General features: G+C 46.0%; 54 protein-coding genes and 8 tRNA genes (1 of these 62 running past the window's edge). 45 read left to right on the top strand and 17 right to left on the bottom strand.

What is annotated here, in order from left to right; genetic code table 11:
• A protein-coding gene (locus L3V32_RS21425; RefSeq protein ID WP_005395399.1) for a rhodanese-like domain-containing protein crosses the window boundary here: on the bottom strand, window positions 1-329 show its 5' portion. It extends 106 nt beyond the left edge of the window; 329 of the gene's 435 nt are visible here — the first part of the coding sequence; the start codon lies at window positions 327-329; its stop codon lies off the left edge, out of view.
• A gap of 547 nt (window positions 330-876) precedes the next feature.
• Between L3V32_RS21425 and gpmM the strand changes: the two genes are divergently transcribed.
• On the top strand, window positions 877-2,409 hold the full coding sequence (gene gpmM / locus L3V32_RS21420; protein ID WP_005395398.1) for a 2,3-bisphosphoglycerate-independent phosphoglycerate mutase: 1,533 nt from the start codon (window positions 877-879) through the stop codon (window positions 2,407-2,409).
• An 82-nt stretch (window positions 2,410-2,491) separates the two neighbouring features.
• On the opposite strand, the gene L3V32_RS21415 is transcribed toward gpmM, so the two are convergent.
• The 4 genes from L3V32_RS21415 to rsgA form a co-directional block, all read right to left on the bottom strand.
• Window positions 2,492-3,379 (bottom strand): DMT family transporter, encoded by an 888-nt coding sequence (locus L3V32_RS21415; RefSeq protein ID WP_085344377.1) that lies wholly within the window; start codon window positions 3,377-3,379, stop codon window positions 2,492-2,494.
• Between the two features lie 132 nt (window positions 3,380-3,511).
• Window positions 3,512-4,927 (bottom strand): DASS family sodium-coupled anion symporter, encoded by a 1,416-nt coding sequence (locus L3V32_RS21410; RefSeq protein WP_237285153.1) that lies wholly within the window; start codon window positions 4,925-4,927, stop codon window positions 3,512-3,514.
• A 167-nt stretch (window positions 4,928-5,094) separates the two neighbouring features.
• A complete protein-coding gene (asd, locus tag L3V32_RS21405; protein ID WP_005395389.1) occupies window positions 5,095-5,952 on the bottom strand; it encodes an archaetidylserine decarboxylase in 858 nt (285 codons plus the stop codon).
• A 116-nt stretch (window positions 5,953-6,068) separates the two neighbouring features.
• A complete protein-coding gene (rsgA, locus tag L3V32_RS21400) occupies window positions 6,069-7,133 on the bottom strand; it encodes a small ribosomal subunit biogenesis GTPase RsgA (RefSeq protein ID WP_005395388.1) in 1,065 nt (354 codons plus the stop codon).
• Between the two features lie 127 nt (window positions 7,134-7,260).
• On the opposite strand from rsgA, the gene orn reads away from it, so the two are divergent.
• The 9 genes from orn (at window position 7,261) to L3V32_RS21355 (ending at window position 8,819) form a co-directional block, all read left to right on the top strand.
• A complete protein-coding gene (gene orn / locus L3V32_RS21395) occupies window positions 7,261-7,806 on the top strand; it encodes an oligoribonuclease (RefSeq protein WP_237285151.1) in 546 nt (181 codons plus the stop codon).
• Between the two features lie 156 nt (window positions 7,807-7,962).
• Window positions 7,963-8,038: transfer RNA gene (locus L3V32_RS21390), tRNA-Gly, on the top strand.
• A 42-nt stretch (window positions 8,039-8,080) separates the two neighbouring features.
• Window positions 8,081-8,157, top strand: a tRNA-Met gene (locus L3V32_RS21385).
• 2 nt (window positions 8,158-8,159) lie between these two features.
• Window positions 8,160-8,235 (top strand) — tRNA-Gly (locus L3V32_RS21380).
• Between the two features lie 42 nt (window positions 8,236-8,277).
• Window positions 8,278-8,354 (top strand) — tRNA-Met (locus L3V32_RS21375).
• A 30-nt stretch (window positions 8,355-8,384) separates the two neighbouring features.
• Window positions 8,385-8,460, top strand: a tRNA-Gly gene (locus L3V32_RS21370).
• A 36-nt stretch (window positions 8,461-8,496) separates the two neighbouring features.
• Window positions 8,497-8,572 (top strand) — tRNA-Gly (locus L3V32_RS21365).
• A 35-nt stretch (window positions 8,573-8,607) separates the two neighbouring features.
• A tRNA-Gly gene (locus L3V32_RS21360) sits at window positions 8,608-8,683 on the top strand.
• 59 nt (window positions 8,684-8,742) lie between these two features.
• A tRNA-Met gene (locus tag L3V32_RS21355) sits at window positions 8,743-8,819 on the top strand.
• Between the two features lie 618 nt (window positions 8,820-9,437).
• On the opposite strand, the gene queG is transcribed toward L3V32_RS21355, so the two are convergent.
• Complete coding sequence (gene queG, locus L3V32_RS21350) at window positions 9,438-10,565, bottom strand: tRNA epoxyqueuosine(34) reductase QueG (protein ID WP_167426173.1); 1,128 nt, start codon at window positions 10,563-10,565, stop codon at window positions 9,438-9,440.
• A 277-nt stretch (window positions 10,566-10,842) separates the two neighbouring features.
• Between queG and tsaE the strand changes: the two genes are divergently transcribed.
• From tsaE to hflC, 8 genes are all read left to right on the top strand, one after another.
• Complete coding sequence (gene tsaE / locus L3V32_RS21345; RefSeq protein WP_005395381.1) at window positions 10,843-11,307, top strand: tRNA (adenosine(37)-N6)-threonylcarbamoyltransferase complex ATPase subunit type 1 TsaE; 465 nt, start codon at window positions 10,843-10,845, stop codon at window positions 11,305-11,307.
• Window positions 11,301-13,016, top strand: a complete 1,716-nt coding sequence (locus tag L3V32_RS21340) for a LysM peptidoglycan-binding domain-containing protein (RefSeq protein ID WP_005395379.1) — start codon at window positions 11,301-11,303, stop codon at window positions 13,014-13,016. Before tsaE ends, L3V32_RS21340 begins: the two co-directional genes overlap by 7 nt.
• Window positions 13,017-13,034: 18 nt before the next feature.
• The gene (gene mutL / locus L3V32_RS21335; RefSeq protein ID WP_237285150.1) at window positions 13,035-15,047 is read left to right on the top strand and encodes a DNA mismatch repair endonuclease MutL; all 2,013 of its coding nucleotides are present in this window, start codon (window positions 13,035-13,037) and stop codon (window positions 15,045-15,047) included.
• Window positions 15,044-15,976, top strand: coding sequence for a tRNA (adenosine(37)-N6)-dimethylallyltransferase MiaA (gene miaA / locus L3V32_RS21330; protein WP_005395375.1), 933 nt, complete (start codon window positions 15,044-15,046; stop codon window positions 15,974-15,976). Before mutL ends, miaA begins: the two co-directional genes overlap by 4 nt.
• A 193-nt stretch (window positions 15,977-16,169) precedes the next feature.
• Window positions 16,170-16,433 (top strand): RNA chaperone Hfq, encoded by a 264-nt coding sequence (gene hfq, locus L3V32_RS21325; RefSeq protein ID WP_005381379.1) that lies wholly within the window; start codon window positions 16,170-16,172, stop codon window positions 16,431-16,433.
• Between the two features lie 38 nt (window positions 16,434-16,471).
• Complete coding sequence (gene hflX, locus L3V32_RS21320; protein ID WP_005381380.1) at window positions 16,472-17,761, top strand: ribosome rescue GTPase HflX; 1,290 nt, start codon at window positions 16,472-16,474, stop codon at window positions 17,759-17,761.
• Window positions 17,762-17,806: 45 nt separating this feature from the next.
• Complete coding sequence (gene hflK / locus L3V32_RS21315; RefSeq protein WP_005395374.1) at window positions 17,807-19,012, top strand: FtsH protease activity modulator HflK; 1,206 nt, start codon at window positions 17,807-17,809, stop codon at window positions 19,010-19,012.
• Window positions 19,013-19,014: 2 nt separating this feature from the next.
• On the top strand, window positions 19,015-19,995 hold the full coding sequence (gene hflC, locus L3V32_RS21310; protein WP_005395373.1) for a protease modulator HflC: 981 nt from the start codon (window positions 19,015-19,017) through the stop codon (window positions 19,993-19,995).
• Window positions 19,996-20,057: 62 nt separating this feature from the next.
• Here the strand turns inward: hflC and L3V32_RS21305 are convergent, their stop codons facing one another.
• Window positions 20,058-20,243 carry a DUF2065 domain-containing protein gene (locus tag L3V32_RS21305; RefSeq protein ID WP_005381383.1) on the bottom strand — a complete coding sequence of 62 codons (186 nt, stop codon included), beginning with the start codon at window positions 20,241-20,243 and terminating at the stop codon, window positions 20,058-20,060.
• 172 nt (window positions 20,244-20,415) lie between these two features.
• Between L3V32_RS21305 and L3V32_RS21300 the strand changes: the two genes are divergently transcribed.
• A complete protein-coding gene (locus tag L3V32_RS21300; protein ID WP_005395372.1) occupies window positions 20,416-21,732 on the top strand; it encodes an adenylosuccinate synthase in 1,317 nt (438 codons plus the stop codon).
• Window positions 21,733-21,950: 218 nt separating this feature from the next.
• Window positions 21,951-22,586, top strand: coding sequence for a tetratricopeptide repeat protein (locus L3V32_RS21295; protein ID WP_005387944.1), 636 nt, complete (start codon window positions 21,951-21,953; stop codon window positions 22,584-22,586).
• Between the two features lie 83 nt (window positions 22,587-22,669).
• Here L3V32_RS21295 and hmpA read toward each other — a convergent pair whose 3' ends face one another.
• Complete coding sequence (gene hmpA / locus L3V32_RS21290) at window positions 22,670-23,854, bottom strand: NO-inducible flavohemoprotein (protein ID WP_237285149.1); 1,185 nt, start codon at window positions 23,852-23,854, stop codon at window positions 22,670-22,672.
• 157 nt (window positions 23,855-24,011) lie between these two features.
• Between hmpA and nsrR the strand changes: the two genes are divergently transcribed.
• The 5 genes from nsrR to trpS all read left to right on the top strand — a co-directional run bounded on the left by nsrR (window position 24,012) and on the right by trpS (window position 29,792).
• Window positions 24,012-24,437 carry a nitric oxide-sensing transcriptional repressor NsrR gene (gene nsrR / locus L3V32_RS21285; protein ID WP_005387939.1) on the top strand — a complete coding sequence of 142 codons (426 nt, stop codon included), beginning with the start codon at window positions 24,012-24,014 and terminating at the stop codon, window positions 24,435-24,437.
• A gap of 115 nt (window positions 24,438-24,552) precedes the next feature.
• Window positions 24,553-27,057 (top strand): ribonuclease R, encoded by a 2,505-nt coding sequence (gene rnr, locus L3V32_RS21280; protein ID WP_046874538.1) that lies wholly within the window; start codon window positions 24,553-24,555, stop codon window positions 27,055-27,057.
• Between the two features lie 70 nt (window positions 27,058-27,127).
• Window positions 27,128-27,874, top strand: a complete 747-nt coding sequence (gene rlmB / locus L3V32_RS21275) for a 23S rRNA (guanosine(2251)-2'-O)-methyltransferase RlmB (RefSeq protein ID WP_005395369.1) — start codon at window positions 27,128-27,130, stop codon at window positions 27,872-27,874.
• A gap of 99 nt (window positions 27,875-27,973) precedes the next feature.
• Window positions 27,974-28,660, top strand: a complete 687-nt coding sequence (locus tag L3V32_RS21270) for a phosphoglycolate phosphatase (protein ID WP_005395368.1) — start codon at window positions 27,974-27,976, stop codon at window positions 28,658-28,660.
• A gap of 115 nt (window positions 28,661-28,775) precedes the next feature.
• Window positions 28,776-29,792, top strand: a complete 1,017-nt coding sequence (gene trpS, locus L3V32_RS21265; RefSeq protein ID WP_053807770.1) for a tryptophan--tRNA ligase — start codon at window positions 28,776-28,778, stop codon at window positions 29,790-29,792.
• A 55-nt stretch (window positions 29,793-29,847) separates the two neighbouring features.
• On the opposite strand, the gene L3V32_RS21260 is transcribed toward trpS, so the two are convergent.
• Entirely contained in the window at window positions 29,848-30,222 is a 375-nt protein-coding gene (locus L3V32_RS21260; RefSeq protein ID WP_005395366.1) for a hypothetical protein, read from the bottom strand.
• Between the two features lie 546 nt (window positions 30,223-30,768).
• On the opposite strand from L3V32_RS21260, the gene L3V32_RS21255 reads away from it, so the two are divergent.
• The 6 genes from L3V32_RS21255 to L3V32_RS21230 all read left to right on the top strand — a co-directional run bounded on the left by L3V32_RS21255 (window position 30,769) and on the right by L3V32_RS21230 (window position 39,715).
• The gene (locus L3V32_RS21255) at window positions 30,769-33,723 is read left to right on the top strand and encodes an ExeM/NucH family extracellular endonuclease (RefSeq protein WP_237285148.1); all 2,955 of its coding nucleotides are present in this window, start codon (window positions 30,769-30,771) and stop codon (window positions 33,721-33,723) included.
• Between the two features lie 175 nt (window positions 33,724-33,898).
• Entirely contained in the window at window positions 33,899-34,486 is a 588-nt protein-coding gene (locus tag L3V32_RS21250) for an aminodeoxychorismate/anthranilate synthase component II (RefSeq protein ID WP_005397690.1), read from the top strand.
• A gap of 361 nt (window positions 34,487-34,847) precedes the next feature.
• Window positions 34,848-36,059, top strand: coding sequence for an aspartate aminotransferase family protein (locus tag L3V32_RS21245; RefSeq protein WP_005397689.1), 1,212 nt, complete (start codon window positions 34,848-34,850; stop codon window positions 36,057-36,059).
• A gap of 109 nt (window positions 36,060-36,168) precedes the next feature.
• Window positions 36,169-37,188, top strand: coding sequence for an arginine N-succinyltransferase (astA, locus tag L3V32_RS21240; protein WP_085344615.1), 1,020 nt, complete (start codon window positions 36,169-36,171; stop codon window positions 37,186-37,188).
• Window positions 37,189-37,216: 28 nt separating this feature from the next.
• Window positions 37,217-38,674, top strand: coding sequence for a succinylglutamate-semialdehyde dehydrogenase (gene astD / locus L3V32_RS21235; protein ID WP_237285146.1), 1,458 nt, complete (start codon window positions 37,217-37,219; stop codon window positions 38,672-38,674).
• A 249-nt stretch (window positions 38,675-38,923) separates the two neighbouring features.
• The gene (locus L3V32_RS21230) at window positions 38,924-39,715 is read left to right on the top strand and encodes a DUF1338 domain-containing protein (RefSeq protein WP_005397681.1); all 792 of its coding nucleotides are present in this window, start codon (window positions 38,924-38,926) and stop codon (window positions 39,713-39,715) included.
• Window positions 39,716-39,860: 145 nt separating this feature from the next.
• Here L3V32_RS21230 and crp read toward each other — a convergent pair whose 3' ends face one another.
• The 6 genes from crp to L3V32_RS21200 form a co-directional block, all read right to left on the bottom strand.
• Window positions 39,861-40,493 (bottom strand): cAMP-activated global transcriptional regulator CRP, encoded by a 633-nt coding sequence (gene crp / locus L3V32_RS21225; protein WP_005381432.1) that lies wholly within the window; start codon window positions 40,491-40,493, stop codon window positions 39,861-39,863.
• Window positions 40,494-40,733: 240 nt separating this feature from the next.
• Entirely contained in the window at window positions 40,734-41,603 is an 870-nt protein-coding gene (locus L3V32_RS21220; RefSeq protein WP_005397679.1) for a phosphoribulokinase, read from the bottom strand.
• 124 nt (window positions 41,604-41,727) lie between these two features.
• On the bottom strand, window positions 41,728-41,940 hold the full coding sequence (locus L3V32_RS21215) for a YheU family protein (protein ID WP_005397677.1): 213 nt from the start codon (window positions 41,938-41,940) through the stop codon (window positions 41,728-41,730).
• Window positions 41,941-41,973: 33 nt separating this feature from the next.
• Window positions 41,974-42,981, bottom strand: a complete 1,008-nt coding sequence (locus L3V32_RS21210; RefSeq protein ID WP_237285144.1) for a hydrolase — start codon at window positions 42,979-42,981, stop codon at window positions 41,974-41,976.
• An 87-nt stretch (window positions 42,982-43,068) separates the two neighbouring features.
• Window positions 43,069-43,557 carry a TIGR02444 family protein gene (locus L3V32_RS21205; protein WP_237285143.1) on the bottom strand — a complete coding sequence of 163 codons (489 nt, stop codon included), beginning with the start codon at window positions 43,555-43,557 and terminating at the stop codon, window positions 43,069-43,071.
• Window positions 43,554-45,473 (bottom strand): ABC transporter ATP-binding protein, encoded by a 1,920-nt coding sequence (locus tag L3V32_RS21200; RefSeq protein ID WP_054868301.1) that lies wholly within the window; start codon window positions 45,471-45,473, stop codon window positions 43,554-43,556. Before L3V32_RS21200 ends, L3V32_RS21205 begins: the two co-directional genes overlap by 4 nt.
• A 209-nt stretch (window positions 45,474-45,682) precedes the next feature.
• Between L3V32_RS21200 and kefG the strand changes: the two genes are divergently transcribed.
• The 5 genes from kefG (at window position 45,683) to L3V32_RS21175 (ending at window position 49,991) form a co-directional block, all read left to right on the top strand.
• Complete coding sequence (gene kefG, locus L3V32_RS21195; protein WP_005397668.1) at window positions 45,683-46,276, top strand: glutathione-regulated potassium-efflux system ancillary protein KefG; 594 nt, start codon at window positions 45,683-45,685, stop codon at window positions 46,274-46,276.
• The gene (gene kefB, locus L3V32_RS21190; protein ID WP_046874533.1) at window positions 46,260-48,056 is read left to right on the top strand and encodes a glutathione-regulated potassium-efflux system protein KefB; all 1,797 of its coding nucleotides are present in this window, start codon (window positions 46,260-46,262) and stop codon (window positions 48,054-48,056) included. Before kefG ends, kefB begins: the two co-directional genes overlap by 17 nt.
• A 33-nt stretch (window positions 48,057-48,089) precedes the next feature.
• The gene (locus L3V32_RS21185) at window positions 48,090-48,290 is read left to right on the top strand and encodes a YheV family putative zinc ribbon protein (protein ID WP_005381449.1); all 201 of its coding nucleotides are present in this window, start codon (window positions 48,090-48,092) and stop codon (window positions 48,288-48,290) included.
• 92 nt (window positions 48,291-48,382) lie between these two features.
• Entirely contained in the window at window positions 48,383-48,919 is a 537-nt protein-coding gene (gene slyD / locus L3V32_RS21180) for a peptidylprolyl isomerase (protein WP_047010415.1), read from the top strand.
• A gap of 130 nt (window positions 48,920-49,049) precedes the next feature.
• Window positions 49,050-49,991 carry an isoaspartyl peptidase/L-asparaginase family protein gene (locus L3V32_RS21175; RefSeq protein WP_104975099.1) on the top strand — a complete coding sequence of 314 codons (942 nt, stop codon included), beginning with the start codon at window positions 49,050-49,052 and terminating at the stop codon, window positions 49,989-49,991.
• 84 nt (window positions 49,992-50,075) lie between these two features.
• On the opposite strand, the gene L3V32_RS21170 is transcribed toward L3V32_RS21175, so the two are convergent.
• Together L3V32_RS21170 and L3V32_RS21165 are read right to left on the bottom strand one after the other, a co-directional pair.
• A complete protein-coding gene (locus L3V32_RS21170) occupies window positions 50,076-50,303 on the bottom strand; it encodes a SlyX family protein (RefSeq protein WP_005381455.1) in 228 nt (75 codons plus the stop codon).
• Complete coding sequence (locus tag L3V32_RS21165; protein ID WP_182037330.1) at window positions 50,300-51,286, bottom strand: WD40 repeat domain-containing protein; 987 nt, start codon at window positions 51,284-51,286, stop codon at window positions 50,300-50,302. Before L3V32_RS21165 ends, L3V32_RS21170 begins: the two co-directional genes overlap by 4 nt.
• 128 nt (window positions 51,287-51,414) lie before the next feature.
• Here L3V32_RS21165 and fkpA point away from each other — a divergent pair, with 128 nt between their 5' ends.
• The 9 genes from fkpA to L3V32_RS21120 all read left to right on the top strand — a co-directional run.
• The gene (gene fkpA, locus L3V32_RS21160) at window positions 51,415-52,197 is read left to right on the top strand and encodes an FKBP-type peptidyl-prolyl cis-trans isomerase (protein WP_047010413.1); all 783 of its coding nucleotides are present in this window, start codon (window positions 51,415-51,417) and stop codon (window positions 52,195-52,197) included.
• A gap of 143 nt (window positions 52,198-52,340) precedes the next feature.
• Window positions 52,341-53,063: a transcriptional regulator gene (locus L3V32_RS21155; protein ID WP_031780643.1), complete on the top strand. Its 723-nt coding sequence runs from the start codon at window positions 52,341-52,343 to the stop codon at window positions 53,061-53,063.
• A complete protein-coding gene (gene tusD, locus L3V32_RS21150) occupies window positions 53,060-53,455 on the top strand; it encodes a sulfurtransferase complex subunit TusD (protein ID WP_005397650.1) in 396 nt (131 codons plus the stop codon). Before L3V32_RS21155 ends, tusD begins: the two co-directional genes overlap by 4 nt.
• Window positions 53,452-53,808, top strand: a complete 357-nt coding sequence (gene tusC / locus L3V32_RS21145; protein ID WP_237285142.1) for a sulfurtransferase complex subunit TusC — start codon at window positions 53,452-53,454, stop codon at window positions 53,806-53,808. The genes tusD and tusC overlap by 4 nt, the downstream gene beginning before the upstream one ends.
• A gap of 7 nt (window positions 53,809-53,815) precedes the next feature.
• Window positions 53,816-54,091, top strand: coding sequence for a sulfurtransferase complex subunit TusB (tusB, locus tag L3V32_RS21140; RefSeq protein WP_041852883.1), 276 nt, complete (start codon window positions 53,816-53,818; stop codon window positions 54,089-54,091).
• 177 nt (window positions 54,092-54,268) lie between these two features.
• On the top strand, window positions 54,269-54,643 hold the full coding sequence (gene rpsL / locus L3V32_RS21135) for a 30S ribosomal protein S12 (RefSeq protein ID WP_004399892.1): 375 nt from the start codon (window positions 54,269-54,271) through the stop codon (window positions 54,641-54,643).
• A 101-nt stretch (window positions 54,644-54,744) separates the two neighbouring features.
• On the top strand, window positions 54,745-55,215 hold the full coding sequence (gene rpsG, locus L3V32_RS21130; RefSeq protein ID WP_005382796.1) for a 30S ribosomal protein S7: 471 nt from the start codon (window positions 54,745-54,747) through the stop codon (window positions 55,213-55,215).
• 75 nt (window positions 55,216-55,290) lie between these two features.
• Window positions 55,291-57,390: an elongation factor G gene (gene fusA, locus L3V32_RS21125; RefSeq protein ID WP_005397643.1), complete on the top strand. Its 2,100-nt coding sequence runs from the start codon at window positions 55,291-55,293 to the stop codon at window positions 57,388-57,390.
• 153 nt (window positions 57,391-57,543) lie between these two features.
• Window positions 57,544-57,671 (top strand): GTP-binding protein (locus tag L3V32_RS21120; RefSeq protein ID WP_227484038.1); only part of this gene is annotated, 128 nt, incomplete at its 3' end.

Here is a 57,671-nt window from a genome sequence, read left to right as displayed (position 1 = left end):
CTTTCTTGAGCGTTTTGCCCTGTCTTGCATACCACAATGATTGGGTCTGATTTGTGGTTTTCAAGGCTACCAAAGTTACCCGCTTTGATATCTGACGGTAAAATGTGAAGTGAGTCGGTGATATGACCTTTTTTGAACTCGTCCTTTGTGCGGATATCCACTACAACGCCGTTTTCACGGTTCATAAGATGAGTCAGTTGGTTTACGTTGATTTCTTTGTATGCGGCCGTCGCTGACTTCACGATGTTCATGATAAAGGCGACAAGAAGACCTACCCAAACCAAAGATAGAATCATGTTCTGTTGGAAAAATTCAATGTACTCTTGCATGTCTTGAGCTCTTACGCTGTTGGCGGAAAAATAAAGCAGGAGTATAGCGGGGTTAAGCCTCTTAGGCGAGAGGGTTAAAATTTTCTAACGAATAATTGAGATCTCTATAAACCCTTTATGTTATTGCCATCCGTGCATTGGACTATGGTAGCTTGATTGTTTTTGCCTATTGGATTTATCGACTTAAGTGACTTTTGTTTTACCGAAAAAAGCGAACAATAGGTACTAACCAATCTTGTTCGATAATGCTTTAAATAAGCGCTGTTTCGGGTGCAAAAACAAGAATCAGAAGCGTAAGAAAACCGAACCTAGACTGGGGTGTACAAAGCGTATTAGGAATGACTATGCTTGTGGAACACGTTTGTCGGCACTGACTCGTTGTTCGCTTAACTTGTAAGATAGCAACAATAAATCGCAAACATTATTTGATCTTAACCTACAGTTTTGGTTAAAAAGTGTAGTAAAATTACGCTAGTTTTGTTTCAAGGTTAGATAGGGCAGCGAGGCCCTACGCCAAAAGTTACTTAAATTTGATGAGGTCATCACTATGTCAGCTAAGAAGCCACTGGCTCTAGTTATCCTTGACGGTTACGGTTACCGTGAAGACACAGCAAGTAACGCAATTGCGAATGCGAAAACACCAGTAATGGATGCTCTGATTGCGAATAACCCACACACTCTAATCTCTGCTTCAGGCATGGATGTTGGCCTTCCTGATGGTCAAATGGGTAACTCAGAAGTTGGTCACACTAACATTGGCGCAGGTCGCGTTGTATACCAAGATCTAACTCGTATCACTAAATCGATCGCTGACGGTGAGTTCGCTGAAACACCAGCGCTTGTTGAAGCAGTTGATGCTGCTGTTAAAGCAGAGAAAGCGGTACACATCATGGGTCTGATGTCTCCAGGTGGCGTACACTCTCATGAAGACCATATCTACGCAGCGGTTGAAATGGCAGCGGCTCGTGGCGCTGAGAAAATCTACCTACACTGTTTCCTAGACGGTCGTGACACGCCACCACGTAGTGCTGAAAACTCGCTACAACGTTTCCAAGATCTATTCGCGAAACTAGGTAAAGGTCGTGTTGCTTCTCTAGTAGGTCGCTACTACGCTATGGACCGTGACAACAACTGGGATCGCGTTCAAGTGGCTTACGATCTTCTGACTCAAGCGAAAGCTGAGTTTACAGCAGAAACCGCCGTTGCTGGTCTAGAAGCCGCTTACGCTCGTGAAGAGAACGATGAGTTCGTGAAAGCGACAGCAATTAAAGCGGAAGGCGAAGAAGACGCAATCATGCAAGACGGTGATGCGGTTATCTTCATGAACTACCGTGCTGACCGTGCTCGTCAAATCACTCGCGCATTCGTGCCTGACTTTGATGGTTTTGAGCGTGCGGTATTCCCGGCAGTTAACTTCGTTATGTTGACTCAATACGCGGCAGATATCCCTCTAGCAATCGCATTCCCACCAGCGTCTCTAGAAAACACGTACGGTGAGTGGCTGTCTAAGCAAGGTCAAACTCAGCTACGTATCTCTGAAACAGAGAAATACGCACACGTGACTTTCTTCTTCAACGGCGGTGTTGAAAACGAATTTGAAGGCGAAGAGCGCCAGCTTGTTGCTTCTCCAAAAGTAGCCACTTACGACCTTCAGCCAGAAATGAGCTCCCCTGAGCTTACAGAGAAACTGGTTGCGGCGATCAAGTCTGGTAAGTTCGACACTATCATCTGTAACTACCCGAACGCAGATATGGTTGGTCACACTGGCGTTTACGAAGCAGCTGAGAAAGCAATCGAAGCGCTAGATGAAAGTGTTGGCAAAGTAGTTGAAGCAATCAAAGAAGTTGGCGGTCAGCTACTGATCACTGCGGACCACGGTAACGCAGAAATGATGGTTGACCCAGAAACGGGTGGTACTCACACAGCGCACACTAACCTACCGGTTCCTCTTATTTACGTAGGTGATAAAGCGGTTGAGTTCAAAGAAGGCGGCAAACTGTCTGACCTTGCACCAACCATGCTTTCTCTAGCAGGTCTAGAAATCCCAGCAGAAATGACGGGTGAAGTGCTAGTTAAGTAATTAACTGACAACTCAGAATGACAAAAGCCCGAGTTTAAACTCGGGCTTTTTTGTATCTGGCAACAAGGGCTGGTCTGTAAGGTTATTGAACCAAAATGCCAGCACCAATCACAGCTAGGGCTGCGCCCAACCATGCAAATCGGTTTGGTCGGCGTTTAGTGTAAATCCAGAGTAGCGGTAGCAACATAATTGGCGTGGTTGAAGATAGCAGTGCAACCATACCTACATTTCCTTCTTGCAGTGCGTATAAGATCAGCGTCATGCCGACGGCCATCGCCAAGAAACCGTTAAGCGCAGTAATACCAAATATTCGCCAAGTAATGTGTTGTGTCGAGCGAGCGATTTTGACCCCCAGAACTAACAACATGCTGTGGGCGAAAAATGCACTGATCATTCGAATAGCAGAAGCCGCAACGGGGTCAATGCTGGTTTGCATTACTGGCTTGGCGATGATGCCGCCCAATGCTTGGCACATTGCTGCGGTTAAGCCAAGTCCAATGCCCACCCAGATGTTACCTTTAATGTCTTCCAAGACGTTATTCACTTGGCCTCTTCGACCAAAGAATATCGCCATCACCACGCCGCTAAATACCAAGGATGCGCCCAGTAGTTCTATTGTGGTCATGACTTCACTAAATAAGAAGTAGCCCAAAATGGCAGAGAATACCGCATGGCAGGAAAACAGTAGTCCGGCTTGTCTTGGTCCCATACGATTCAAGCACGCAAACAGAGCGGTATCACCGATGAAAATTCCAATCAGACCCGACGCCATCATTGGCGTTACATGTTCCCAAGAAACCGTTAACCAGCCGCCAGTTATCCAGGCCATTGTTGATAAGATCACGGCCGTACAGCCCATGCGCCAGCGGCTGTAAGAAAAAGCGCCTAGGTGTTGTGCAGGTATGACCGAAATTAGGCTAGAAACTGCCCACAGAAAAGCGGCACATAAAGCAAGCCATTCGTAACCCATGATGTGTCGACGTCCTTGTAGAGTAGAGGAGTCTTAATATGCACGAAATTTAATGGATGTAAAAGCTGCTCTGTGAGGGCAATAGCTGGCGAACAGCTCCATGACAACAAGCTCTGTCACGGAGCTTATCGATTAAAACAGCACCAGAACTGCGCCATACACGATAAATAGACCAATCAAACCAAGAATCAGCCCCACTTTCGCCATGTCTTTGCTCTCGATTAGGCCTGTTGAATAAGCCAAAGAGTTTGGTGGCGTGGAAACCGGTAAGATCATGCCAAGTGATGCGGAGAATGCGACGACAACCAGTAAACCTTGTAGGCCACCAACCGCAATAAGGCTTGGCATGGATGTACCAATAGCGGCAGCAATAGGCATTAATAAGTTTGCCGTTGCGGTATTAGACATAAAGTTCGCCATTAACCAACATACGACCGATAGGGCAAAGACAACGGCAAATGGTGATAGTAAGCTGTAATCAATGGCGTGTGCTAATGCTTCGGCTAAGCCTGTTTTGTCTAAGGCAATACCAATTGCGATACCACCGGCAACCAGCCATAAAACATCCCAGTTAATCAGCTTGAGTTCTTCTTTTCCCATAATGCCCGTTAACGTGAACACCGCCAGCGGGATAATCGCAACAACATACGTGTTCATGCCGTGCACTTTTGTCGTCATCCAAAGCACAATGGTTAGTGCAAAAGTGATGTAGACGACGATCGCGCGCCAGCTCTTTTTGAACGTACCATCCAGCTTTAGTTTCATTTCTGGTTCGCTGGACGGAAACAGCTTCTGCAACAAAAACCAAGCAACAGTGAGTTGTATCAGCACAAATGGTAGGCCCATTGTCATCCAGGATAGGAAGTCTATGGCGTTTTCTCCGGTGAGGTATTGGAGCGCTATTGCGTTAGGTGGCGTACCTATCGGAGTTGCAATGCCGCCAGTATTCGCGGCAATTGGAATGCACAGCACCAGCGCTTTAATCCCTAAATCCCCTTTAGGTGCAGAAGCGACGATTGGACCAAGCAGCGCCAACATCATGACAGTCGTGGCAGTGTTGGACATGAACATTGAAAAAACGGCGGTAATGAGCATCAAACCCAGCATGATGAACTTAGGTTGTGTGCCGAATGGTTTTAGTAGCACTCGGGCGAGATTGTTGTCGAGTTCGTATTTGGAAGCCGCGATGGCGAGGGCAAAACCACCCATAAAAAGAATAATGATCGGTGAAGAGAAGGCAGAGAAAATATCTGTGTAAGCAATTAACTCTCCCAAATCATGCCCCTCTGGTGGATTGCGAAATAGATGCAAACCTTTATCCGATATCATGATCAGTTCAAGAGCGATAATAAGAATGGACGTAGCAAAAACGGGGACCGGCTCAAGAACCCAAAGTAGGGCAGCAAGAAGAAAAATAGCCAACAGGCGATGCTGAATTAAAGTGAGATCATCAATAGGAATAGCATCAATCGGCATCATCAAAACACCGAGCGGAATTAAAAAGCACACCAGCAATTTCGCCAGCGTGTTTACACCCATCTTTGGCATTGGCTGCCCCTCTAAATATTCATCCTAAGCGCAGGATAATTGATTGTGGAATGAAGGTCTTAGAGGCAGGTATGAGTTTGAGAAATAGAGGCTAAATTTTGAACGGAATTTTGCTTTTTATCAATAAAAAGAGCCCTTGAGGAAGGGCTCTTTTAACGGGGTTTTGCTTATTTTTTCAAGGCGTAAGGTGTGCCCATTACGGTTGGCTTACCGTTTTCCATACTTGCGTCAAACTCAATCGCGTCTTTGGCAAACAGGTTAATAACAGTAGAACCCAGTTTGAAGCGGCCCATCTCTTCGCCTTTTTTCAAGATCACGGCCTTGTCACCCTCAGCTGGGTAATCCCATTTGTAGACAGTATTGCCACGAGGCGGAGTGATCGTGCCAGCCCACACTTGCTCAATGCTGCCAACAATTGTCGCACCAACAAGCACTTGTGCCATTGGACCAAACTCAGTGTCAAAGATACACACCACACGCTCGTTACGTGCGAATAGATTTGGAACGTTTTCTGCCGTAAGTGGGTTTACCGAGAACAGGTCACCAGGCACGTAAATCATTTGGCGCAGTGTGCCGTCACACGGCATGTGTACACGATGGTAATCGCGCGGAGACAGGTACAGCGTGGCAAAAGATCCATCTTTAAATTCGTTTGCTAAATTTGCGTCACCGCCCAGCAGCTCTTGCGCTGAGAAGTGATGACCTTTTGCTTGGATAAGTTGACCATCTTCAATAGGGCCAAATTGGCTAACACAAGCGTCGGCTGGGTGAGTGATGACGTTTTCGCCTTCAGAAATTGGGCGTGCGCCCTCTTTTAGCTCACGAACGAAAAACTCGTTGAACGTTTTAAAATGCTTAGGATCTGAGTGCTTCGCCTCATCCATGTTCACATTGTATTGTTTGATAAACCAACGAATAACTGCTGTTGTTAGACCGCCAGCTTTTGCTGAAGCCAGTTTACCCATTAGGCGAGTGAGGCCGTGTTGTGGGATCCAGTACTGCAGTCCAACTTTAAACTTGTCCATCTTTAATTCCGATACTTCTGTTAGATTCGCGCTTTAGGGCGCGTGATGTTACTGAAATTTAATTTGCTTGTCAGTATTAGGTGAAGACTTTTTACACAGTTACAGTCTTAACTTAATTACAGATCGGCTTTCTTATTGCGTGAATACTGACGGTTTGCTTTGTTTTCAACCATGCTTTCCAAAATGCGATGGTAGTTTTCAAAGCGAGTTTCGTTGATTTCCCCTTTCTCAACAGCTTCACGTAGAAGGCAGCCAGGGTCGTCATTGTGCTTACAATCTCTGAACTTACAACCGCCTAAGTATGGTCGGAATTCAACGAATGCTTTCGTTACTTCTTCTGCTTCCAAATGCCAAAGCCCAAATTCACGCACTCCAGGCGAGTCGATCAAGTCGCCACCCGTCGGAATATGATACAAGCGCGCTGCTGTCGTGGTGTGTTGGCCTAAACCTGAGTTCTCGGAAACTTCGCCTTCTTCCACTTCGCTCTCTAGTTCCGGCATTAACGCGTTGACTAAGCTAGATTTCCCTACGCCTGATTGACCAACAAAGATATTAATTCGGTCACGCAGCAGGGTTTCTAGTTCAGCAATGCCTTCTCCAGACTTCTTGCTGACCAGAAGCACTTTATAGCCAATGCGTTCATATTCTTTGAGCCATTCTTCATACATTGCACGATCATCGGCTTCTAGAAGATCGACTTTGTTTAAGACCAGCAATGGTGCGATATTCAGTGTTTCTGATGCTACGAGGTAACGGTCAATAATATTCAGTGATAGCTCGGGCAGTACCGAGGAGACAATGACCATTTGATCAATATTGGCAGCTACGGGCTTTAGGCCATCGTAGTAATCTGGACGAGTGAGCACTGAAGAACGAGGTTCTACCGCTTCAACAACGCCAGAAATGCCAGCCATAGACTCCAAGCCTTCGCGCCATAAAACTCGATCGCCAGATACTAAAGATTCGATACCACGGCGAAGGTTACAGCGTTGAATCTCGCCTGTTTCAAGGTCTTCAATATCCGCGTGCTGGCCAAAACGAGTGATCACGAGACCTTGTTTGCTTGCGCCTAGCATGTTTTCATCCCACTGGATGGACTCTTCTTGCTTTTTTAAACGCTTTTGTTGGTTGCTGCGTACGCGTCGCACTTGACCTTTGGTTAACTTTTTCTTCTTTGCCACAATTCTGTACTTTATGTGAATTTACTCAAATGGTTGAGCCGTGATCTTGGCTCTGAGTGAGTATCGTGTTTCCCGTATTTTGAGGTATAGTACCTCTTTTATCGATAAACAAATAGGCGGCGTAACCATGTCCTTTAGCGATCAAAACCTAATTTGGGTTGATTTAGAGATGACAGGGCTTGATCCTGAAACGCACAAAATCATTGAAATTGCTTCTATTGTCACGGATAGCGAGCTAAATATTTTAGCTGAAGGTCCAGTATTAGCGATTCATCAGCCGGAAGAAGAGCTAGCGAAAATGGACGATTGGTGCACCAATACGCATACGGCAAGCGGCTTGGTGGAACGCGTTCGCAACAGTAAAATCTCAGAACAAGATGCGGCCTCACAAACCATTGAATTCTTAGAAAAATGGGTGCCGAAAGGGGCGTCGCCAATATGTGGTAACAGCATTGGGCAGGATCGTCGCTTCTTGTACAAACACATGCCGGAATTAGAAGAGTTCTTTCATTACCGATATGTTGACGTCAGCACTCTTAAAGAATTGGCGCGTCGTTGGCAACCTGAAGTATTAAATGGGTTCACAAAACAGGGAACACATTTGGCCTTGGACGACATTCGCGAGTCGATTGCAGAACTTAAGTACTATCGTGGTACTATTTTCAAGATTTAACTGTTAAGGTTGCGATCCAAATTGTTGTAATTTATATCGCTTTTGATTGCTTTTTCATCGTTCAGTAAAAAAATAAAGTTTTTTTGAAGGAAGGACTTGCATCACAAAAAAATGCTCTTATAATTCGCAGCCCTAAACAGCGGAAACGTTGTTGATGCGACACTAGCTCAGTTGGTAGAGCGCAACCTTGCCAAGGTTGAGGTCACGAGTTCGAACCTCGTGTGTCGCTCCAGTTTTATAGTTCTCACGGTACTTAACGGTGACACAATACGGACGCGGGGTGGAGCAGCTTGGTAGCTCGTCGGGCTCATAACCCGAAGGTCGTCGGTTCAAATCCGGCCCCCGCAACCAATGCGACACTAGCTCAGTTGGTAGAGCGCAACCTTGCCAAGGTTGAGGTCACGAGTTCGAACCTCGTGTGTCGCTCCAGTTTTATAGTTCTCACGGTACTCAACGGTGACACAATACGGACGCGGGGTGGAGCAGCTTGGTAGCTCGTCGGGCTCATAACCCGAAGGTCGTCGGTTCAAATCCGGCCCCCGCAACCAAATTCTATCAATAGCGACTGCTGTTGATATGCGACACTAGCTCAGTTGGTAGAGCGCAACCTTGCCAAGGTTGAGGTCACGAGTTCGAACCTCGTGTGTCGCTCCAATATATAGCCCTCATCGTGCTTAACGGTGACGAAATGCGACACTAGCTCAGTTGGTAGAGCGCAACCTTGCCAAGGTTGAGGTCACGAGTTCGAACCTCGTGTGTCGCTCCAATATATAGCCTTCATCGTGCTTAACGGTGACAAAAGCGACACTAGCTCAGTTGGTAGAGCGCAACCTTGCCAAGGTTGAGGTCACGAGTTCGAACCTCGTGTGTCGCTCCAGTTTCTTTTTTATAAATGAAAGCAAAGCCTTCATCATCAACAAAGATGAAGCACTCGGACGCGGGGTGGAGCAGCTTGGTAGCTCGTCGGGCTCATAACCCGAAGGTCGTCGGTTCAAATCCGGCCCCCGCAACCAATACAAGACGATAGATTGAATGCTTATTTATTAGCACAATCCTAAGTCGTCGACGGATGCGCCGCTTGATTCAATTCCTGCTTCTCGCAACCAATCACATCGCTCTTTTCATAATGCTGCGAAGCATGAATCCCCAAAAACTAAATTTTATCCGCATCATATGATGTCGGACGATTTCGTTTGTGTTTAAAACACGATATGAATCGGCTGGCGTACAAGCATGATGAGGTTCTGCATGTTTTATCTACTTTAATTAACAGAGTTATCCACATACGTCGTTCTGTGGATAAGTTAGTTGATAAAGTGTTTTTAGCTTGACTTTTTGCGATGGAGAAGAAAGATCTTTTCGCTGAAGGAAAGTCGAAATAATAACGAAATATTGATTAAGTCTTTGTTAATCAAGAAAAAAATAAGTTTTTCGTCGGATCGGATACGTTAAAATACGATCATTAACTGGTATTTTTTTGATCCTAGTCATTTCTCTAAGCTGTGTTTAACTTTTTTCTGCTAGCTTGTTTTTCTTGAATCTCAAATTTTTTTCCACATTACAAAATTGAGAACAAGGTCATGAATTGAACATGTAAAAGTGCTTTCAATCTCTTGCATATAGACTACGCACTATGCGTCTCTTGGTAGCCCCTTCTCGACTATTCTTATTAAGCGCTGCTTTTTCGTCTCTGTAGATGCTTTATTCTCAATGGGGAGTTGATTCAGTTGCTCGGCCAAAGCCCATTTGATGTGTTCATCAAGTAATTTATTTTCACCTTGTCGACTTTCTAACGCATCAATGACTCGTTGACTGTATTCTGCATTACCAAGTGCGACAGCAATATTACGCAGCCACTGTATATGACCAATGCGACGAATAGCGGAGCCTTCCATATTTTTTAGAAAAGTCGCTTCATCCCAGTTAAACATGTCTACGAGATCCGGGTTTTTGAAACTATCGCGACGATGGAAATCACTCTGCTCCGTTATGTCGGCGTAGCGATTCCATGGGCAAACCAATTGGCAGTCATCACAGCCATAAATGCGGTTACCCATTGGCTTGCGAAACTCTTCAGGAATCACGCCATCGAACTCGATGGTGAGATAAGAGATACAACGTCTGGCATCGACAACTTTGTCTTCAACGATGGCTTGTGTTGGGCATGAGGTAATGCATGCTTTGCATTTACCGCACTGATCAACGCTTGGCTCGTCAACGGGAAGTGGCAAGTCGATAAGTAACTCGCCTAAAAAGAACCACGAGCCACAGTCTTGATCTAAAATCAGGGAATGTTTCCCTGTCCAGCCTAAGCCTGCTTTTTGGGCGAGTGGTCGCTCCAATATTGGTGCGGAGTCGACGAAAGGTCGGTAACCATACTGACCAACTTCTTGTTCAATAAGTTTGCCAAGTTTATTCAGTTGTTTTCTGACGAGCTTGTGATAATCACGCCCTAATGCATAGCGACTAATATAGGCATGATTTTTATTCGCTAGGTTCGAAGCGAATTGTGCTTCTGGTGGTAGGTAGTCCATCCGAACGCTGATCACACGAACGGTTCCCGGGAGTAGCTCATTGGGTCTAGCTCGCATCATACCGTGACGAGCCATCCAGTTCATTGAGCCGTGATAGCCTGCATCGAGCCATTTTTGCAGTGCGGCTTCATGCTCACTCAGATCAACGTCGCAGATCCCAACTTTTTGGAAGCCGAGCTCTTTTCCCCAAATTTTGATTTGTTGTGCGAGTTGTTCGTAGTTCATGCTAACCACCGGAATAAAAGGGGGGCGGATCTTAACGGATCTCTGGCTTTGGTGCTACCCAGTTATGAACGTTTTTGATGCTGTGAATACTGCTTATTGAAGTCATTTGCATATATTCTAAATCTAGGTCGATACTAAGGTGATTAAGATACCGTTCCTTGGATACTTTTTTCGCACATATGACATTTGAAAGCTTGTCTCTCAAAACCAACACGGTTTACTATTCCTGTTCTTTTGATTTTTATATAGTCAACGATCATTAGTTAGAGAAGCATCAATGAGCACGAAACAATTCAATTTAAAAGATGAGCACGAAACGGTTGCACTAGGTACCGCTCTGGCTCACCTTTGTTCGCAACAAACCACAATTTATCTGCATGGTGATTTGGGTGCAGGTAAAACAACCTTTAGTCGTGGTTTTGTCCGTGCTCTTGGCCATCAAGGTAACGTGAAAAGCCCAACTTATACTCTAGTCGAACCGTATCAGTTGGATCAGTGGCAAGTGTACCATTTCGATCTTTATCGTCTTGCGGATCCTGAAGAGCTTGAGTTCATGGGGATTCGAGATTACTTCACAGATGATGCAATTTGCTTGGTTGAATGGCCTGAAAAAGGGCATGGTTTGTTGCCACAACCGGATCTTGATGTGAACATTCGCTACCAAGGTGAGCAGCGTGTAGCCGAACTAACAGCTAATAATGATTATGGTGTGCAGTTACTCAGTCGATTGGAGCTATGTTGAGTTTTTCAAATTTTAGAGTAGTGGCGACGTTTGTCGCCACTTTTCTCCTTCTCATCCCCAATTTAGCATTTGCTAACGTCGTAAAGAGTTTTCGAGTTTGGCCTTCTCCTGATGAAACGCGTGTTGTCATCGATTTAGGCTCGGAAGCTGACTATTCCTATTTCTCTTTATCCGGACCGGATCGTCTTGTCGTGGATTTAAAAAGCACGACCATGCAGGCCAAACTGCCTGTTACTGTTACGGATAGCCCGGTTTTAAAGCTAGTTCGAAAAAGCTCTCCGCCAGAGAAGGGCACCTACCGTTTGGTGTTTGAACTGAAAAAGAGCGTTCAAGCGGAATTGTTTAAATTAAGCCCAACGCCTGGCGGGCAATATGGTCACCGTTTGGTGATTGACCTGCCGCACGGTAAGAAAGCATCGACTTCAGCTTCTAAACCGAGCAAGCCAGCGGCGACCAGCAAAGACATGAGTTCAGTTCAACGAGCTCAAGAAGTCTTGATCGTGATCGACCCTGGTCACGGTGGTGAAGATCCTGGCTCTATTGGCCCTTCACGCCGTAAGTACGAGAAAGACGCGGTATTGAGTATCTCAAGAAAAATTGCTGCTCAGCTCGATGCTACGCCTGGGATTAAAACGCGTATGACACGTACCGGAGATTACTTTGTGAATCTAAACCGTCGTGTAGCCATTGCCCGTGAAAATGATGCGCACTTACTGATTTCCATTCACGCTGATGCGTTTACCTCACCGAAGCCTCGCGGAGGTTCGGTTTTCGTGCTGAATACCCGTCGTGCAAATACTGAAATTGCTCGCTGGGTTGAGAACCATGAGAAACAATCTGAAATATTAGGTGGTTCGGGTAATGCGTTCTTCACTAAGACCAAAGATCGTAACGTGAACCAAACTTTGTTGGACTTGCAGTTTAGTCATTCACAAAAAGAGGGGTATAAGCTAGCAACAGAAATTCTTGGTGAGATGGGGCGTGTTGCGCACCTGCATAACACTAAACCGATTAATACTAGCCTTGCTGTTTTACGCTCTCCGCAGATTCCGTCTGTATTAGTGGAAACGGGCTTTATTTCTAACCCAACAGAAGAGCGGTTGCTGTTTCAACGAGCGCACCAAGATAAGTTAGCTCAGGCGATCACCAAGGCGGTCGTTAAGTACTTAAAAGATAATCCACCAGAGGGTACGGTATTCTCGCCTTCAGCGAAGCCAATAGTGCATACCGTAAAACGTGGCGAGTCGTTATCGGTGATTGCGAATAAATATGGGCTTAGCTCTAAAGCGCTGATGTCGGCAAACAACTTGAAGTCGACTGGATTAGCAATTGGTCAGAAGCTCAAAATCCCTTCTGCTGGCACGATTAAAGTACCAAGTAAACCGATTACTGTTGAGACAGAAACCATTATTCATAAGGTTAAGTCAGGTGAGTTCTTAGGTAAGATTGCGAGTCACTATAAAGTGAAGGTTTCAGATATCCGCCGTGAGAACAACCTGAAGTCAGATACCTTGTGGGTAGGACAAAAGTTGAAGATAACCGTCGCTGTCAAAGATAAGCCGATCCGTAAGCACAAAGTTTCTCGAGGTGAATACCTTGGTAAAATAGCATCCAAATACGGCGTCAGCGTTTCGAGCATTCGTAAAGCGAACAACTTACGCTCTGATCAGCTGGCGGTTGGGCAAGTTCTTATCATTCCAAACAAGTAGGTGAGCTTCTAACTCATTATGACGATTAAAATTTTGCCAGCTAGACTTGCAAACCAAATCGCCGCAGGGGAAGTGGTCGAAAGACCTGCTTCTGTGATTAAAGAACTGGTTGAAAATAGTCTTGATTCTGGCGCAACTCGAATCGATATCGATATCGAGAAAGGAGGCGCAAAGCTGATTCGTGTTCGTGATAACGGCAAAGGTATCGCGAAAGATGAACTCGGCTTAGCGCTCAGTCGTCATGCTACATCTAAGATACATACCTTGGATGATCTCGAAGCCATCATGAGTCTAGGTTTTCGCGGTGAAGCGTTAGCCAGTATTAGCTCAGTCTCGCGTTTGACGCTCACATCGCGTCCTGCGGCACAAGAAGAAGCCTGGAGTGCCTACTCCGAAGGGCGTGATATGCAGGTGAAGCTTAAGCCAGCAGCGCACCCGATTGGTACGACTGTTGAGGTGTTGGACTTATTTTTTAATACTCCAGCGCGTCGCAAATTTCTGCGTACGGAGAAAACCGAATTTGCTCATATTGATGAGTTATTGAAACGCATTGCGTTAAGTCGCTTTGATGTCACCATCAATGTGCGTCATAACGGCAAGATCATCCGTCAATATCGCGCGGCGAAAAATCAGCTTCAAACCGAAAAACGTATTGCAGCTGTCTGCGGTAATGCGTTTGTGCGGCATATGCTTAGAATCGAGCTTGAGCATCAAGGGTTAAAGCTACATGGTTGGATTACCACACCAGAAGGAGCAAGGCAGCAAAGCGATTTACAGTATTGCTATGTGAATGGCCGAATGATGCGTGACAAATTAATCAATCACGCGATTCGTCAAAGCTATGAAATGAGCTTAAAGCCAGATCAGTTCGCTGCCTATGTGCTCTTTATTGAGTTAGACCCGCACCAGGTAGATGTGAATGTCCACCCCGCTAAGCATGAAGTGCGCTTTCACCAAGCTCGCTTAGTGCATGATTTCATCTATCAAGCTTTGGCGGATGCACTTGCGCAAAGCGCCGTGATTGATAAACCACAGGTTAATGAATCCGCATTTCATCGTGTGGAACCGACTGAGTCCGAAGAGGTTGAGCATTCGCCTGAGCCTGAAAAAGTGCAAAGGCCGACACCTTCACCAGTACCAGAGCGGGTTTATCAAGCGATAGAGAGTACACCGGCTTATCCTGGACGCAATGATTATGAAGTGAAGCCTCGTAATAGCGGTCCTAGTGAAACCTCCGTGCGAGAGGCGCGCGTAGTGGAGTCATTCAAACGTAATGATTGGGTGGAATCCAAATCCGCACCAAAGCCGAATCACAGTAAAGAGCGCCATGTTGAGCCAGCACCAAGCAAGCAAGAAGTGCGCGCTTATCACGAGTTGTTGAAAACGCCAGAGTTTGAGTCTCAATCCGTAACGCCGATAGTGCCCCAAAAGGCAACTTCGCATGCATCACTTCCATCGATTAATGCATTAGGCAAAGCGCTAGTGATGGTCGATGAGCAATTTGTTTTGATGAGCAGTGACAGTGGGGCGGCGTTAGTCTCGTTACCTAGAGCGGAATTTTATCGTGTAAAAGGGCAGCTCACTCCAAGCGATGGCGCGCTTAAAGCACAGCCTTTACTCGTTCCTCTATCTATTAAGTTAGAGGCCGAGTTAGTGAAGCTGGCTCAAGGTTATCAACAAGATTTGGCGTTACTTGGCATTCAATTGAAAGCGAGAAATGAGCAAGCCTTAATGGTGATGGGCGTTCCCGCGCCGCTACGTCAACAAAACTTACAAAATCTAGTACCAGATCTGTTATCTTACGCGCAATCTTGTGTGAAGGAAGGTATAGCAACGGCTCAGATGCTGTCTGAGTTGATAGATTGGCTCGCATTGCAGGTCACGACAGTGAAGAGTCATTATACTTTTTCTGAAGCAATTCAAATTATTGCGGAACTTGAACAGCTAAGAGATGGTCAATTGCCATTAGAAGATACAAAATTTGTATCCGCTGTTGATTTCTCTGCCACGATAGCCAAATTAAAACCATGACAGATAAACTACCTTTGGCGCTATTTTTAATGGGGCCAACTGCATCAGGAAAAACTGAGTTGGCGATTCGTCTTCGTCAAAAGTTCCCGGTTGAGATCATCAGTGTTGATTCTGCTTTGATCTATAAAGGGATGGATATCGGTACGGCGAAACCGGATGAAAAAGAGTTAAGTTTAGCGCCTCATCGCTTGATTGATATTTTGGATCCGAGCGAGTCTTACTCTGTAGCCGACTTTCGTCGTGATGCATTGAAAGCGATGGATGATATTGTTGCAGAAGGAAAAATTCCACTCTTAGTGGGTGGGACAATGCTGTATTATAAGGCGCTACTTGAAGGTTTATCCCCACTTCCTGCTGCAAATCCTGAAATTCGTCAGCAAATTGAACAAGAAGCATTGACTAAAGGTTGGTCAGTGTTGCACGATGAACTCAAAGAGGTTGATCCTGTGTCAGCAGCGAGAATCCATCCCAATGATCCCCAACGTTTATCTCGGGCATTGGAAGTTTTTCGTATTTCAGGTAAAACTTTGACTGAATTGACTCAAACGAAAGGTGAAAGCCTGCCATACCGAGTCAAGCAATTTGCAATAGCTCCCAAGGATAGGGCAGAACTTCACCGTCGAATTGAACTTCGTTTCGAAAAGATGATGGAAGCGGGCTTTGAAGAAGAAATGAAAGCGCTACATTCGCGAAAAGATCTTCACCCCGATCTTCCTTCCATACGATGCGTCGGTTATCGACAGATGTGGGAGTATTTAGATGGAGAGTGTACACGTGACGAAGCAGTATTTCGTGGCGTATGCGCGACTCGTCAATTGGCCAAGCGTCAAATCACCTGGTTACGCAGCTGGGATGACTTAACTTGGTTGGATAGCGAGAACATTGAACAGGCATTAGAAACGATGTCGGAAGCAATAGCATCTGATTGACATAGCTGTGTATAATGTGATCGTTTTTGCGTGAACGCACTCTCAAAGGATCTGTTGTTGGCGGTTTTTATACTATGCTGCTAATTACTTAGAGTGCATTTTTGATTCGTTTAGCTCAGATGCAAAAGCAGTATCTTTTGCATTGCACCACTAGCTAAATAATTACAACTACAAATTAAATAAGGAAAATAAAATGGCTAAGGGGCAATCTCTACAAGACCCATTTCTAAACGCGCTACGTCGTGAGCGTATCCCGGTATCTATCTACCTTGTGAATGGTATTAAACTACAAGGTCAGATCGAATCGTTCGATCAATTTGTGATCCTGCTGAAGAATACTGTTAACCAAATGGTGTACAAGCACGCGATCTCAACAGTTGTGCCGGCTCGTCCAGTGAGCCATCACAGCGGTGAACGTCCACAAGGTGAGCGTCCACAAGAGAAATCAGAAGATTAATTCTTCATCGAGTATTTTTAAAATAAGGAGTTGATTGCTTGTTTGACCGTTATGAATCCGGTGAGCGAGCCGTACTTGTTCATATCAACTTCACGCAAGAAGGTGAATGGGAAGATCTGGCTGAGTTCGAAATGCTGGTTTCTTCTGCTGGGGTAGAGGCGCTACAAGTGGTAACTGGTAGTCGTCAATCCCCACACCCGAAATACTATGTCGGAGAGGGTAAGGCCCAAGAGATTGCTACTGCGGTACAGTCGACAGGTGCCGAAATTGTGATTTTTAATCACGCCCTCTCTCCTGCCCAAGAACGTAACCTCGAAGCACTGTGCCAATGTCGAGTTCTCGACCGCACTGGTCTTATTCTCGATATCTTTGCTCAACGAGCTCGAACACACGAAGGTAAGCTACAGGTAGAGCTGGCTCAACTTCGTCATATCTCTACTCGTTTGATTCGTGGTTGGACGCACCTTGAAAGGCAGAAAGGGGGGATCGGTTTACGTGGCCCGGGTGAAACCCAGCTGGAAACCGACCGTCGCTTATTGCGTGACAGAATCAAAGCCATCCTGCGACGCTTAGACAAAGTAGCGAAGCAGCGTGAACAAGGGCGCCGCGCCCGAAATCGAGCTGAAATCCCAACGGTTTCACTCGTGGGTTACACCAACGCGGGTAAGTCGACACTCTTCAACCGTATTACAGAAGCTGGCGTGTATGCCGCTGATCAACTATTTGCTACTTTGGACCCGACTTTACGTAAGATAGAGTTAGCAGATGTTGGGCCTGCCATATTGGCTGACACGGTTGGTTTTATTCGACATTTGCCACACGACTTGGTTGCGGCCTTCAAGGCAACCTTGCAGGAAACGCAAGAAGCTGACATTTTGTTACATGTTGTTGATGCCAGTGATGAGCGTTTTCGTGAGAATATTCAAGCTGTTCATGAAGTACTAGAAGAGATCGATGCACATGAAGTGCCGACTCTGGTTGTCATGAACAAAATCGACAATCTAGATTCGCAGAAACCACGTATAGAACGAGACGAGGAAGGCGTACCTCGCGCAGTTTGGGTTTCAGCAATGGATGGGTTGGGCATTGATGTCCTGTTTGAGGCACTGACGGAACGTCTGGCGTCACAAATGGTCGAGCATCAGTTGCGAATTCCTCCACAGTATCAAGGACGATTCCGTAGTACCTTCTTCCAAATGAAGTGTATTCAACGTGAGGAATATGACCAGGATGGTAACTTGTTGATCGATATTCGAATGCAGCAAGTAGATTGGTCTAGACTTGAAAAAAGAGAAGGGGCAGTTTTGACTGGCTTTATAGTCACTTAAAGGACTGCTACAGTATAACGTCATATCAAATGATGGAGCTTTCTAATGGCGTGGAATGAGCCTGGAAATAACAACGGCAACAATGGCCGCGATAATGACCCTTGGGGTAATAATAATCGTGGTGGCCAGCGTCCTGGTGGCCGAGATCAAGGTCCGCCAGATTTAGATGAAGTGTTCAATAAACTGAGTCAAAAACTGGGTGGCAAGTTTGGTAAAAAAGGCGGCGGTGGTTCTCCAATCGGCGGCGGTGGTGGTAGTGCAATTGGCTTTGGCGTGATTGCTCTTATTGCTGTTGCAGTTTGGTTCTTCGCTGGTTTTTACACCATCGGTGAAGCAGAGCGTGGTGTTGTGCTGCGTTTAGGTAAATACGATCGTATCGTAGACCCAGGCCTTAACTGGCGCCCTCGCTTTATTGATGAATACGAAGCGGTAAACGTACAAGCGATTCGTTCACTACGTGCATCTGGTCTAATGCTAACTAAAGACGAAAACGTCGTAACAGTAGCGATGGATGTTCAGTACCGAGTGACTGACCCATACAAATACTTGTACCGTGTAACCAATGCAGACGACAGCTTGCGTCAAGCAACGGATTCTGCACTACGTGCAGTAATTGGTGACTCATTGATGGATAGCATTCTAACTAGTGGTCGTCAGCAAATTCGTCAAACTACGCAAGAAACACTGAACCAAATCATTGATAGCTATGATATGGGGCTGGTACTTGTTGACGTAAACTTCCAGTCTGCGCGTCCACCAGAGCAAGTGAAAGATGCGTTTGATGATGCAATCGCTGCACGTGAGGATGAAGAGCGTTTCATCCGTGAAGCTGAAGCATACAAGAACGAAATTTTGCCGAAGGCAACGGGTCGTGCTGAACGTTTGAAGAAAGAAGCGCAAGGTTACAATGAACGTGTCACTAACGAGGCTCTTGGTCAGGTAGCACAGTTCGAAAAACTACTACCAGAATACCAAGCGGCACCAGGTGTAACGCGTGATCGTCTGTACATTGACGCAATGGAAGAAGTGTACTCAAGCACTTCGAAAGTGTTGATTGACTCTGAATCAAGCGGCAATCTTCTGTACCTTCCAATCGATAAGTTGGCGGGCCAAGAAGGTCAGGCAGACACCAAACGTAAATCGAAGTCATCTTCAACCTACGATCAAATTCAACTGGAGTCTGAGCGTACACAAGAAGACACTTCGAACACGCAGTCTCGTTCAACAGGTTCACGTCAAGGGAGATACTAAGAATGCGTAAGTTAATGATCCCTGTATTGGTAATCGCACTGGCATTAATGTTGATGTCTTTGTTTGTGATTCCTGAAGGTGAGCGCGGTATCGTGGTTCGATTTGGTCGTGTTCTTAAAGACAACAACGACATCACTCGAATTTACGAGCCTGGTTTGCATTTCAAGATGCCTCTGTTTGACCGTGTGAAACAACTTGATGCACGTATCCAAACGATGGATGGCCGTGCAGACCGTTTCGTAACGTCTGAGAAAAAAGACGTTATTATTGATACCTACGTGAAGTGGCGTATTGAAGACTTTGGTCGTTACTACCTAGCGACAGGCGGTGGTAATTCGCTAACGGCGGAGGCACTACTTGAGCGTAAAGTAACAGATGTGCTTCGTTCTGAAATCGGTGCTCGTGAAATCAAACAGATTGTATCTGGTCCACGTAACGATGATGTACTACCAGAAGATGCAAGTGCAGATGTTGTCGCAACTGAAGCGGCACGTGAAGCGCTTGAGATTGATGGTGAACGTGACCTAATTATGTCTGAAGTATTGAAAGACACGCGTGAAAGCGCGATGAAAGACTTGGGTGTTCGTGTTGTTGATTTCCGCATGAAGAAAATCAACCTGCCTGATGAAATCAGTGAGTCTATCTACCGTCGTATGCGTGCAGAGCGTGAGTCTGTAGCTCGTAAGCACCGCTCTCAAGGTCGTGAGAAAGCGGAAGTTATTCGTGCTCAAGCTGAGCTAGAAGTGGCAACCATTCTAGCTGAAGCTGATAAGACTGCTCGTGTAACTCGAGGTGAAGCGGATGCAGAAGCAGCGAAGATTTATGCTGAAGCATACAACAAAGACCCTGAGTTCTTTAGTTTCCTACGCTCGCTACGTGCGTATGAGAAGTCCTTCAGCTCTAAGAGCGATATCCTGGTACTTGATCCGAAGAGTGAGTTCTTCCAATACATGAACCAGTCGAAGGGCGGCATGGAGAAATAATCTCAGCGTCAAATGAAACAAAAGGCTCCTTAGGGAGCCTTTTTTGTATCTGATGCTAAGTGCTAGCTCATCATTATGGCGATTACGGCTCCAGCAACTACTAGGCAGCCACCGATGCGTCGTAGCTGATTGTTGGGCTGTTCACTTAATTGAGCCACCATATTCCGCCAACCGTTTGGAGCAATGAGTGGTCCAATGCCTTCCACGATCAGGACGAGCCCAATCGCCAACCATATGGATTCAGACATACCGCTTTCCAGTCGAATAAAGAAAACTAAATACTATCAGTGATATGCTGATTTCAAAATGAGCAAAGCAGCAAGATGACATTCTGGTAGCAACTCTGTGAACAAAAAATGACTGCAAGAAGCGTGATTCGGTGCTAGAATCCATTTTTAACTAGCAATCAGACTTGGAAAGATGGGAAATAACGTAGTCGTTCTAGGCACCCAATGGGGTGACGAAGGTAAAGGTAAAATCGTAGACCTTTTAACTGAAGATGCAAAATACGTGGTACGCTACCAAGGCGGTCACAACGCAGGTCATACTCTCGTAATTGACGGTGAAAAAACCGTTCTTCACTTAATTCCATCAGGTATCCTTCGCGATAACGTAAAATGTGTTATCGGTAACGGTGTTGTACTATCACCTGAAGCTCTACTTAAAGAAATGAAACCTCTTGAAGAGCGCGGTATTCCAGTACGCGAGCGTCTTTTCATTTCTGAAGCGTGTCCGCTAATTCTTCCTTACCACGTTGCAATGGACCAAGCTCGCGAAATCGCTCGCGGTAAAAAAGCTATCGGTACAACAGGTCGTGGTATCGGTCCAGCATACGAAGATAAAGTTGCTCGTCGCGGTCTACGCGTTGGCGACCTATTCGATATGGAATCGTTCGCTGAGAAGCTAAAAGAAGTCATGGAGTTCCATAACTTCCAACTCGTTAACTTCTACAAAGCGGAACCAGTAAGCTACGAAGCTGTGCTTGAAGAAGCAAAAGGCTACGCAGAGCTACTTACTTCAATGGTTATCGACGTAACTGACGAACTAGACGCAGCACGTAAGCGCGGCGATAAGATCATGTTCGAAGGTGCACAAGGTACGCTACTTGATATCGACCACGGTACTTACCCATACGTAACGTCTTCTAACACGACAGCTGGTGGTGTTGCAGCAGGTTCTGGTTTTGGTCCTCGTCATATCGGTTACATCTTGGGTATCGCGAAAGCGTACTGTACTCGCGTTGGTGCAGGTCCATTCCCGACTGAACTATACGACGGTCTAGATAAGCAAGATCCAATTGGTAAGCACTTAGGTGAAGTTGGCCACGAGTTCGGTGCGACAACTGGTCGTCTACGTCGTACTGGTTGGTTCGATGCTGTTGCTATGCGTCGTGCAATCCAAATCAACTCTGTATCTGGTTTCTGTCTAACTAAACTAGACGTACTAGATGGTCTAGAAGAGCTAAAAATCTGTACTGGTTACAAGATGGAAGATGGCTCTGTGCTAGAAGTTTCTCCGATGGCTGCTGAAGCATTCGAAAAAGCAACGCCAATCTACGAAACAATGCCTGGTTGGTCTGAGAACACATTCGGTGCTAAAGCGCTAGAAGATCTACCACAAGCGGCTCTTAACTACATCAAGCGTATTGAAGAGCTAACAGGTGTGCCTGTAGATATCATTTCAACAGGTCCTGACCGTAACGAAACTATCATCAAGGTTCATCCATTCGAAGCTTAATTGATAGTCGTTAAAGATTGCAAAAGCCGACCTTCTGGTCGGCTTTTTTGTATCTGAACAAAAACGGCAGTGATTCTCATATGGCAAATTTTTGCCGCTGAGTCTAAGTCAGAGGCAAAAATTGTCTAAAGCTTAGCTGGTTTTTGCCGATAAGGTTATCAAGCAGAGGAGATCCTTCATCGATCTTTGGTTTCTTAGATACCTTAAAGAGTACGTTTATGAAGTTACGAACAGTGGCTGCTTCACTGTTATTGACCTTGGTAGCTACCACAGCGAAAGCCAATGTTGCTGATGTGGGGGCGCCAGTTCCTATCTACACCGAAGCAGAGCTGATAAAGCTTATTGAGCAAAATAAGCACTTACAACGTGTGCGCGCTGATAACTGCCAGCTGGTGGAGGATATCGTTGCTCGTGCGACTCGAATTAACTTGCCCGCTTATGAATTTCTGTACGGCGACATGTTGGCGTGGGGTGTGTGTGTCGAGCAAGATGTCGAACTAGGCCTTTACTACATCGAAAATGCAGCACATCAGGGATTACCTGCCGCGCTAGAGCAGATTGGTCGATACTATTCGCGTGGTACTTTAGTGCAGCAAGATAAAGAGCGAGCGATTCCTTACTTGCGAGAAGCCGCCTCAATGGGAAACCTAAATGCGCGTATTCATTTAGCCGAATTGCTCCTGCGTGATTACGGCAGCCCACTTGATTACGAAGATGCGTATCGTTGGTTATATAACTCTGTCACAGCAGATAAGCGGCAGCATAAGCGTATCACTGTATTGAGAAATGGCCTTGAGCAGCGCATGCCACAAAACGTTATTGCTCGAGCTAAAAGGCGAGACACCTTTTGGTAACGTCCTATCAAGGCAAACAACTTCATACAACAAAGCCCACATAATGTGGGCTTTGTTGTTTCCCGAAGAGTAATCTTGAGCGATTAAACGACTTTGTGTGGACCGAAGCATTCGTAATGGAATTGCTCTTGTGGTACGCCAAGTTCTAATAGTTGTTTCGCTACGTGCTGCATGAACCCGACAGGGCCACAGAAGTACACCTGCACGTTATCTTGCTTTAATGCGGCTTCAATTTCATACAGATTGACAAAGCCCGTGAAGTGGAAGTCTTCACCTAGCTTGTCTTCTGCCGTTGGTTGGTTATACCAAACGAACGCGTTCATATTTTCTTTTTCTGCAACGAGTTGGTTTACGTGTTGCTTGAAAGCATGCTGTTGGCCATTTTCGGTTGCATGAACCCAAGTTACAGGTGCTTGATGTGCTGAGAGACTTTCTAGCATTGACAGCGTTGGCGTCAGTCCCACACCAGCAGAAATTAGAACAACGGGTGTTTGTGGTTCGGCATCCATAAAGAAATCACCGGCAGGGGCCGCAAGCTGCACTTTTTCGCCAATGTTCAGGCTGTCGTGCAGGTAGTTCGATACTTTTCCGCCTTCTTCACGTTTTACCGAGATACGGTAAGTGTTCTCTTGAACCGCAGAAGATAGGCTATATTGGCGAATTTCTTGGTTTTCTAACTGGTCACTGTTGATATAGATGCCAAGATATTGTCCCGGTTTATACGGTGCCACTTTTTGGTCATCGGTTGGCTTAAACACAAAGCTGCAAATGTGTTCGCTCTCGATTTGTTTATCGACTAATTCAAATTCGCGTAGACCGCGCCAACCGCCTTCCAAAGCTTCATTTTGTTGGTAAATTTGTTCTTCGCGCTGAATAAATACATTCGCAAGTACGCCGTAAGCCTCAGCCCAAGCATCCAACACTTCTTGACCTGGATTAAATAACTCATCAATCGTCGCAAGTAGATGTTTACCAACGATTTGGTACTGATCTTCTGTGATCAAAAAGCTCGTGTGTTTATGCGCAATTTTTTCTACTGCGCCAAGTAGAGCTGGCAAATTTTCAATATTGGCAGCATAGGCGCAGATGGCGTTGAATAGCGCTTCACGCTGATCGCCGTTACGCTGGTTACTCATATTAAAAATATCTTTCAACTCTGGGTTATGAGTAAACATACGTTCGTAAAAGTGCGCGGTCAGTTTTGGTCCCGTTTCGGCGATAAGTGGTGCGGTCGCTTTGACGATCTCGATGGTTTGATTGCTGAGCATATGGGCTTCCTACTTTAAGTTGTATTTATAATGCATGTTTAAAGTTGTATCTCAAATGTATCTTTCGATCAAGAAAAGATTTACACTTTTATCGATAGCTCAAGTTTGGCGTTTTAGTGTCACCAGCGAGTTATTGAGTCGCACTTTGGGAGAGAATATGCAGTTAACGAGCTTTACTGATTATGCGTTGAGAACCTTAATTTTCTTGGCTTCGTTGCCGGAAGATGAGTTAACTAATATCACTGAAGTGACGGATTTATTTGGTGTGTCACGTAACCATATGGTCAAAGTTATCAACCGTTTAGGGCAACTAGGTTATGTCCACACCGTGCGTGGAAAAAACGGTGGTATTCGACTGATGAAACCTGCTTCTGAAATCACAGTAGGTGGTGTCGTGCGAGATTTAGAGCCGTTAGATTTGGTCAATTGCGGCGTAGATTTTTGCCATATTACCCCTGCCTGTCGCCTCAAAGATAAATTGGCAAAAGCAAAAAGTGCCTTCTTGGCGGAGCTGGATGATTGCACGATCGAATCCTTGCTGAGCGACAATTCTGAGTTGTTGATCTTACTGGCTCGTCCTTAACTCATTTGCACGTCTAGAGTCGATCTCGATCATTCTTTTTTCAAAGCAATTCTGTAGCTTATCGAGAGACTCAGATATACTAGCCATATACCTTCCTTGCTAGATAGGCGTGCCTATGTCAGACAATATTCCAAACGATCCTTTTGCAGATCGTGAATCCAAAAATTACGAAAATCCAATTCCAAGCCGAGAGTTTATCATCGAGTTTCTAGAGCAAGCGGGCGTTCCAATGAATCGCAACGACTTGTTTGAGGCACTAAAGCTTGAGGGCGAAGAGCAATACGAAGGGTTGCGTCGTCGGCTACGTGCGATGGAACGAGATGGTCAACTGGTGTTTACCCGCCGTCAGTGCTACGCATTGCCTGAAAAACTTGAAATGGTGAAAGGTTACGTGATTGGTCATCGTGATGGCCACGGTTGGGTGCGTCCAGAAGGCAGCGTCGGCAAGGATGATGATATTCTGTTACCGCACCATCAAATGAAGAACATCATCCACGGTGACTTTGTTTTAGTGCAACCTACAGACAACAGCAAGCGCGGTCGCCGTGAAGGGCGCTTGGTTCGAGTGTTAGAGGAGCGTAATGATCAAATCGTCGGTCGTTTCTTCCTCGAATATGGTTATTCCTATGTTGTCCCTGATGACTCGCGTATCAGCCAAGATATTCTGATCCCAAATGAGCACAAAGCGGGTGCACGCATGGGTAACGTGGTCGTGATTGAAATTACTGATCGTGGCTCACGCTCACGTGGCATGATGGGTAAAGTGGTTGAAGTACTTGGTGAAAATATGGCACCAGGTATGGAAACGCAAATTGCGATTCGTACACACCAAATTCCTCACGAGTGGCCAGAGGCCGTCGATAAACAAATCGAAAACTTAGGCGAAGAAGTACCAGAAGAAGCCAAAGTTGGTCGTGTGGATCTACGTGAGTTACCACTTGTGACCATTGACGGCGAAGACGCACGAGACTTTGATGATGCTGTTTACTGTGAGAAGAACAAAGAAGGTGGTTGGCGTTTATGGGTAGCGATTGCTGACGTCAGTTACTACGTTCGCCCTGACTCTGCGCTGGATAAAGAAGCCATCAACCGTGGTAACTCGGTGTACTTCCCATCGCAAGTAGTGCCAATGCTACCGGAAGTGCTATCAAATGGTTTGTGTTCACTTAACCCACAAGTTGATCGCTTGTGTATGGTGTGCGAAATGACCATCTCAGAGACGGGTAAACTATCGGGCTACAAGCACTACGAGGCGGTGATGAACTCGCACGCTCGTCTCACATATAGCAAAGTGAGCGCGATTCTAGAAGGGGATGAAGAACTACGTGAGCGCTACCAGCCGCTTGTTTCTCATCTAGAAGAGCTGCATAAGATGTACAAAGTGCTGAAAGAAGCACGAGATCAACGCGGTGCAATCGAATTTGAAACCGTTGAAACCAAATTTATCTTCAATGCGGAACGTAAAATCGAAAGCATTGAGCCAGTGATTCGTAATGACGCGCACAAGATCATCGAAGAATGTATGATTTTAGCCAACATTGCTTCGGCATCGCTGGTAGAAAAAGCGAAAGAGCCTGCGCTCTATCGTATCCACGAATCTCCAGGTGAATTACGCCTGCAAGGTTTCCGAGACTTCTTAAGTGAACTTGGTCTTGAGCTAAAAGGTGGTTTAGAGCCTTCACCAACGGACTATGCTGATCTCGCACGTCAAATCTCTGGGCGTCAAGATCAAGAGTTGATTCAAACCATGCTGCTGCGCTCAATGAAGCAAGCGGTATACAACGCAGATAACGCGGGGCACTTTGGATTGGCACTGAAACGCTATGCGCACTTTACGTCGCCAATTCGTCGTTACCCTGACCTGTTACTTCACCGTGCAATCAAGTATCTGATTGCGAAAGAAGAAGGTCGTAATCAAGATCGCTGGACACCAACGGGTGGCTACCATTACTCGTTCGATGATATGGACTTTTACGGTGAACAATGTTCGATGACAGAGCGCCGTGCGGACGATGCAACACGTGATGTTGCGGATTGGTTGAAGTGTGAATACATGCAAGATCACGTCGGTGACGAACTAGACGGCGTGATTGCTAATGTCACTAGCTTTGGCTTCTTTGTACGTTTAACGGATTTGCACATCGATGGTTTGGTGCATATTTCTACCCTTGCGAACGACTACTATCAATTTGACCCGATTGGTCAACGACTTATTGGTGAAAGTTTCGGTAACATCTATCGCTTAGGTGATGCAGTAAAAGTAAAAGTACTGGCTGTTAACCTCGATGATAAGCAAATTGACTTTGAATTGGTCGAAACAAGTCGTAAGCTACGCGGTGAAGGTAAGACTGCGAAGAAACGCGCAGCGGAAGCAAAACGCAAAGCGAAAGATAAAAAACGCGCTGCGACTCGCTCTTCATCGAAAGAAGGTGGCGCGCCTCGCGCAGTTCCTGCGATAGAGCCAACTAAGCGTCCAGAAGAAACGGGCGCAGTGAGTAAGCGCAATGGCCCCAAACGTGATGACGCCGAAGGTAAAAAGAAGCCTAAAGTGAAAAAAGCACGTAAAAAAAAGCCACACAGTAAGCCGAAGAAAACCAAGCGCACTAAAAAAGAAGCGTAGTAGGCTGAAGCGCCAGCTCAGTTCAAACTCGGCTGGCGCAGGCAATACGACCCGAACAACAGGTTAAACAATGAGTAACGAATTTATCTACGGCATTCACGCAGTGAAAGCGGTATTGGAGCGCGAACCAGAGCGTTTTATCGAGGCATACGTTTTAAAAGGTCGTCAAGATGATCGCCTAATGCCAATCCTAAATGATCTTCAGGTTTGTGGTGTCTCTATTCAACAAATGACGCGTAAAACTCTGGATGATAAAGCGCGTGGTGCAAATCACCAAGGCATCATTGCTCGCGTAAAACCAGCAAAACAGCTGAACGAGAACGACATTGATGACATCTTAGCGCAGCATGAATCACCGCTACTGTTAGTGCTGGATGGTGTGACGGACCCGCACAACCTTGGTGCGTGTTTGCGTAACGCAGACGCAGCAGGCGCTGCGGCGATCATTGTACCGAAAGATCGCTCGGCACCAATGAATGCCACGGTAAGTAAAGTAGCATGTGGCGCTGCAGAGGTTGTGCCTTTGATTCGTGTAACCAACCTTGCACGTACAATGCGTACGCTACAGGAAAAAGGGATTTGGTTTGTGGGTACGGCTGGTGAAGCTACGCACGACATTTATCAAGCTAAGCTTACTGGTCCTCTTGCTATCGTGATGGGTGCTGAAGGTGATGGTATGCGTCGTCTTACTCGCGAAACCTGCGATGATTTAATTAAGATCCCTATGGCGGGCAGTGTATCAAGCTTGAACGTATCAGTGGCTTCTGGTATCTGTTTGTTTGAAGCGGTTCGTCAGCGTTTGGCTGCCCAAAAATAAGGCGAGCACACTAAGCGTCGCTGAGTGTGACACTGAGTGACATCAAGATTAAGCACACAGGATGGGGAACCATCCTGTGTTATTTTAGCTAGGGAATTTATGACCCAACAAGATATTAAATTGATTGCTTTTGATCTGGATGGAACACTGCTTGATAGCGTGCCAGATCTTGCCGTAGCGGCCGATCAAGCAGTTCAGGCGTTAGGCTATCCTTCTGTATCAGAAGAGCAGGTGCGTGATTACGTTGGTAATGGTGCTGATATATTGATTGGACGTGCATTAAGCCAAAGCATGACCATCAGCAGTGATTTGAGTGATGAGCTGCGTGCTAAAGCGCGTGAGCTGTTTGATGAATACTACAAGCAAAGCGGCCATAAGCTAAGTCACCTTTACCCAACAGTAAAAGAGACGCTTGAAGAGCTACACCAAGCTGGTTTTACGATGGCGATTGTGACGAACAAGCCCTCGAAATTCGTACCAGAAATTCTAGAGCAGCATGACATCGCCAAGTACTTCGTAGACGTATTAGGTGGTGACGCGTTTCCAGAGAAAAAACCAAACCCGGTGGCGCTGAACTGGCTAATGGAAAAGCACCAGGTAAAACCAGCAGAGATGCTGATGGTTGGTGATTCGAAAAACGATATCTTGGCGGCGAAAAATGCGGGTTGTGCTTCATTTGGTTTAACTTACGGTTATAACCATGGCGAGCCCATTTCAGCTTCGAACCCTGACGTAGTGGCGAACCGCCTCGCGGAATTACTGGAAGTCGTCGCTGTTTCTGCATAACGGCAACAAAAGATCTTCCAAAATACTTGTTAATGAGTACACTGAGTAAACCGTGCGCTAAAAGCCGCACGGTTTTTCATTTTAATTAGATTAAGAAGTCAAAGGAATCATTCTAATGAGCAAACCCATTGTATTGAGTGGTGTTCAACCGTCAGGTGAACTAAGTATCGGTAACTACTTGGGTGCTCTACGTCAATGGCAGCAGATGCAAGACGATTATGATTGCCAATACTGTGTAGTAGACCTTCATGCGATTACGGTTCGTCAGGATCCTAAAGCGCTGCATGAAGCGACATTAGACGCACTGGCAATTTGTCTGGCAGTTGGTGTTGATCCGAAGAAGAGCACGCTATTTGTTCAGTCACACGTACCAGAGCATGCTCAACTTGGTTGGCTTCTTAACTGTTACACGCAAATGGGTGAGCTGAGCCGTATGACTCAGTTTAAAGACAAATCGGCACGTTACGCAAATGACGTAAACGTGGGGCTGTTTGATTACCCTGTGTTGATGGCAGCAGATATTTTGCTTTACGGCGCACACCAAGTGCCAGTTGGTAGCGACCAGAAACAGCATCTTGAGTTAGCACGTGATATCGCAACGCGTTTTAACAACATCTACTCACCAGAGAGTCCGATTTTTACCGTTCCTGAGCCGTACATTCCAACAGTCAATGCACGTGTGATGAGTCTTCAAGACGCGACGAAGAAAATGTCGAAGTCAGATGATAACCGTAAGAACGTGATTACTCTGCTTGAAGAGCCAAAGTCGATCATCAAGAAGATCAACAAGGCGCAAACAGACACCGAAACCCCACCAAGCATTCGCCATGATATCGAGAACAAAGCGGGTATCGCGAACCTAATGGGACTTTACTCTGCGGCGACAGGCATGAGCTTTGAAGAGATCGAAGCCAAGTACAAAGGCGTAGAAATGTATGGTCCATTTAAGAAAGATGTTGGCGAGGCGGTTGTAGCAATGCTGGAGCCAATTCAAGCAGAATACCATCGTATTCGCGCTGATCGTGCTTACATGGATGAGGTAATGCAGCAAGGTGCAGAAAAAGCATCGGCTCGCGCTGCTGAAACGCTGAAGAAAGCATACAAAGCGGTAGGCTTTGTCGCTCGCCCATAGTCGCTAAGAATAGATTACAAAAAGCTCCACGTTGGTGGAGCTTTTTTTATACTTTTTACTGGAATGGCGTGTCTTTCATGCAACGTTCCATATCGTAATATTCAACACGTCCTCGAGCACCTAAAAAGGCGGACTTCACCACCATGCCTCTATCAATGAAGTAACTGAGCTGCACGCATGATATATCGTAGCTAAGTTCTTTAATTCTTGCTGGGATCCAGTAGGTTCCTGGTGTTCTTAGACGCTGGGTAAAAGTAATAACACCCTCGTCACTGACCTCTAACTCTTCAATTCCATCCAGCTCATTTTTGGCTGATTCGATGATGTTTTGATTCGCGGTAGGTTGAAGTGGCTCACTGGCGGTCAATTGACATCCCGTTATCAAGCCAAGTAAGAAGAGAGCTAGCACACTGCGTTGAATTTTTTTCATTTATCGTTCCTGGGTTTACTGCTAATGAGATCTTAATGTCTCGCGCAGATGTTATATCTTTTGTGTATGAATTTGGCTAGTGAATAAGGAGAAGTTATTGAGCAAATGATGAAAATTTTGAAGTATAAGGGTCATGTGTAAGAAAAAGCCAAGCGAATAATAGGTGACTTAAGTTTAGACATGGCTATAAAAATGAAAATCACAGCTTTCTAAATTAGTGATTAATTATATTTTCATTTATAACAAAGTGAGCTTGGTTAATAAGCCACTTCACGAGCGATGTATTTTCTACTCCTTAACATGAAGTGAAAAAATAAACTGAGTAATTAATCTAAATTTTGATTTGTTTATCAATAGCGTCCTGTATTTATTACAAAAAATGTTTGAATGGGATGTTCTGGCATATTTTCTTACATTCACATGTGATTCATTTCACGGCTTTAATTGCTCATTCTTATTTATTTCATAAATAAACCTGATAGTAGACGCAAATGGTAGGCTCTGATCAGAGCTAAGTTTGCATTTACATAAATATCAGGTATGACAATGGACACGTTAATCAAACCCTCAATACTCGCACTAACCATCGCCAGTGCACTTAGCGCAAACGCGAACGCAGAGATTATTATTTCCCAGTATGTGGAAGGCGGCGCTTATAATAAAGCGGTCGAGATCGCTAATACAGGTGATACGGCGGTGACACTCACAGGCTATGAATTAGCAAAATCTTCGAATGGTGGCGGCTCGTGGGGCAGCACTCTTGATCTTAGTGACGTAACGTTACAAGCGAAGCAAGTGTATGTGCTTGCTCATGGCGATGCGAGCGAAGCAATAAAGGCGGTTGCGGATTACACTGATAAAAATGTAGCGAACTTTAACGGCGACGATCCGTTGGCACTTCTTAAAGATGGGGAAGTGCACGATATATTAGGTGTGATGGGGGACGTGGATTTCGCTAAAGACACCACGTTAGTTCGTAACAGTGATGCGCTTAAACCTTCAACTACCTACCAATCCACTCAGTGGACAGCCTTACCTAAAGATAATATTGATGGTTTAGGGGAATTAAATACAACTGAGCCACCTGCGCCATTTGCTTGTGAAGTAGATGGACAAGAACCAGCCTTTACCACCATCCAAGAGATTCAAGGTGAAGGCGCTTCTTCTCCATTTATTGATGGCTACCCTTACATCACGACCGAAGATCACTTCGTAACTGGTGTGGTCAGTGCTGTAACAACAGGCTTAACTAAAGGCTTCTACCTGCAAGCACTTGAGAATGATGGCAACGACAAGACATCTGAAGGTTTGTTTATTCACACCGATGTTGCCGATACAGAGCTGAAAGCTGGTGATGTTGTTTGTGTGAAAGGGAAAGTACAAGAGTACTACAGCAACACTCAGCTTTCTTCTGATGCAAACAGTTATGTAAAAACAGGCACATCAAACGCCTCTTTGGTTACTCCGTTAACGATTAAGGAAGGAGAAACACTACGTGATGCACTAGAGCGTCATGAAGGTATGCAAGTTGAGCTCAGCTCGGCTAGCGAACTTTTCGTTACTCGTAACTTTTCTTACGATTATGACTCTCGACGCAACAACATGATGCTATCTCATGAAGCACCGTTGTTTAAGCCGACTCAATTGCATGCAGCAGAGAGTGACGCTGCGGTTACCCTTGCCAAAGAGAATGCGGCCAACCGTATTTACTTGGAATCGGATAGCAAAGCGCCAAATGGTCAAATCCCATATTTCCCAACGTTTGCACAAGACCTAGATCAAAATGGCTCTTCAGAGCAGCACATTCGCCTAGGCTCTCGCGTCGAAGGCCTGCAAGGTGTAGTGAATTACAGCTACAACGAGTACCGCCTAATTGCGACCAATGAAGTCGATAGCAGCAACTTTGTCACGTCAGGTGATGACTTTGACGTTGCGCGTAAAGCGGCGCCAGCCATAGCCGATTCTGATTTACGAGTAGCGAGCTTCAACGTTCTTAACTACTTCACTTCGGTTGCTGACAGCGGGCACGACAACCCAACCGGGCAAAATCGTGGCGCGACAAACCTTGATGAGTTCTTGATCCAGCAAGCGAAAATCGTTTCAGCGATGAATAAGATGGACGCGGACATCATTGGCTTGATGGAAGTGGAAAACAACGGCTTTGGTGATGGCAGTGCTATCCAAAACTTGGTTGATGCTTTAAACGCTGAGATTGATGACGTGGAAGATCATTACACGTATGTCGAAATCGAAGAGCAAGACAAATACCAAGAGGAATACTTTGGCAGTGATGCGATCATGGTTGCGATCTTATATCGTGCTAACGCAGTAACACCAAAAGAAGCAGCAAAAGTCATTGTGACGCCAGAGCAACACATTGCTGAGAACACCATTACTCGTAAAGAGGGCACAGAAAGTAACCCTGCATACGACAAATATCAACGCCATAGCTTATTACAGACCTTTACAGTGAAAGAGACTGGCGAAGATCTTTCAGTGGTCGTGAACCACTTTAAATCGAAAGGTTCTGAATGTATTGAAGAGTGGATTGCTGGTGTAGAAGACTCAGAACCCGCGGATCTGCAAGGTAACTGCAACAACTTCCGTGTTTCTGCTGCGAAAGTCGTTGGTGAAGCGCTGAAAGATATTGATGGCGATGTGCTCGTCATGGGCGATTTGAACGCTTACGGCAAAGAAGATCCGTTACTGACCCTCACTGATTACTCAAAAGAGAAATACGGCCGTGATATCTACACTGCCGCTTACACAACCATTGGTGGCGGTGAGCTTCAAGTAGAGAAAACCAAGATTGAAAAAGGCTATGGCCTACACAATTTAAACACTTTGCTGCATGGCACTGATACGTTCTCGTACACCTATTCAGGCGAGTTGGGGAATTTGGACCATGCATTGGCAAGCAGCAGTTTAGCGCAAAAGGTGGTGGCGATTGAAGATTGGCACATCAACTCCCTAGAAAGTAACTTGTTTGAATACAGCAGCAAATACACGGGTGACATGCCGAAGTACAAAGATGCGTTCTCAGCGTCTGATCATGATCCAGTGATTATTGCTATTGATTTGCCAGATGATGATATCGATTTACCGAAAGCGGGTGAAAACTTAGCTATTGATGTACGTCTACCACCAACTGCGGTTGCGGGCGATATTGTGACAGTGAACTTAACAGCATCCACACAAGCGGCCGCGACAAGCAGTGATGCAAAAGTTTACTCGGCTAGCCAAACCTTGACTCAAACTGACATTGACGCACGCAGCGTGAATATTGAGTTTGAACAAGCGCCAGAACAAGGTAATTACCAGTTAGAAGAGAAAGTGACAGACTCGACAGGCAACGTCGTTAAGTTTAGCTCTGTTCGTGATGTCTCAATGACGCAAACTGAAACGGGTGCAGAAGGTTCGAAGGACTCAGATGGTGGTTCGTTTGGTTTTGGCGCGCTACTCGCGATGCTTGGACTTGGCTTACTACGTCGCCGCAACTAAGCCTTTATCTCCTAAAATACAGCTGTAAAGACCAAAGGCCAGCCGATGCTGGCCTTTTTATTGCACAAAGACTTGCCTTTCTAGTTTGGTGTTGCAAAATACCGCCCTTAATTGTCGCAAACCAGACAATCATCTCTTAAGTCTTGCCTAAACGGATTGGAGCAGCTGACACTCTATGTTGTTGATCATCGATAACTACGATTCTTTCACTTACAACCTCTACCAATACTTTTGCGAGCTTGGCGCTAGTGTAAAAGTCGTGCGTAACGATGAAATTGACATTCAAGGGATTGAAGCGTTGAACCCAACTCACTTGGTAATCTCACCTGGACCGTGTACGCCAAACGAGGCAGGTATCTCTCTACAAGCTATAGAATACTTCGCTGGTAAGCTTCCAATATTGGGTGTTTGCCTTGGTCATCAAGCGATAGCGCAAGTGTTTGGTGGGGAAGTCGTGCGCGCCCGACAAGTGATGCATGGGAAAACGTCACCTATTCGTCACAATGGTCGCAGTGTGTTTAAAAACCTGAATAACCCACTCACCGTAACCCGTTATCACTCTCTCGTGGTGAAAAACGGTACGTTACCCGATGTGTTTGAACTGACCGCATGGACTGAGCTGCCGGATGGAAGTATGGACGAAATCATGGGTTACCAACATAAAACTCTGCCAATTGACGCAGTGCAGTTTCACCCAGAATCGATCAAAACAGAGCAAGGTCACGAGTTGCTCGCGAACTTTTTAGCACGTAAAGCGATCTGATCGCGATCACTTTTCTTAACAAATCATTCATCTTTTTGCCGAGGTGAGTGGATTGCAAAACTATGCGGTTCATTCTGGCCTCTTTGTCTATTCATGTCTTTTTAAACCTTCTATCCCCTGTATTACATAACATTTATAAAAAATCGCTTCTCTATTTTACTTTCTTGATGCATAAATAGTCATAAGCAGTGATTAATGGCAGTTGCTTTGGAGAACGAAAAGAATAAATCACTATTGAAATGGTTAATTAAATGTAAATACAATGCCGCAATAGCTTAAATGCAAAACATTATTTGCTGGCAAAGAGAGCCGGTTAAATTCGCTTATCTGCTACGCATGCGGTATCAAGAAGGAATGTGCAATGACAACGGAAATTAAAGTAGAGCGCGGTTTATTCGATGAGGTAATGGTACCTTGCTATAACCCGATGGAAATGATCCCTGTTAAAGGTGAAGGTTCACGTGTTTGGGATCAGGAAGGTAATGAATATATCGACTTTGCTGGTGGTATTGCAGTGAGCTGTCTTGGCCATTGTCATCCAGTAATGGTAAACGCATTAACAGAGCAAGCTAACAAGCTTTGGCACTTAAGTAACGTGATGACGAACGAACCAGCACTTCGTCTGGCGAAAAAGCTAACAGAAGTGAGCTTTGCTGAGCGCGTATTCTTTGCTAACTCTGGCGCAGAAGCGAACGAAGCGGCACTTAAGCTGGCACGTCGTTACGCTGCTGACGTACATGGTGCTGAGAAATCAGAAATCATCGCATTCAAACAAGGTTTCCACGGTCGTACGTTCTTTACCGTAACGGTTGGTGGTCAAGCGGCTTACTCTGACGGTTTTGGTCCTAAGCCTGGTGACGTTACCCACTTACCTTACAATGATATCGAAGCACTACAGGCACACATGTCTGATCGCACATGTGCGGTGATGATGGAGCCACTACAAGGTGAAGGCGGCATCGTGCCACCAACGCCTGAGTTCGCTCAAGCAGTGCGTGAGCTGTGTGACAAACACAACGCGCTACTGATCTTCGATGAAGTGCAAACCGGTAATGGTCGTACAGGTAACTTCTACGCTTACCAAGGTTTAGGTATTACACCTGATATTCTAAGCACCGCGAAATCACTCGGTGGCGGTTTCCCAATCGGTGCAATGCTTACTACTGCAAAATTAGCAGAGCACATGAAAGTCGGTACGCACGGTTCAACATACGGCGGTAACCCACTCGCGTGTGCTGTAGCAGAAGCAGTTGTGAACGAAGTTACTAAGCCTGAAGTGTTGGCTGGTGTGCTAGAACGCGAAGCGATGTTCCGCGAAGGTCTAGAGAAGATCAATGCTAAGTACAACATCTTCTCAGAAGTTCGTGGTCAAGGTCTCTTGCTTGGCGCTGCACTAAATGAAGAATGGCAAGGCCGTGCGCGTGATGTTCTTGTCGCTGCAGGAAAACAAGGTCTCATGGTATTGGTTGCGGGTGCCAATGTCGTACGTTTCACACCATCACTCGTTATCACACAACAAGAAATTGAAGAAGGCTTGGCGAAACTGGATAAAGCGATCGCGACTTTAGTTTAAGCGCGATATCAGTTTCAACGTCAACGCAGACACCCCCGTCAAGGATCTCTGATGGGGGAATTGTTCCTACAATATAGTTAGGATCTTCTTGCATCTGGAGGGAGTATTGATGCTAGTAGTTCGCCCTATCGCGATGTCGGATTATGACGCGCTGCACACTTGTGCGGTGGAGTCTGGTCACGGATTTACATCTCTACCGGTTAACGAAGAACTGTTAACCAATCGAATCAAACACTCAGAGTACAGCTTTGGTAAGCCAGATGTGGCAGAACCAGGTGATGAAGGCTACCTGATGGTCGGCTTTGACTCTGAAACGGGTGAGGTTGCGGGTACCACCGGAATCGAAGCATCTATCGGCTGGGATGTCCCATTTTACTCGTATCACATTAGTAAAGTGGTGCACTCGTCACCAAAGCTTGGCGTCAATAATGTCGTCAAACTGCTTACTTTTGGTAATAACTACACGGGTAACAGCGAAATTTGTACCTTGTTCTTGCGTGAGAAATTCCGCCAAGGTCTGAATGGTCGTCTCATGTCGAAGTGTCGTTTCCTCATGATGGCTGAGCACCCAGAGCGTTTCTCTGAAACGATCTTTGCGGAGATGCGTGGTGTTTCAGACGACGAAGGCAACTCGCCGTTCTGGCAATGGTTACAAGAGCATTTCTTCTCCATCGATTTCACGCTTGCGGATTACCTGACAGGTATCGGCAAGAAAGGCTTTATTGCTGACTTAATGCCGAAGCTGCCTATTTACATCAACCTGTTGAGTCCAGAAGCGCAAGCCGTGATTGGTCAAGTGCATGACAATACTCGCCCAGCATTAAAGCTGCTTGAGCGTGAAGGCTTCACTAACCGTGGCTACGTGGATATTTTCGATGCGGGTCCAACCGTTGAATGTGACTTACGCAATATTGAATCGGTACGTCACTCGTTCCGTGCGCAAGTGAAAATTGCACAACATAGCAGTACGCAAGACTTCTTGATGTGCAACTCATCGTTCGAAAACTTCCGCGCAGCAGTCACTAAAGCGGCGTATGACCCTGAAACACAAAGCGTCATGATCGCACCAGACGTTGCGGATGCACTTTTGGTTGAGGAAGGGGATTTTGTTCGCCTTCTTCCGCAGTAACAGACGACAGAATTTAAGGATAGAAACAATGACACATTGGATTGCAGGTGAATGGGTACAAGGTCAGGGTGAAGCATTTACGTCTCTGTCACCTTACAACCAAGAAGTGATCTGGCAAGGCAACGGTGCAACGGCAGAGCAGGTGAATCAAGCGGTATCTGCAGCGCGTGAAGCGTTTATTGACTGGAAAAAACGCCCATTTGCAGAGCGTGAAGCGATCGTGTTGGCTTTTGCTGAGAAAGTAAAAGAGAACAGCGAGAAAATCGCTGAAGTCATTGCCAAAGAAACTGGTAAGCCAATTTGGGAAACGCGCACTGAAGCAGCGGCAATGGCAGGTAAAATTGCAATCTCTATTCGTGCTTACCATGACCGCACTGGTGAAGCGAGCCGTGAAGCGGCGGGCAACCAAATTGTGTTACGTCATCGCCCACTGGGCGTGATGGCGGTATTTGGCCCATATAACTTCCCTGGCCACCTACCAAATGGTCACATTGTGCCTGCGTTACTAGCGGGTAACACCGTTGTGTTCAAGCCATCCGAGCAAACGCCTTGGACTGGCGAGCTAGCTATGAAACTTTGGGAAGAAGTAGGTCTGCCGAAAGGCGTGATCAACCTTGTCCAAGGTGCGAAAGAAACCGGTATTGCGCTTGCTGATGCGAAAGGCATTGATGGCGTACTGTTCACGGGCAGCGCGAACACGGGGCATGTATTGCACCGTCAATTTGCGGGTCAACCAGGCAAAATGTTAGCACTAGAAATGGGGGGTAATAACCCGATGGTGATCTCTGATAAATACGGTGATTTGGATGCCACGGTGTACACCATCATCCAGTCAGCGTTTATCAGTGCTGGTCAACGTTGTACGTGTGCTCGTCGTTTGTACGTGCCATTGGGTGAGAAAGGTGATGCGCTCATCACGAAACTGGTTGAAGCGACGAAGAATATTCGCGTAGACCAACCATTTGCAGAGCCTGCTCCATTTATGGGGCCGCAAATCTCCGTTGCCGCAGCCAAGTTCATTCTCGATGCACAAGCGAACCTTCAATCACTTGGTGGTGAAAGCTTGATTGAAGCTAAAGCAGGAGAGGCGGCGTTTGTTTCTCCGGGCATTATTGATGTAACGAACATTGCTGAGCTACCAGATGAAGAGTACTTCGGTCCACTTCTGCAAGTGGTGCGTTACGAAGGGCTAGAAAAAGCCGTAGAACTGGCGAACGACACGCGCTTTGGTCTCTCTGCTGGTTTAGTTTCAACTGACGACCAAGAATGGGAACACTTCGTTGACCATATTCGTGCAGGGATCGTGAACCGTAACCGCCAGCTCACAGGTGCAAGTGGTGATGCGCCATTTGGTGGCCCTGGTGCGTCAGGTAACCTACGTCCAAGCGCTTATTACGCAGCAGACTACTGTGCGTACCCGATGGCATCAATGGAAGGTCAAGAGACTATCTTGCCTGCAACATTAAGCCCAGGTGTGGCGCTATAAGTTTTAATAACAGAGTCGCAACCATGTATTGCGGCTCACCTTGCCGGCGAATCATTTAGGTATGGGTTGTAGTGATCGTTGGCAGAACACGGAAAGTGAGCAAAGACTCGGAAAAGCGTGTTGACTGACTGGCATTTACCGTCACAGGTTGATGGCTGCTCGTTCATTATTCTGGACAACTTTTCGTTGTGAGCGAGCAGTCAACTTCCGCTTACCTTTTAACTCTACATCTCGTAACAAGGAGTCGTTATGACGCCCGATGTGTTATTTGAATCGCTATGGCAAGATTACATTCAACGTCTTTGCCCCTCAGCTGCGAAAGTACATCAGCTGCTTCAAGAAGATGAGCCTCTGATTAATGATCATATAGCTTTACGTACCTTCAATATTGCGCCTCTTGGTATCGAAACCTTAGCTAAACCATTTGTAGCCATTGGCTACCAGGCATGTGGTGACTACGTTTTCGAAAGTAAAAAGCTGGTTGCTAAACACTATGAGCACCCTGATCCGAAGCAACCTAAAGTCTTTATTAGTGAGCTAAAAGTTGAGGAGTGTTCGCCTGAGCTGCAAGAGATTGTGAAAAAGCTGGTGGCACAAGTCGATGCAGGCAAGCTAAACGATAGCGCATTCTTACATGGTGGACGATTGTGGGATTTAAGCTTTGCTGACTACCAAACGTTGGCTAAAGAAAGTGAGTATGCATCTTGGTTGGCTGCGCATGGTTACGGCGCAAACCACTTCACGGTGAGCGTTAACCAGCTCAATGAATACGAAGAAGTGAAGCAAGTAAACGATCACTTACGTACGGCCGGATTTACCATTAATGAAAACGGCGGGGAAGTGAAGGGCACTCCCGAGGTGCTGCTAGAACAATCATCGACCATGGCGGATAAAGTGGCGGTTCGCTTTAGCGAAGGCACTGAAATTATCCCTGGTGGCTTTTACGAGTTTGCTAAGCGCTACCCGATGGAAAACGGTGAGCTGTACCCAGGTTTTGTGGCGGCTTCAGCGGACAAAATCTTTGAAAGTACGAATGGCTAACTTTTAGGGTTAACCTTTCGGCTAACCAACTTGCTCATTAGTCTTTTGTTGCTCTGAGCTTAATGTGGTTACAAGACAAATAAAAAGCCACCAATGTCGCCATTGGTGGCTTTTATAATTTTGTTCGCGTCACTCTGGTTTGAGATTAACGAGTACCGTAAACCACGATAGTTTTACCGTGCGCAGAGATTAAGTTCTGCTCTTCTAACATTTTCAAGATACGACCTACTGTCTCACGAGAACAGCCAACGATTTGACCGATTTCTTGACGAGTGATCTTGATTTGCATGCCGTCTGGGTGAGTCATTGCGTCTGGTTGTTTTGCAAGGTTCAGAAGCGTCTGAGCGATACGACCAGTTACGTCTAGGAACGCCAGGTCACCCACTTTTTGGCTAGTTACTTGAAGACGACGAGCCATCTGCGCAGAAAGGCGCATTAGGATGTCTGGGTTTACTTGGATAAGCTGACGGAATTTCTTGAAAGAAATTTCAGCAACTTCACAAGGAGATTTAGCACGAACCCAAGCTGTGCGCTCTTGGTCTTCCTCGAATAGACCAAGTTCACCAATAAAGTCTCCTTGGTTTAGGTAAGAAAGGATCATCTCCTTACCTTCTTCGTCTTTGATAAGAACCGCAACAGAACCTTTAACGATGTAGTACAAAGTTTCTGCCTTTTCGCCCGCGTGAATTAGCGTGCTCTTTGAAGGGTACTTATGAATATGACAGTGTGAAAGAAACCACTCTAATGTTGGGTCGGTTTGAGGTTTACCTAGAACCATAATATCTCACTTCCTCTGCAGGGTACGCTTGCGCTATCCATATTTTAGCTAAGCCTGAATTAGGTCTACTAGAATAAGAGCACTTTTTATATGCTGCAAGCTCTCTTGTGTTTCGGTAAGAAATAGTATCCTTTTTCGAAAACGATTTCTTGATTTTAATCGTGCCATGATTGAGATTTTGTAAGCAAAACTGTGCACATGATCACGGTATGAAAAGTAAACATCTTCGCAGGCAGGTTTTTAGCCAATTTTCCCTGTTTCGATGAGCTGTTGTAGGATAGGCCGAACTATGAGCTCCATTGCAAAGCTCATCTTACCGCCTGGTACGACAATCGTGTTGTGGCGTGACATGAATGAGCCATCAATCATAGCCAGGAGATATGGGAAGTCGACTTTCTTTATCCCACGCAAGCGAATTACGACAAAGCTCTCATCCAGGCTTGGGATACCCTTCGCATTAAGGGGGTTGGAGGTATCGACCGTTGGGACGCGCTGAAAGTTAATATGAGTGCGAGAAAATTGCGGAGTGATGTAGTTAAGATAATCGTCCATCGAGCGCACGATAGAATCCATTACTGCTTCTCGTGAATGACCGCGGTCACGAGTATCACGCACAAACTTTTGGATCCACTCTAAGTTTACGATTGGTACCATACCAATCAAGAAATCCACATGCTGCGCAACATTAACATCGCCATCCACAACACCGCCGTGCAAGCCTTCATAGAAGAGAACGTCACTGTTCTCCGGTAAGTCCTGCCACGGTGTGAAGGTACCAGGCATTTGATTATAAGGTACGGCCTCGTCAAAGGTGTGTAGGTAGCGACGTACGCTGCCTGCGCCATCGTGACCATATTTACGGAAAAACTCTTCCAATCCTGGAAAGTCATTAGCTTGAGGGCCAAAGTAGCTAATGTGTCGACCTTGCTCGCGCGCTTTACGGATTTCTATATCCATTTCAGGGCGAGTAAAGCGATGGAAGCTGTCGCCTTCAACCCATGCGGGTTTAACGTTCATCATATTGAACATCTTACGGAAGGCTTCAGATGTAGTGGTCGTGCCGGCACCGGATGAACCAGTAACCGCAATAATTGGGTGTTTAGCTGACATGACAAACCTTGTCGAAAATTACTTACCTGTAATGTGCAGTAGGCTGCTACTGCACGGTCGATAACCCACTATAGCACGTAACAATGCCTTGTCATTGAGTGGGGTACGGTAAAATGTGAAGGGTCTAAAATTTTGTTTTTACCTGAATATCGACGGTTTCGTGCAGTTCAGAGAACACGATAACCGCTTCGCCTTTTTCTAATTGAGTTTTTACTTGATCCACTTTGTCTTGCAAAGAAACCTCGACGGTTCCGTAATCCGTGCCTTCACGTAAGACGAATTCACGAATTAAGTTTTCCAATGTTTCTGGCGCAATGTCTTGCCATGGAATGATCATAAATACCTCGAACTTTTATGATGAGCGGCTAGTTTACTGCTTTCGCGGCTTGGATACAGCAGAAAGGTAATCTGCGGCAATACTTTCGTAATACGCTGGCAGCGCTTCTTCCAACCAAAATTTCGGCTTGAGCGCTGAACCTGTAAGGAAACCAACATGCCCACCGTGCTCAAAGAGACGGTAATCAATATTATCTGGCAGAACAAATTTCGGGATCACATCGTCGGTCATGAATGGATCGTCTTTGGCGTGAATGATCAGTGTCGGTAGCGTGATCTGTTGTAATTTACTTAAGCCAGAACATTGATCGTAATAATCTTGTGCGTCTTTAAAACCGTGCAGTGGTGCCGTGATCAAATCATCGAATTCATACAATCGTGTGACACGTTTTATTGAGTTGTAGGACAAAGCGAGCTCGCCATGCAACAAGTGATGTTTTTGCAACGCGTTGCGTTTGAGCGAAGAGAGCAGGTAACGGCGATACACTTTCGAAAAGCCTTGTTCAATACGGTTCGCACACGCTGCTAGGTCTAAAGGCGCTGAGATAATGGTCGCCGCATTCAAAATGGGGTGGTCTTTGTATTGGGCTAAATAATTCGCCAACATGTTACCGCCAAGAGAAATACCAACCGCAACTTTGGGGTTATCAGGAAAGCGTTGCTCAAGGTGCTCTAAGAAGTGGCGGGCGTCAGTCACTTCACCAGAATGATAGGCGCGAGCTTTCTTGTTTGGCTTACCGCTACAACCGCGGAAATGCATCATCACCGACAGCCATCCGGATTGAGCAAATGCATTCATTAGGCCATTGGCGTAAGGGCTATAGAAGCAGCCTTCTAGTCCATGAAATAAAACAAAAATCGGCTTTTTTTGCGCAGGCTCTTGGGTTGGGTCCTCGCTCCATGCGAGATCGAGAAAATCGCCATCGGATGTATCGAGGGTTTGCCAAATCGGCGTAAACAACGCTTTTTTGCGAATAAAACGCGGTAAAAGCGTTTGAAGATGCGGGTTTTTGATCCCGGCTGCTGCGAAAAATTGTGTCATACCTAACTGCTCTTATGCGGTTCTTCGGTGTCAGTTGAAGAACTTATTAATATAATCCTTTATAAAGATTATAGGTATTCTACAGATTTATGGGCGTTTTGGTGGGGGAATGTTTGGCACCGGAATAGCAAAGGCCTGTTGCAAATGCTCACCACCAAGTTGACGACAGTATCTCAGCGTGAGTGGGGCGCCATCATTTTTGACCAGCGTGAGCGAGTTAATGCAGTTCACCAAATCCGCTTGTTGCTGCTTTTCTAGTTGCAGCTCAAACTGCAAGGTTTCACGATATAAAGCGTCATTGACTTGAGACTTAAGATGGCGACGTAAGTCGCGAAAAGAGTGCAATAAGGTTTCGCTTCGGCCCAGACAGCTTTGTACCAGAGGCCAGTCTTTTTCTTGGAAAATGAGTTGCTGCTCATCGAGCCATCTGAGCAGCAGGAGTAGGTTCACGTTGCCGTGATAATTGTTCTGCAATGATAAACACGCTTCTTTCACTTCTCGCACACCATAAAACTGCAGACTGAACTGCCAAAGGTGTTCTAGGGTGAGTGTGTATTCAGCGTGTTGATTACTCATTGATTAAACTCTAGCTCCATCTGCTCTAGTTCTTCCTGAGCAGACATCCATTCCATTTCAATTTCTTCGAGCTCTGCCTTACTAGAAGCTTGAAGAGCCAGCACTTGGTTAAGTTTAGCTTTATTTTCGGCTTCATACAGTGAGTTATCTGCCAATTGTTCTTCAGCTTCGGCCAGTGCAGCACCTAACTTATCCATTTTATTTTCTAATTGTGTCAGCGTTTTGCGAATTGGCGCCGTCTGCTTACGAAATTCTGCATCGCGACGTTTCTGCTCTTTTTTCGCTGCGGCGCTGTTGGCGCTATCTTTGGCTGGCTGTGTGGCTTGTGCCTCTTTGCGTTCCGCTCTTTGTTGCTCGGTTAACCACTTGTAGTAGTCGTTTAAGTCACCATCGAACGGCGCAACTTGACGATCGTGCACCAAGTACAAGTCATCGGTTGTAGCACGCAATAGGTAACGGTCGTGCGAAACAATCACCATTGCACCTTCGAACGTTTGCAGTGCCATCGTCAATGCCTGACGCATGTCCAAATCCAAGTGGTTGGTTGGTTCATCAAGTAGCAACAGGTTTGGCTTTTGCCACACAATTAAGGCCAGCACTAAACGGGCTTTTTCACCACCCGAAAACGGCGCGACGCTCTCCAGTGCTTTGTCGCCTTGGAAGCCAAAGCTGCCTAGGTAATCACGTAGCTGTTGTTCGGTTTGATCCGGCGCGATCTGCATCATGTGTTGCAGCGGCGTTTCCTCTGGGTGCAGCGTTTCTAATTGATGCTGAGCAAAGTAACCTATTTTTACGCCTTGTGAGTAAGTCAGATCGCCACCTTGCGCGTTAAGCTCACCAGAGAGTAATTTGATTAAGGTCGATTTACCCGCGCCATTACGGCCGAGCAGACCAATGCGACTGCCAGGAACCAAGTTCAAGCGGATCTTCTCTAAGATCAGGTTGTCACCGTAGCCTGCCGATACTTCATCCATCATCATGATTGGGTTTGGCAGCGCCGCGGGCTCACGGAATTGGAAGCTAAATGGGTTATCGAATTGAGCGGGTAACACTTTTTCCATACGCTCCAAAGCTTTAATACGGCTTTGAGCCTGGCGTGCTTTAGAGGCTTTATAACGGAAGCGGTCGATGTAGCTTTGCATGTGCGACATCTGTTTCTGTTGCTTCTCGAACATCGCTTGCTGCAGCACCATTTTTTGCGCTCGTTGGTTTTCGAACGACGAATAGTTACCCGTGTATTCGTTCAATTGTTGGTTTTCGATGTGGATAATACGGCCAACAATTGGGTCAAGGAAGTCACGGTCGTGCGAGATCAGGATCAGTGTGCCTGGGTAGTTTTGTAGCCAACGTTCAAGCCACATAACTGCGTCTAAGTCCAAGTGGTTGGTTGGCTCATCGAGTAGCAATAAGTCAGAACGGCACAATAGCGCCTGGGCTAAGTTAAGGCGCATACGCCAACCACCAGAGAATTGAGTCAAACTCCAACTCATTTGCTCTTGGCTGAAACCTAAACCGTCGAGCAATTCTGCCGCGCGAGCGCGAATGCTATAACCGCCGATGGTTTCAATTTTACCGTGGATCTCGGCAACCAAGGTGCCGTTGTCTTGTGCTTCCGCTTCAGCCAACTGCTTTTCGAGCGCTCGGTACTCGCGATCACCATCAATGACGTATTCCAGTGCAGTGCGCTCTAGCGCAGGCGTTTCCTGTGCGACCCAGGCCAACTCCCAATGTTGAGGTTGGCTAAATGAGCCTGCATCAATCGACAGTTCATCTTTCAGCAATGCAAATAGCGTTGATTTACCGCAGCCGTTTTTGCCCACAAGGCCGACTTTATCGCCAGGATGGATAGTCGCTGAAGCTTGATCTAAAAGAGGTTTACCGCCACGCAGTAACTGAATATCAGAGAAGGTAATCATAAAGTTTTCATTCACTTTGCGCAGTGCGCGTTGCTTGGTTACATAGCGAAGTGGTTTCAATCGTTTTTAAAGCCACTTGGGTATATATCTAGCGGTGAATAGTAGGGGTATTGGCCGGAAAAGTCGATTGATTCGCTTTAATTGCATTATGCTGTACAAAAAAGTATAACAATTTGATAACGGATAAAAATAACCACAAGGACGACCATTTGGCTGTTGCACCGTCTATTCTCCCAAGAGTTCTGGTCATTTATGCTCATCCAGAGCCACATAACTCGATTGCTAATCAAGTGATGATTAAAAAAGCTCAGTCGCTTGAACACGTCACTGTGCACGATCTTTACGGTGTTTACCCTGACTTCTTTATTGATGTGAATTACGAACATGAGTTGTTGCTCACGCATGATGTGATCGTGTTTCATCACCCGCTTTATATGTATTCATGCCCAGCCCTGTTAAAAGAGTGGTTGGACCGAGTGCTGGGCAAAGGTTTTGCTTTTGGCGGAGGTTCGGCGCTAGAGGGAAAATACTGGCGCAGTGTGATTACAACGGGGGGGAAAGAAGAGGCCTTTAGCGCGAAGGGGTACAACAAATATCCATTAGAGCAAATCTTACAACCGTTTGAACTGACGGCCGCCTTGTGTCAAATGCACTGGATTGAACCTTTGGTGTTGTATTGGTCGCGTAATGTCTCGGATATTGAGCGGTATGAGCACGCCGAATTGTATCGTCGGTGGTTGAACAACCCACTTGAAAACTGGGAAGCAACAGACCAAGGAGGTCAGTATGGCGATAACCAGTGAGTTTCTTCAAAGTAGCGTGGTCTTTCTCTCAGCCGCGGTTATTGCGGTACCGATTGCTCAGCGTCTCGGACTTGGCTCGGTTTTAGGTTATTTACTTGCCGGTGTGTTGATTGGCCCTTGGGGCCTTGGCTTAATCAGTGATGTTGATGCTATTTTGCACTTTGCTGAACTTGGGGTCGTGTTGTTACTGTTCTTGATCGGCCTTGAACTAAATCCTAAAAAACTGTGGCAAATGCGAGGACCGATTCTAGGCTTAGGCGGCGCGCAGGTGGTGGTTACGACCGCCGTGCTGGGCAGTGTCGTCAGTATGTTCGGCGTAAGCATGCAAGTGAGTTTGGTGATTGGGATGGGATTGGCACTGTCCTCGACGGCAATTGCTCTAAAAGTGATTGAAGAGCAAGGGCTCAATGGCACCGAAACGGGTCAATCTGGTTTTGCTGTATTGCTCTTTCAAGATATTGCCGTGATCCCAATGTTGGCAATGTTGCCCTTGCTTGCTGGCGGGCAGAGTGGCGGTAGTTGGTTGGATGTCTTCACGGTATTAGGCAGTGTAGTGGCCCTGTTGATTGGTGGCCATTTCTTATTGCGTCCACTATTTCGCTTTGTTGTGATGAGCGGCGTTCGTGAGCTCTTTACCGTCGCCGCATTGTTGGTTGTGCTTGGGATTTCTGTCGTGATGCAAAAGCTCGGGCTTTCTATGGCTCTAGGGACTTTCTTAGCCGGCGTTCTGCTGGCTGAGAGTGAGTATCGACATGAATTGGAAATCGCTATCGAGCCGTTTAAAGGTTTGTTGTTGGGGTTGTTCTTCATCGCGGTTGGCATGGCGGTAAATTTGGGGTTATTGGCATTACACCCTTTAGAGATTCTGGGCGCGGTGGTGGCTTTGGTCGTGGTTAAGGGCTTGGTTTTGTATGCATTGGCGAGAGCTGCCCGTGTCGGAGCCAAAGCGAGAAGCCGTATGGCCGCGATTTTAAGCCAAGGTGGTGAGTTTGCCTTTGTCATATTTACCGCAGCGAGCCAAGAGGGCATTTTATCCAAAGAGCAAGTAGCTTTTTTGTTGGTGGTGGTTAGTTTATCCATGGTGACGACACCACTTTTGCTGATGGGACAAAAAAAATGGTTTGCTCATACCCTGAATCAAGAAGAAGAGGGCATGACCACGAAAGTAGTGGATCGTCGTCCACGTGTGATCATTGCAGGCTTTGGACGTTTCGGTCAGATCGTTGGACGTTTAATGTATGCCAATAAAATCAAAGTGACGGTATTAGAAAGTGATGCCAGCCAAATCCACCTACTGCGCAAGTATGGTTACAAAGTGTTTTATGGCGATGCTACCCAAATTGATCTTTTGCGGGCTGCTGGCGCAGATAAAGCAGAAGCATTGGTCATTTGTACCGATTCACCTGATGAGGTGATGGCCATCGTTGATATCTGCCGCGTGCACTTCCCGAAACTTAAGTTGCTAGCCCGAGCAAGAAGCCGTGTCGAGGCGTATCAGTTAATGAGCCACGGTGTCGAGAATTACTCTCGCGAAACATTTTTAGGGGCATTAGATCTCGGTCGCCAAGCGCTCGTAGAACTTGGTATGCACCCTTATCAAGCAAAGCGGGCAGAAGCACATTTTCGTAAGTTAGATAATGCTATGCTTAAGGACTTATTGCCTCAGCACAATGAAGATAAGAAATTGGCTCAGAGAGCGAAAGAGGCACGCAAAGAGCTAGAAGAAATATTTGGTCGTGAGATGGAGAGCGACCATCAGTCACCTAATCATTGGAAGTAGTACTTGAGCCAAGACTCAAGCTAAGGAAATAGCGTGAAAATCAAGAAACGTTTTATTGCCGGCGCTAGCTGCCCAAATTGCAGCCAGCAAGATACCCTGCGCTGGTGGATTGAAAATAATATCGAGTTAGTTGAGTGTGTCGAGTGTGAGTTTACTGAGCAGCGTAAACCGCAATCTGTAGAGAAAAATAAACACTCAGATCAGGAAATGATCGGAATTTTTAAGCCGGAATAATTGAACTTCGATAATTGATCCCCATAATACACCCAGATATCTCAGTACTTAACCCCATTCAGGTTAAGTCAATTAATCTCCCTGGAGTTAGTATGAAAATTGAAAAGAACGTTGTTGCAAGCCTTGCATACAAAGTAATGTTGGAAGACGGTGTGGTTGTTGATCAATCAACAGCAGAAGCGCCTCTAGATTACCTTCACGGTCACAACAACCTAATCACTGGTCTTGAAAAAGAGCTTGAAGGTAAAGTGGCTGGCGACAAGTTCTCAGTAACGGTAGCTCCTGAAGAAGCTTACGGCGAGCATAACGATGCGCTAGTACAACGCGTTCCTGCGGATGTATTCCAAGGCGTTGATCAAATCGAAGTGGGCATGCGCTTCCTAGCTGACACTGACCAAGGTCCAATCCCTGTAGAAGTAACAGAAGTTGACGGCAACGAAGTGGTTGTTGACGGTAACCATATGCTAGCTGGTCAAACACTAACTTTCGAAGTAGAAGTTATGTCTACACGTGAAGCAACAGCAGAAGAGATCGAACACGGTCATATCCATCAAGCTGGTGGTTGTGGTCATGACCATGATCACGACGATGAAGGTTGCTGTGGCGGCGGTAGCTGTGGTTCTCACTAATCACAAGCTCCTTCACTAGATAATCTTATCTAGTAAAGCTTTGAAAAGCGCAAGTTGAGGTTTCAACTTGCGCTTTTTGTTTATCTAAGGTGTAGTGCATAGAAGAAAAGAACAACTCATGGAAAAAGCGATGACAAAACCTTTCTCGATTGCGATTCATGGTGGCGCAGGCACCATTTTACGTGAACAGATGAGCAATGAACTTCAGCAATCCATCTTGGCTGATTTGGAAGCGTCGGTAAAAGCCGGCCATCAAATTCTTGAGGAAGGCGGCGACGCTTTGGATGCAGTTGTTTCTGCAGTAAAAGTGTTGGAAGACTCGCCTAACTTTAATGCGGGTAAAGGCTCGGTGCTGACCAACAACGAAATGGTAGAAATGGACGCCTCTGTCATGGATGGTCGAAACCAAGCCGCAGGCGCGGTCGCTGGTGTTCGTCATATCAAGAATCCAATTGAGCTCGCTCGTGACGTGATGCGAAACAGCAATCACGTGTTGTTGGTGGGTGAGGGCGCAGAGAAGTTTGCTTTTGAACAAGGCCATGAGTATACCGAGCAAGATTACTTCTTTACTGATCGCCGTTATGAGCAGTTGCTGTCTATGCGTGAGAAAGGGCTGTTTGCTTTGTCGGAATCTCGTTACCCGGATGATCGTAAACATGGCACCGTCGGAGCAGTAGCGTTGGACCAACAAGGTAACTTAGCCGCTGCCACCAGCACGGGTGGCGTAACGAATAAGCAATATAATCGAGTTGGGGATTCGGCTTTGATAGGCTGTGGCACGGTGGCCGAAAATGGCGTTGTCGCGGTTTCAACTACGGGTGTCGGTGAGTTTTTTATCCGTAAACGTGTCGCAGAAGACGTCGCCGCGCGGATGCGTTACTTACAAGAAGATATTCATACTGCTTGTGAGCATATTATTCAGGGGGAACTGAAAGAGATGGGCGGCGAAGGCGGTTTAATCGCAATTGACGCGCAAGGTGAGCTGCACTTTGCGATGAACAGCTCTGGTATGTACCGAGCTAGCATCAATACTCAAGGCGAGTTGAGCGTCAAAATCTACGCTGACGAATAGCTTCCTCTTGAGCAACCTTCTTAAGTAATCAATACAACAAAGCCCAGAACACGTTCTGGGCTTTGTGCTATTTGAGCCTGCATTTTAATAATGCGGTGGTGGGGTTTCTTCTGACGGATCGGCTAAATTCGACGAGTCCATATTTTTTACTTTACCTACCACATATTTCATCTGATCGAGCATCTTGGTAATTTGCAGTTGCTGCTGCGATAAGGCGCCGTTCAGATCTTCAATAGTCTGTTCTTGGAACGCAAGCTGACATTCTAAGTCATTAATGCGAGCTTCCAATTGCTGAATGATTTTTTCTGTCATGATCCGTTCTCTAACTGCCAAGCTTGGGCAATACCTGCTGAAGTAGCAGTAATTACGCGTTGTTTTGAATCAAAGGCTGCATCATACACGACCGCACGGGGAGGGCGAGTGTCTTTTTTGGGCTCAACTTCAAATCCGCCAATCCGTTTTCCGGTTTGAGTATCCCATATTGAAACGCGGCCAGAAGGCGTTCCTGTCACTAACTGAGTTCCGTCATCAGAAAATCGCGCAGTAGAGAAGATCAATTGGCGTGACCAACTGCTCAACCGTGTGACCTCTTGTCCAGTTTTTAAATCCCAAATTACCGCTTGGTTTCCGCCATCGGATGTCATTGCTAACTTGCCATCTCGTTGCAGGGCAACACGAACAACCCGTTGTTCATGTTCGAAGGTCCGCAGCACTTGTCCGGTTTCGGTGTCCCACAAATACGCTTTGTAGTCATTACCACCAGTCAGTGCGAAGCGGCCATTAGGAGAAATGGCGACGGAATTGACTTTTTCACGATGCGCAAGGAACTCCAAGCGACGTCCGGTGACTAAGTTGACGTAAATTGCTTTACCGTTGGATAACCCGAGCAGAACTTGTTCACCGTTACTGGTGATATCAACGTCGCGAATGAGCGCATCAGAAATAGACCAAAGGCCTTCGGATTGCGTCCAACCTAAGTCCCAAACTGCGAAGTTCATTTGGCTTGCTGTGACTGCATAGCGACCATTGTCTGAGATACGAATATGGGATACCACGTTGGCATCGGCATCGAGCTCACCTAGGTTGGCTAGTTGTTCATTTTGCTCTAGGTCCCACAACATCAAATGGTGTTGCTGAGAATAGAGCAGAGCAAATCGTCCATCTCTGCTAAGTGCGAAGCTCGTCGCACCCTGAGGCTCTATCGGCCAACGCTGCACTTCACGCTCGGCGAAAAAGCAACCATTTAACGTGGTGATGACAATTAAATATAGGAATAAATGAGAAATTCTTTGCATCACATCTAATAATCCGGTTTGTGTCTTAAGACATATAGCTAGTATATTGGTATAACGATTGTCTTCACTAGTCTCATAGAAGATTTGTGCACAACAACCAATGGCAAAGCCATTATTGGGAGAATTTAATGAAATCAGTTTTAAAAGTGTCGCTACTTGCTGCAACAGTTATGCTAGCGGTAGGTTGTCAGAAAGAAGAAACTAAAACAGAAGCCGCACCTCAAGCAGAACAAGTTCAAGCAGAAACCGGTAAAGCGGTTCACTTTAAAACCGACGACGATAAAGCGGCATACGCAATCGGTGTTTCATTTGCTAACTACCTAAGCACAAGCATCGACAAGCCAAGCGAAATCGGCATTAATCTTAACAAAGACTTGGTACTAAAAGGTATCGAAGACGTCTTCAAAGGCAATGCTGAATTGAATGAAGAAGAAACACGTGCAGCACTAGAATCTCTAGATAAGCGTGTTGCTGAAAAGATGCAAGCACAAGCGGCTGAGAAAGCAGCTGAAGCGAAAAAAGCTGGCGATGAGTTCCGTGCTGAGTTCGAGAAGCAAGAAGGCGTAGTGAAGACAGATACAGGTCTTCTATACCAAGTTATTACTCCAGCTGAAGGCGAGAAGCCAAAAGACACTGATACGGTTCAAGTACATTACAAAGGTACGCTAATCGATGGTACGCAATTTGATAGCTCTTACGATCGTGGTGAACCTGCAACATTCCCACTTAACCGTGTAATCCCAGGTTGGACAGAAGGTGTTCAGCTAATGCCTGTGGGTTCTAAATTCAAATTCGTTATCCCGCCAGAGCTAGCATACGGTGACCAGGACACACCAAGCATTCCTGCTAACTCAACGCTAGTATTTGAAGTTGAGCTGCTAAAAGTCGAGAACGACAACGCAGAGCAATAACAATAAGCAGCGATAAGTTATTGAAAAAGGTCCGTTTAACGGGCCTTTTTTGTTCTAGGTCACTAGTTGGTGAGTTTGCTAGGTTGATTTTCAAATTTTCTGATAAACTTACACCAATTTGTTGATTTTTCGCTCGAAGGCTTATGACAACTACAGAAACAATAAACGCGGAGATGTTGCTCGAAATGGAATCCGTTAACGTGATGCCGTTTACCGAGCACGACAAAATCATTTTAAGATCTTATGAGGCGGTCGTTGATGGTATCGCCAGCCTGATAGGTCCCTTTTGTGAAATCGTTCTTCACTCGCTAGAAGACTTAAATACCTCTGCAATTAAAATCGCTAACGGTGAAAACACGGGTCGCCAAGTCGGCTCACCGATCACTGATTTAGCGCTTAAAATGCTAAAAGACATCGAAGGCTCGGAGCGCAACTTCTCACGTTCGTACTTTACCCGTGCAAAAGGTGGCGTGTTGATGAAGTCGATCACTGTTGCCATTCGTAATGGTGAAAATCGCGTGATTGGTTTGTTGTGTATCAACGTCAACTTGGACGCGCCCTTCTCGCAAGTCCTTCAATCTTTCATGCCAACGCAAGAAGCAAAAGAAGCGGCTTCCTCGGTTAACTTTGCTAGTGACGTAGAAGAGCTGGTGGACCAAACTGTTGAACGCACCATCGAAGAGATCAATGCGGATAAATCGGTATCGAACAACACCAAGAATCGCCAAATCGTGATGGAATTGTACGACAAAGGCATCTTCGATATTAAAGATGCCATCAACCGCGTTGCAGATCGTCTTAACATTTCAAAACACACCGTCTACTTATACATTCGTCAACGTAAAACCGAGGACGATGAAAAGTGAGTAAACTGACTTACACGTTGGTGGTGAACGGTCCTGTTTACGGTAGCCAGTCAGCGCGCAGTGCTTATCAGTTCGCCAAGGCGGTGATTGAGCAAGGCCATCAGTTAGTGAGCGTTTTCTTTTATCAAGAGGGCGTGACCAATGGTACTGCTTTGAGTGTGCCTGCCAACGACGAATTTGATCTCAATAAGGCATGGCAATCTTTGGCAAAAGAGCATGGTGTTCGTCTAGAAACTTGTGTTGCTGCGGCTTTGCGTCGCGGGATCGTAAGTGAAGAAGAAGCGAATCAACATGGTTTGCTCCAGAGCAATCTAGCGGAAGGTTTTGAGCAAGCCGGCTTAGGTAGCTTAGCCGAAGCGATGTTAACCCAAGACAGAGTGGTACAGTTTTGAGTCAGCTAACTTATCTATTTCGTAGCGCACCGCATGGCAGTGCGGCTGGCCGTGAAGGTGTGGATGCACTATTAGCCGCATCGGCTTACTGTGAAGATATCAGCGCCATTTTCATGGGCGATGGGGTTTACCAGCTTCTACTAGGACAAGAACCGAGTAAGATCTTGAGCAAAGATTATGCGCCGATGCTGAAGCTTTTCGATTTATACGATATTGAACAAGTCTTTGTGTGCTCAGAGTCATTAGCTCAGCGAGGTTTGGCTCAAGCGGACTTAGTCATTGAAGCTCAAGCGTTAAGCTCAGAGCAGCTCAAAGATAAGTTGCAACACGCTGGCAAGCTACTGTCGTTCTGAGGAAGTTATGCTACATATTATAAAAACGGTCTCCGCTCTAGAAGACGCCATGCCCTTATGCAGTGCACAGGATGACATCTTACTTATAGAAGATGCCGTGTACGCTGCTAATTCGCAGCATAAAGCGTTCTCCCACCTAAAAAACCGCAGTGTATTTGTGCTAGAGAGCGATATTCACGCTCGCGGTATTGCGAATCGTATCAGTCCATCACTGACGATCGTGAATTACTCAGGCTTCGTTGAGCTCACAGTTAAACAGGATAAATCGCTTACTTGGGATTGAACGTGATTTACTGTCGCTAAAGCTTTACGGATGAATTGTCCTAATTGAACAAAAAAGATCCGTATATTTCTTGACACACCTCTCACTGCTGCATAGAATTTTGCGTCCCTAACTGCAATGGTAGTTGGGGATAGATTTTTCACAAAGCTTACTTTCAAGTAAATCAGGAGCTAGTTAATGGCAACTATTAACCAGTTGGTACGTAAGCCTCGTGCAAAGCAAGTTGTTAAAAGCAACGTGCCTGCACTAGAAGCGTGCCCACAAAAACGTGGTGTATGTACTCGTGTTTACACTACTACACCTAAAAAACCTAACTCAGCACTTCGTAAAGTTTGTCGTGTACGTCTGACAAACGGCTTCGAAGTTACATCGTACATCGGCGGTGAAGGTCACAACCTTCAAGAGCACAGTGTTGTACTAATCCGTGGCGGTCGTGTAAAAGACCTTCCGGGTGTACGTTACCACACTGTTCGCGGTGCACTTGACTGTGCTGGCGTTAACGACCGTAAACAAGGTCGTTCTAAGTACGGTGTGAAGCGTCCTAAGTCTTAATGGATTCCGTTAAGTAAGGCCAAACACTAAATTATTTTTAATTTTTTGAAAAAACTGAAAAGTTTTGGATAAAACCTGAAGAAGACAACGGAGATAAATCCATGCCACGTCGTCGCGTCATTGGTCAGCGTAAGATCCTTCCAGATCCAAAATTCAAATCTGAATTGCTGGCAAAATTCGTTAACATCCTAATGGTTGACGGTAAAAAATCTACTGCAGAGAAAATCGTTTACACTGCACTAGATGCTATGGCTGAAAAGTCTGGTAAAGACCACTTAGCTATTTTTGAAGAAGCTCTTGAAAACGTACGCCCTGCGGTAGAGGTTAAATCTCGCCGTGTTGGTGGTTCAACTTACCAAGTACCTGTAGAAGTACGTCCGGTTCGCCGTAACGCACTTGCTATGCGTTGGTTGGTTGAAGCTGCGCGCAAGCGTGGTGAAAAATCTATGGCTCAACGCCTAGCAGCTGAAATGCTAGACGCGTCTGAGAACAAAGGTACTGCGGTTAAGAAACGTGAAGACGTTCACCGCATGGCTGACGCAAACAAAGCGTTCGCTCATTACCGCTGGTAATACCTTCTGTGCTGCGAGGTTCTCTCGCAGCACTTTTCTATACTCTAAGGTACACCTTAGTAAGAGGATACAATCGTGGCTCGTAAAACTCCTATTGAGCGCTACCGTAATATCGGTATCTGTGCTCACGTAGATGCAGGAAAAACAACCACAACTGAGCGTATTCTGTTCTACACTGGCCTTTCTCACAAAATCGGCGAAGTTCACGATGGTGCAGCAACCATGGACTGGATGGAGCAGGAGCAGGAACGTGGTATCACTATCACATCCGCTGCGACTACTACATTCTGGCGTGGTATGGAAGCACAGTTCCCTGAGCATCGCGTAAACATCATTGATACCCCTGGACACGTTGACTTTACTATCGAAGTAGAGCGTTCTCTTCGTGTACTTGATGGTGCTGTGGTTGTGTTCTGTGGCTCATCTGGTGTTGAACCTCAGTCTGAAACTGTATGGCGTCAAGCAGACAAATACCACGTTCCACGTTTGGTATTTGTAAACAAGATGGACCGTGCGGGCGCAGACTTCCTACGCGTTGTGGACCAAATTAAAAATCGTCTTGGTGCGAACCCTGTTCCCATCCAACTGAATGTTGGTGCAGAAGATGAGTTCAGAGGAGTCATCGACCTTATCAAGATGAAGATGATCAACTGGAATGAAGCCGATCAAGGCACTTCGTTTACTTACGAAGACATCCCAGCTGACATGATCGAACTTGCTGAAGAGTGGCGCAACCACATGGTTGAATCCGCTGCTGAAGCTAGCGAAGAGCTGATGGACAAGTACCTTGAAGAAGGTGAATTGACTGAAGCTGAGCTCAAACAAGCTCTACGTACTCGTACACTAAACAACGAAATCGTACTGGCCACTTGTGGTAGTGCGTTTAAGAACAAAGGTGTTCAAGCGGTACTAGATGCTGTGATCGAGTTCTTGCCATCGCCAGTTGACGTACCTGCAATTAAAGGTGTTGACGAAAGAGAAAATGAAGTTGAGCGTCACGCTGACGACAACGAACCATTCTCTGCGCTAGCATTTAAGATCGCGACTGACCCATTCGTGGGTACGCTAACGTTCATGCGTGTTTACTCTGGTGTAGTAAACTCCGGCGACGCTGTTTACAACTCTGTAAAAGAGAAGAAAGAGCGTTTCGGTCGTATCGTTCAGATGCATGCGAATAAGCGTGAAGAAGTGAAAGAAGTTCGCGCTGGTGATATCGCTGCTGCTATCGGTCTGAAAGACGTAACAACAGGTGACACACTGTGTGATCAGAACCACAAAGTGATTCTAGAGCGCATGGAGTTCCCTGAACCAGTTATTCAGATTGCTGTAGAACCTCGTTCTAAGGCAGACCAAGAGAAAATGGCTATCGCGCTAGGTAAACTGGCTGCGGAAGATCCATCATTCCGCGTGGAAACGGACGACGAATCAGGTCAGACTCTGATCTCAGGTATGGGTGAACTTCACCTAGACATTATCGTTGATCGTATGAAGCGTGAATTCAGCGTTGATTGTAACGTTGGTAAACCTCAGGTTGCTTACCGTGAAACCATTCGTGGTAAAGCGGAAGTTGAAGGTAAGTTTGTTCGTCAATCAGGTGGTCGTGGTCAATACGGTCATGTGTGGGTCAAACTTGAGCCTTCTGAACCTGGCGAAGGTTTCGTATTCGTAGACGAAATCGTGGGTGGTGTGATTCCTAAGGAATACATCAGTTCGGTATCGAAAGGTATCGAGGAACAAATGAATAGTGGTGTTCTAGCGGGTTACCCTGTACTAGATATTAAAGCTACACTATTTGATGGTTCTTACCACGATGTAGACTCAAGCGAGATGGCGTTTAAGATCGCTGGCTCGATGGCATTCAAGAAAGGTGCACTAGAAGCACAACCTGTGATTCTAGAACCAATGATGAATGTCGAAGTAACCACTCCGGAAGACTGGATGGGTGACGTTGTTGGTGACCTAAACCGTCGTCGCGGTATCATTGAAGGCATGGACGAAGGTGTGGCTGGTCTTAAGATCATCCGTGCTCAAGTACCACTATCTGAAATGTTCGGTTACGCAACTGATCTACGTTCTGCAACTCAAGGCCGTGCGTCTTACTCTATGGAGTTTCACGAGTACGCTGAAGTGCCGAAAAACTTCGCAGATAAAATTATTGCAGAGCGTGGTTACTAATTGACGATTGAACTACAAAAAGTTTACGACTTTTTGCGAGATCAGGGCGTCCAAATATTGCGCTAACGGGCGTTGGCGCATAAAATAACAATTTCTGGCGCGTCGTCGATCAATAATGATCACGACGAATCATAACTAGGAAGGAACACGATCGTGTCTAAAGAAAAATTTGAACGTACGAAACCGCACGTTAACGTTGGTACTATCGGCCACGTTGACCACGGTAAAACAACTCTAACTGCAGCTATCTGTACTACTCTTGCTAAAGTTTACGGCGGTGT

Source organism: Vibrio sp. J2-4, from assembly GCF_021728155.1.
In the GTDB taxonomy this organism is placed as follows: Bacteria; Pseudomonadota; Gammaproteobacteria; order Enterobacterales; family Vibrionaceae; genus Vibrio; species Vibrio diabolicus.
This window is presented reverse-complemented; position numbering and strand designations above follow the sequence as displayed.

Coding starts and splice junctions, on each gene's coding strand:
- gpmM (WP_005395398.1), top strand. CDS start 877: ATGTCAGCTAAGAAGCCACTGGCTCTAGTTATCCTTGACGGTTACGGT.
- L3V32_RS21415 (WP_085344377.1), bottom strand. CDS start 3,379: ATGGGTTACGAATGGCTTGCTTTATGTGCCGCTTTTCTGTGGGCAGTT.
- L3V32_RS21410 (WP_237285153.1), bottom strand. CDS start 4,927: ATGCCAAAGATGGGTGTAAACACGCTGGCGAAATTGCTGGTGTGCTTT.
- asd (WP_005395389.1), bottom strand. CDS start 5,952: ATGGACAAGTTTAAAGTTGGACTGCAGTACTGGATCCCACAACACGGC.
- orn (WP_237285151.1), top strand. CDS start 7,261: ATGTCCTTTAGCGATCAAAACCTAATTTGGGTTGATTTAGAGATGACA.
- queG (WP_167426173.1), bottom strand. CDS start 10,565: ATGAACTACGAACAACTCGCACAACAAATCAAAATTTGGGGAAAAGAG.
- tsaE (WP_005395381.1), top strand. CDS start 10,843: ATGAGCACGAAACAATTCAATTTAAAAGATGAGCACGAAACGGTTGCA.
- L3V32_RS21340 (WP_005395379.1), top strand. CDS start 11,301: ATGTTGAGTTTTTCAAATTTTAGAGTAGTGGCGACGTTTGTCGCCACT.
- mutL (WP_237285150.1), top strand. CDS start 13,035: ATGACGATTAAAATTTTGCCAGCTAGACTTGCAAACCAAATCGCCGCA.
- miaA (WP_005395375.1), top strand. CDS start 15,044: ATGACAGATAAACTACCTTTGGCGCTATTTTTAATGGGGCCAACTGCA.
- hfq (WP_005381379.1), top strand. CDS start 16,170: ATGGCTAAGGGGCAATCTCTACAAGACCCATTTCTAAACGCGCTACGT.
- hflK (WP_005395374.1), top strand. CDS start 17,807: ATGGCGTGGAATGAGCCTGGAAATAACAACGGCAACAATGGCCGCGAT.
- hflC (WP_005395373.1), top strand. CDS start 19,015: ATGCGTAAGTTAATGATCCCTGTATTGGTAATCGCACTGGCATTAATG.
- L3V32_RS21305 (WP_005381383.1), bottom strand. CDS start 20,243: ATGTCTGAATCCATATGGTTGGCGATTGGGCTCGTCCTGATCGTGGAA.
- L3V32_RS21300 (WP_005395372.1), top strand. CDS start 20,416: ATGGGAAATAACGTAGTCGTTCTAGGCACCCAATGGGGTGACGAAGGT.
- L3V32_RS21295 (WP_005387944.1), top strand. CDS start 21,951: ATGAAGTTACGAACAGTGGCTGCTTCACTGTTATTGACCTTGGTAGCT.
- hmpA (WP_237285149.1), bottom strand. CDS start 23,854: ATGCTCAGCAATCAAACCATCGAGATCGTCAAAGCGACCGCACCACTT.
- nsrR (WP_005387939.1), top strand. CDS start 24,012: ATGCAGTTAACGAGCTTTACTGATTATGCGTTGAGAACCTTAATTTTC.
- rnr (WP_046874538.1), top strand. CDS start 24,553: ATGTCAGACAATATTCCAAACGATCCTTTTGCAGATCGTGAATCCAAA.
- rlmB (WP_005395369.1), top strand. CDS start 27,128: ATGAGTAACGAATTTATCTACGGCATTCACGCAGTGAAAGCGGTATTG.
- L3V32_RS21270 (WP_005395368.1), top strand. CDS start 27,974: ATGACCCAACAAGATATTAAATTGATTGCTTTTGATCTGGATGGAACA.
- trpS (WP_053807770.1), top strand. CDS start 28,776: ATGAGCAAACCCATTGTATTGAGTGGTGTTCAACCGTCAGGTGAACTA.
- L3V32_RS21260 (WP_005395366.1), bottom strand. CDS start 30,222: ATGAAAAAAATTCAACGCAGTGTGCTAGCTCTCTTCTTACTTGGCTTG.
- L3V32_RS21255 (WP_237285148.1), top strand. CDS start 30,769: ATGGACACGTTAATCAAACCCTCAATACTCGCACTAACCATCGCCAGT.
- L3V32_RS21250 (WP_005397690.1), top strand. CDS start 33,899: ATGTTGTTGATCATCGATAACTACGATTCTTTCACTTACAACCTCTAC.
- L3V32_RS21245 (WP_005397689.1), top strand. CDS start 34,848: ATGACAACGGAAATTAAAGTAGAGCGCGGTTTATTCGATGAGGTAATG.
- astA (WP_085344615.1), top strand. CDS start 36,169: ATGCTAGTAGTTCGCCCTATCGCGATGTCGGATTATGACGCGCTGCAC.
- astD (WP_237285146.1), top strand. CDS start 37,217: ATGACACATTGGATTGCAGGTGAATGGGTACAAGGTCAGGGTGAAGCA.
- L3V32_RS21230 (WP_005397681.1), top strand. CDS start 38,924: ATGACGCCCGATGTGTTATTTGAATCGCTATGGCAAGATTACATTCAA.
- crp (WP_005381432.1), bottom strand. CDS start 40,493: ATGGTTCTAGGTAAACCTCAAACCGACCCAACATTAGAGTGGTTTCTT.
- L3V32_RS21220 (WP_005397679.1), bottom strand. CDS start 41,603: ATGTCAGCTAAACACCCAATTATTGCGGTTACTGGTTCATCCGGTGCC.
- L3V32_RS21215 (WP_005397677.1), bottom strand. CDS start 41,940: ATGATCATTCCATGGCAAGACATTGCGCCAGAAACATTGGAAAACTTA.
- L3V32_RS21210 (WP_237285144.1), bottom strand. CDS start 42,981: ATGACACAATTTTTCGCAGCAGCCGGGATCAAAAACCCGCATCTTCAA.
- L3V32_RS21205 (WP_237285143.1), bottom strand. CDS start 43,557: ATGAGTAATCAACACGCTGAATACACACTCACCCTAGAACACCTTTGG.
- L3V32_RS21200 (WP_054868301.1), bottom strand. CDS start 45,473: ATGATTACCTTCTCTGATATTCAGTTACTGCGTGGCGGTAAACCTCTT.
- kefB (WP_046874533.1), top strand. CDS start 46,260: ATGGCGATAACCAGTGAGTTTCTTCAAAGTAGCGTGGTCTTTCTCTCA.
- slyD (WP_047010415.1), top strand. CDS start 48,383: ATGAAAATTGAAAAGAACGTTGTTGCAAGCCTTGCATACAAAGTAATG.
- L3V32_RS21175 (WP_104975099.1), top strand. CDS start 49,050: ATGACAAAACCTTTCTCGATTGCGATTCATGGTGGCGCAGGCACCATT.
- L3V32_RS21170 (WP_005381455.1), bottom strand. CDS start 50,303: ATGACAGAAAAAATCATTCAGCAATTGGAAGCTCGCATTAATGACTTA.
- L3V32_RS21165 (WP_182037330.1), bottom strand. CDS start 51,286: ATGCAAAGAATTTCTCATTTATTCCTATATTTAATTGTCATCACCACG.
- fkpA (WP_047010413.1), top strand. CDS start 51,415: ATGAAATCAGTTTTAAAAGTGTCGCTACTTGCTGCAACAGTTATGCTA.
- L3V32_RS21155 (WP_031780643.1), top strand. CDS start 52,341: ATGACAACTACAGAAACAATAAACGCGGAGATGTTGCTCGAAATGGAA.
- tusB (WP_041852883.1), top strand. CDS start 53,816: ATGCTACATATTATAAAAACGGTCTCCGCTCTAGAAGACGCCATGCCC.
- rpsL (WP_004399892.1), top strand. CDS start 54,269: ATGGCAACTATTAACCAGTTGGTACGTAAGCCTCGTGCAAAGCAAGTT.
- rpsG (WP_005382796.1), top strand. CDS start 54,745: ATGCCACGTCGTCGCGTCATTGGTCAGCGTAAGATCCTTCCAGATCCA.